Consider the following 57,671-nt stretch of genomic DNA (forward strand, 5'->3'; position numbering starts at 1 on the left):
ACAATGAGGATGATGATTTGGCTGAATACCGCAGAACGTATCATTAATCCGGTACTGGTATTCACTTCTTTATCCATTTGCTCCTGTGAAATAAGACCGGCAGACCTGAAGTGCTTTGAATGCGAGAACCGGTGCAGGATAGCCTCCACCACGATGACTGTACCATCTACAATTAATCCAAAGTCAATAGCGCCCAGGCTCATCAGGTTACCACCTACACCAAATTTGTTCATCAGGATAATGGCGAACAGCATAGAAAGCGGAATCACCGAAGACACAATCAAACCTGCACGAATATTCCCCAGGAAGAACACCAGTACGAATACTACGATCAGAGCACCTTCCATCAGGTTATGCTCTACCGTCTCAATCGCATTATTCACCATCTTGGTACGATCCAGGAACGGCTCTATGACTACCCCCTCCGGAAGTGCCTGCTGAATTTCCGCTACCTTGTCTTTTACCCTTTTAATAACGACGGAAGAGTTCTCACCTTTCAACATCATCACTACGGCACCTGCCACTTCACCTTCCTGATTAAAACACATGGCACCATATCTGGTTGCGGCCCCCAGGTGCACTTCCGCCACATCGCGAATCAGCAGGGGGACACCATTGCTCAGGTTCTTTACTACGATCTTTGCTATATCAGCCAGGCTACCTGTAAGACCTTCGCTCCGGATATACAGTACGGTTGGTCCTTTTTCAATATAGGCTCCGCCGGTATTCTGGTTATTCTTTTCCAGTGCGTCAAATACATCGGCAATACTGACACCATATGCTTTGAGTTGTTCAGGACGTACAGCGATTTCATACTGTTTCAGTTCCCCACCAAAACTACTTACATCGGCAACACCCGGCGTACCTAATAGCAAACGGCGTACGGTCCAGTCCTGCAGGGTACGAAGATCCATGGCCGTATACTTCCCTTCATACCCTTTCTTAGGCCTGACCACGTATTGATAAATCTCACCAAGACCGGTAGTTACCGGTGCCATTTCTGGTTTTCCTATGCCATCAGGAATGGCATCCTGTACCTGTGCAAGCCGCTCGGCGATCTGCTGACGCGCCCAGTAAATATCAGTCTCATCATTGAATACGATGGTAACGAGGGAAAGACCAAAGCGGGAAAAGCTTCTCAGTTGTTTCAGACCAGGAATATTACTGCAGGACTGTTCAATAGGGAAGGTGATGAGTCGCTCCACATCGGGTGCGCCAAGGGCGGGAGATACCGTGATCACCTGTACCTGGTTGTCCGTAATATCAGGAACTGCATCAATGGGTAAACGGGTCACTTCGTAAGTCCCCCAACCGATGAGGGCAATAACAAATAGCCCAATGATCAGCTTATTCTTTACAGAAAAGCTAATTATTTTATTTAGCATAGTATATCAGATTCGATCAAATAGAAATTGAAGGAAGGGAGCCTTCCTTAGCTAAGTAATATGTAAGAAGAGATTATGCCCGCGGAGGACGGAAAAGTTCACTGGTAGCCGGATTGGGAAGCAGATCTTCATCTGGCTCAGGGTATTGGATATCTATGTTGGCCACTGCCTGTACTTTGAGATAGGTAATTCTGGCAAGCGGTGTGAATACCTGATGAACGGTGGTGCTGCTTACTTTCTTAAAGGGTAACTGGTCGTCGCGATCCTGGTCATCGTCATTAATGTCCTGTCCCCAATAGTGCATGGAAAGAAACTGCACCACACTCAGATTTCCATCCTGTGCACGATGCTCAACGTAGTGCATCACCAACACCGGCAGCTTCATTAGCTGATCAAAGGAGATGGTGTGCAACGTAAAGAGACCCATTAATATGTAGAGGTGTAATTTTCCCACGACGGGGCAAAGATAAAAATTCTATCTTTACTTCGAAGTCTTATCTTATATTATGCAGGAAGATATACTGATACAAATCGGAAACAAGATTAAAGAGATTCGTAAAGCTAAAGGGATCACAGTACAGGAACTGGCGAGCAAGGCAGAAGTAAGCAAGGGATTAATTTCGCAGATTGAGAATAACCGTACCATTCCTTCTCTGCTGGTATTGATGAATATTATTACTTCGCTGGATCTGGACCTGAATGAATTTTTCAAAGGTATCGAGCAGCAAGCCACCGCATCACATGTAATTGTGAAGCGGAGTGAAGAATACTACGAATTTGAAAAGGAAAAGACAAAAGGCTTCAGGTACAAGCGCATTATGACGCGGAACCTGAAAAATTTCCCGGTGGATATTGTGATGCTGGAACTGAAGCCGGGAGCGAAGAGAAGTAATATGGTCAGAACGGAGGCCTATGAATATAAATATATAGTACAGGGTACCGTCGAGTACCTGATCAACAACGAGAAGCATACCTTATACGCAGGTGACTCCATCTTTTTTGATGGCAGGCAGGGACATCGGCCGGCAAACATCGGCGAAGATACCGCCTTAATTCTGGTAGCCTACTTTTTTATCTAACAAGAGTTTTTTAAAAAATAAAACACAGGTAAATAAGAGTATTCCACCTCCTATAGTCATCACACAGCTGAACTGTGCCATCGTATCTGACCACTTCACCGTTTTTGCAAAGAATTCTTTATAGAAAAGTATACCAACACTACCAAGATAGCCTAATGCGTCGCAGAGATATACAAAATATCCCGCATTGGCGCGGATCTGAAAAAGCGCGATCATTCTTTCAAACAGGGCGACCTGAACCGGTACATAAGCCAGGAATAATCCCACGCCCAGCCATAACATCCAGCTAAATCCTGAGATCAGGTGTATATGATACAATAATGTACTGATACCACCCATAGCAACACCTGCGATGATTAATCCCAGCGTCGCATGAAATGCCTTCTCATTATTTTTGATCAGGCTAAGCGCGCCCACTGCGACAAGTACAAAAATGCTACATAATACTTCCGTCTGTGCCAGTACAGTTTTACTCCAGTGTGCGTCCAGCTCATTCCATATCTCTACAGAGAAATTATCCCGGAAATCCCGCATAGTAGCCAACATGCAATACACAATCATAATGCATACGATGCCCGGACCATATTGACGCAGCACATTGGTTTTATCTGCCTGTGTCATAGGCGGTCGTTCTGCACGCAATAGCTTGTCGGATTCCGAGGGTGCTGGAATGACAGAAAGCATCCATACAAAGAAGCAAAAGAAAGGGAAAGCAATTGCCCCTATAGTAAACGGTAACCAGAATTCTGAAATATGAGGAAACAGGCTATGTACTTCCAGGTAGGTGGTTTTTAATATGCCACTGGCAGCAATAATACTAATACTCAGACCTATCGATAGCACTTCCGTGTATTTGCGTCCTTCCAGAAAACTAAAAACAACACCCCAGATCATACCCAATGGTAAACCATTAAAAAATAGGAAAATGAAATTATAGGGATAAGGCACCAGGCCAAAAAATAAGAGCGCAATCGCAGCGAAACCGACTAAACCAATGATAAGTTTTACCCTGCTGGCAGGGCGGAGCTCTGAAATAACCTTAATGCCTATAAACTTCGAAGTCATATACCCAAGTACCTGTGATAGGATAAGAATCGACTTGTAGCCCATTCCAAATAAGGTATACTCTGCATACAAACCTGTAGACATCGGTTTACGAAAGGCATACATACAGAAATATGTGCCAAAAGAAGCAATCAGACACCAGATGGTGAACCAGGGGCCGGAGGCATTTTTGAGCAAACGATGCATAGGTTAGAAAGTTTAATATTTGTAAATATATTTTACAAAACCGGCAGTTAGGTTAAGGGAATATTAATTATAAATTAAGTCTTTTTTACCAGATAATACTGAAATTCATTAAATATCCAGTTGTAATATCGATTTATTAGTGTCAGAATATAGAAAACACCCCAATTCACAATTGTTTAGTATTAGTAAAATATAAATACTATCTTCGTTTTACTAATACTTAACAATTTGTTAAGCTGGACTAAACTATTTCTTTTCGATATTTGTCCGGTATGGAAGCAGAATTTTCAGCAAAAGAAGGAGACATCAACCTCTCCGAAAATCGTCAGCAATGGATGAGCCGGCACATTGATGTCGCCACCAGTAACTTGTTGAAGGCCGACGCGCAGGCATTCCTGCATCAATCGCTCTCTACACCGTGCATGGATGTGCTTTCGTCAGCAGAAGGTATCTACATCATTAACCAGCAGGGCAAACGCTATATGGATTTTCATGGTAACAGCGTCCATCAGCTGGGTTACCAGAATAAATATATTACGGACAGGGTGAAAGCGCAGATGGATACCCTTGCTTTTTCTCCCAGAAGGTTTACCAATGTACCAGCTATACAGCTGGCGGAAAGACTGACTACAGGAGACTTAAGCAGGGTATTATTTGCGCCGGGTGGCACCTCCGCCATTGGCATCGCATTGAAACTGGCCCGTGTTGTAACCGGGAAATACAAAACCATCTCCATGTATGACTCCTTTCACGGTGCATCTATGGACAGCATTTCCATTGGCGGCGAATACCAGTTCCATCAGAACCTGGGTCCGCTCATGACAGGCAGCATCCATGTCCCCCCGCCCGACACCCAAAGAGGCATCTGGAAGGATGAAATGGACTATGTCAACTACATAGAATATGTCATTGAAAAAGAAGGCGACATCGGTGCACTCGTGGCAGAAACCATTCGCTGCACAGACGTAATCATCCCTTCCATCCAGTACTGGAAAAGACTCAGGGAAATATGTACCAGGCATGGCGTGCTCCTCATACTCGACGAAATCCCCATCTGTATGGGCCGTACCGGCACCCATTACGCCTGGGAACAATACGACATCGTGCCAGACATTGTTGTCCTTGGCAAAGGCCTCGGTGCCGGGCTGATACCAATGGCCGCCATGCTGTGCAAAGAAGAATTCAATAAAGCCGCACATATTTCACTGGGACACTATACCCATGAAAAAAACCCGCTTGGTGCTGCTGCAGCTTTAGCTGCGCTGGACTATATGGAAGAATATAAGATCCTGGATCATGTAAAGGAAATGGAAAAACATATTGCCAATCGTTTACAAGGACTGAACGCCCGTGGAAAAGGAATGCTATGGGCCATTGAAACGGAAAACGCAGAGAAAGTTCTGTACAAATGCCTGGATCAGGGCTTAAGTTTCAAGGTTTCCAGCGGCAGGGTGCTCTCCCTATACCCACCGCTGATCACCACCAAAGAAGAAATGGACCACGCTTTAGACATCATCATCACTGCAATATGAAAAAAATACTGACTGGCTGTCTTTTATTGTTACCAGCCTTCCTGAAAGCGCAGGAGAAATTCCCCACGGGAATTGAACACGTCATTGTCATCGGCGTCGATGGCATGAGTCCTGACGGAATTAAGCAGGCGAAAACACCTGTCATGCATAACCTCATCGCCCATGGCGCTGTAAAGTGGAATGTAAGAACCGTTCTGCCCAGCAGCAGCAGTCCGAACTGGGCCAGTATGATCATGGGCGCTGGCCCCGAACAACATGGTATTACCGACAACGACTGGCAGCGGGACAAACATACCTTACCACCTGTCGTAGCAAATGAAGAAGGTATCTTCCCAACCATTTTTGGTGTGCTGCACCAGCAATATCCCAAAGCCAATATCGGCGCTGTATACCACTGGGATGATTTCGGCCGCCTTTTCGAAAAGAAAGCCGTGAATTACGATCGTCGTTTCAGCACAGAAGATTCTACTGCGACTGACTTTATACGATACGTAAGGAACGAAAAACCCTTCTTTGCATTCGTGCATTTCGATCACGTAGACCATGCTGGTCACGAATACGGCCACGGCTCTCCGTTATACTATCAGGCGGTCGCCAAAACAGATTCCCTGATCGGCCGTATCATGGAAGTCGTTCCCTCAAATACGCTGGTGATCATTACCGCCGATCATGGAGGCAAAGGTAAAAGCCATGGTGGCGCAACACCGGAAGAAGCAGAAATTGCCATGATCTTTTCCGGCAAGGATGTAAAACCCGGTTACGTAATTACACAGCCTGTATATACCTACGACCTGGCAGCAACTATCGCCTTTGCCCTGCATGCCAGACAACCATACGCCTGGATAGGCCGCCCTGTAAAGAGTGCCTTCGAAGGATTTTCTGAACCACAAAATTAACCACATGGCTATATCTACCTTATCCTTTACTGCAAACGGCATTACCTATCAACCACCCGCAGCACCTGTTGTCGTGATCTGCCTGGATGGATCTGCAGATGAATACCTGGATACATCCCTGGCTTTTGACCGTATGCCTCACCTGAAAAAAATGATTCAGCAAGGGTATAGAGGAATGGTAAGAGGCGCTTTGCCTTCATTTACGAACGTGAACAATTCTTCTATTGTTACCGGCGTACCACCATCCGTGCATGGTATCTGTGGTAACTTCTTTTATGATGCGGCCCTGAACCAGGAAGTGATGATGAACGCCGCGTCGTACCTGAGAGCAGAAACCCTGCTGGCAGCTGCTGCCAATGCAGGCAGGAAGGTAGCAGTTGTAACCGCCAAAGAAAAATTGCGCGATATCTTATCTCATAATATGCAGGGAATTGCGTTTTCTGCCGAGAAAGCAGCCGCAGCTACTATTGCCACGCATGGCATTGATGATGTAGAACAATTGACAGGTCAACCCGCTCCCGCCATTTACAGTGCAGATGCCAGCCTGTTTGTCCTCCGGGCTGGCAATGCCTTACTTCGCGCAGGCAGAGCCGATTTTCTTTACCTGTCACTGACTGATTACATGCAGCATACATACGCACCGGAGACGCCAGAGTCTTTAGACTTCTATGCTGCCATTGACCATGAACTCGGCCGGTTGCTGGATGCAGGGGCCATCGTCGGCGCTACAGCAGACCATGGAATGAATGCAAAACAACTTCCCGACGGCAGTCCCAACGTCATCTATGTTGAAACCCTGCTGGACGAACATTTCGGGAAAGGCAGCCGGGTAATCTGTCCCATCACTGACCCATATGTAAAACATCACGGTGCACTGGGCTCTTATGTAGTAGTACACCTTGCAGATCCTTCCCGAACTGCTGAAATAGGCCGCTGGCTACTGTCACAACCAGGTATTACGGAAGTGTATGACCGGGAGACTGCCGTACACCTGCTTGAGCAACCAGCCGACAGGATTGGTGATCTGGTAGTGCTCTCTGCCCGCAATGTTGTGCTGGGCCGTACCCCCGCCCATCACGATCTTTCTGCACTCGATAGCGGACTCCGTTCCCACGGCGGACGTTACGAAGAAATGGTGCCTTTACTCATTTCTCACCCGCTGAACAAGACCTATCTGCAAAAAGCGGCAGGTGATGCCCGCAACTTTGATGTATTTGATTTTACGATTAATGGAACTGGCAAATAATTTATCACTGCATTGCTATGCAGCCGGCAAAATAATACATGGCAGGGAACAACTCACCATCCGAAGCCCTTATGACAACCGCGTTATCGGTACCCTTTCTACCGTAAAAGAAACCGATACCCTGGCAGCCATCGAAGCCGCTTTGCAACCAAGGTCTGTTATGAGCCATTTTGAGCGCTATCAGGTACTCGATAAGGCACATAGATTACTTGGGGAGAGAAGAGCGGAATTTGCCGCCTTAATAAGCGCAGAATCGGGTCTTTGTATCCGGGAGGCAATATATGAAACCGGCAGGGCCATGGATGTACTCATGTTTTCAGCTATTGCCGCCTTACAGGAACCAGGACAGATCCTGTCCTGCGATGTCTCCCCACAGGGCAAAGCAAGAAAGATATACACCGTCCAGGAACCGGTATCCCTGGCTGTTGCCATTACGCCCTTTAACCATCCCCTGAATCAGGTAGCGCATAAAGTAGCGCCGGCATTGGCAGCAGGTACCCCCGTGATCCTTAAACCTTCTGAGAAAACACCATTGACTGCTGTACGGTTTGTAGAACTGTTGTATGAAGCCGGCCTGCCGCCACATATGCTGAGCGTTCTGCTGGGGCCTACATCTGAGGTTGCCGAAGTACTGGTACGCGATCCCCGGGTTGCCGTCGTTTCCTTTACCGGAAGTGTGGCTGTCGGCAAACGCATTGCCCACACCGCGGGTTACAAAAAGGTGATCCTGGAACTGGGTGGCAATGATCCACTCATCATTCTTGATGATGCAGACATGGACCTCGCAGTTACCCTCGCCGCCGAAGGCGCCTTCAGGAACTCCGGTCAGCGGTGCACGGCAGTAAAACGAATACTGGTACAGGAAAATATCCACGACGAATTCGTTGCGCAATTCGTTGAAAAAACCCAGACCTACACCTGTGGCGACCCTGCCGATCCTGCCACGATTGTAGGTACCGTGATCGACGAAGCCTCCGCCATCCATCTGGAACAATTAATTGCAAAAGCAGTGACCCAGGGCGCAAAACTGTTAACAGGAGGCACCCGACAGGGCGCGTTATTACAACCCGCCGTGTTATCGCACGTCCCCCGTTCAGCAGAAATGGTTGTACAGGAAGCATTTGGACCACTGGCCCCGGTGCTGTCTGTCAAAAATCTGGAAGATGCTGTAGACCTTGCAAACAGCACAGCCTACGGCTTATCTTCCGGCGTTGTGACCAACAACCTGCAACACGCAATGTACGCTATCAGACATATCAAAGCCGGCACTGTCAACATCAATGAAGTACCCGGATATCGTATCGAACATTCTCCCTTCGGAGGGATTAAAGACTCCGGACTCGGTATTAAAGAAGGTGTCACTGAAGCCATGAAAAGCTTTAGCTTCACCAAGACTTATTCCCTTCCCTGGTAAATGGTAATACTATTCATATGCAACAATTTGATCTGATTATAGTAGGGGGTGGTATCCTCGGTACAGCCCATGCCTTTCATGCTTTGCAAAAAGGTCTTAAAGTGCTGATGCTGGAAAGAGATAACTACCCAATAGGCGCAACCGTACGCAACTTCGGACAGGTTGTCCCTTCCGGACTCGCAGATAAATGGTTCGATTATGGTCTCACCGGCCTGGCACTTTATAAAGCCATCCAGGAGAAGGGAGACATTTCTGTCAGACAAAACGGAAGTGTCTACATCGCATCTGACGAAGATGAGCAATTACTGATCCATGAGCTGAAAGCACATTATGACAATAAAGGGTATAATGCTCAATTATTGTCTTCCGCAGAAATCCGGGAACGCTATCCGGCTATCAAGCCCGAATATGGGAAAGAAGCACTCTTCTTCCCGGAAGAGATCAGCGTAGAACCCGATAAGATGATTCATCGCCTGCATGCCTACCTGAAGGAAGCTTATCCCCATCTGCAGATTGTATATTATACACCAGTTACCAGTATCGACGAATCAAACGGAACTGTCACAATCAATAATCAGTTCCGATCTGATAAAGTCATCATCTGCTGTGGCCATGAAGGGAAACTACTATTCCCGCATATCTTCAGCAACAGCGGGCAGATCGTAAGTAAACTCCAGATGCTGCGCACGATCCCGATGCCGGAACTGCAATTGAAAGGCAACATCCTCACGGGACTCACTATCCGCAGGTATGAAAGTTTTGCTACGCACTGTCCATCATTTTCAAAAATCAAGACACCGGAGCATTACGATGAGTTGAAAAAATGGGGCATCCATATTCTATTTAAACAAGCCACCGATAATAGCATTATCATCGGCGACAGCCACGAATATGCACCTGTTAGCCAGTCGGATGATCTGGGTTTTCATACCAACCATTATATCAATGAACTGATCCTCGAAGAGGCCTCACATATCATTAACATTAACAGCCGGCAAATCGCCACCTGCTGGAATGGATTCTACGCTCAACATAACGATCACAATATCTTTGAACACGATATTACCCCGCAGATCCATATCCGTACCGGGATAGGAGGGAAGGGAATGACCGCCAGCATGGGGTATGCAAAGGAGAGTGTGGACGTGCTTTATGGGAATTAATACCCAATGTGCGGAAATTTATTTTCATCCGGGGCCGTGAATAGCGGTCCCGGACGCAGGCACAGGTTTTGCATTTATTCCCGGTATGAAAAAGGCATTGATATTTTCGGCTTTTGCGATCGCCCTGATCGCAGGTTGTAAATCCGGGACAGATAATAAAAAGAGCGGCGATGGTGCTGCCACACAGAATGATATACCTGTTACCCCCAGGAATAATGACATCACCCCTGCAAACGCGTACAACGGTCTTTTCCTTGAAACCAAAGATGTTGAAAAGTTCATCACCAGCCAGAAACTGGATAGTAACCTCGCGAACAGGTTGCGTAGCTTTTATAATGCGCGTAACTACGAATATGCATGGTTCGATGCCAACGGTCTGGATGAACAGGCATACGGCTTCCGCAGTTTATACGATTATAGCGTAGATACCAGCGAAACCAACAAAGCCCTTGAATATCGCCTCAATGCCCTCATGAACAATGAACCGGATTCAACTATCTCTGCAACCGATGCAAACATCGTGAAGACAGAGCTGCAGTTGACACAGCGCTTCATTACCTACTTCCTCGATGCACACAAAGACGATAAAGATGTAGTGAAAATGATGGAGCACTATGTGCCCATGCAAAAGAATGATATACTGAAAATGGCTGATGCAGTCATCTCCGGCAAAGGATATCACTCCACCGACATTAAGAATGTGTATGGTGACCTTACGAAAGAGTTAGAGAAGTATACCGCGATCGCAAAGAAAAGCAACTGGGACAGCATTCCCGTAGAAAAGAAAAAGAAATATAAAAAAGGTGATAGCAGCCCTGTCATTGCTGCCATCAAGCATCGCCTGCAGGTAACCGGTGAGTTGCAGGGACAGGATACAACCGCAGTATTCGACGATGCACTGGAAGCTGCAGTTAACAAATTTGAAGCTACTCATGGACACACACCAAGAGGTATAATAACGGATACCCTTGTACGTGAAATGAATGTACCAGCTATTACTATAGTCGAAAAAATCCTGATCAATATGGAGCGTATGCGCTGGATTCCACCGGTTCCATCAGGTAGACTCATTATGGTGAACATACCTGAGTTCATGTTGCATGCATGGGATGGTAAGAATAAAGATTTCGATATGGCGGTAGTGGTAGGGAAGGAAGGTAAGAGTACAACCAATTTCTCGGGCGACCTGAATCAGGTGGTATTCAGCCCATACTGGAACCTGCCCAGAAGTATTATCAAAGAAGAAGTATTACCCGCTATGAGCCGTAACAAAAGCTATCTGGCAAGTCATCATATGGAAGTGACCGGCGAACGGAATGGCGTGCCGGTGATCAGACAGGTACCCGGAAAAGAAAATCCGCTGGGTAGGGTAAAATTCCTGTTTCCCAACAGTTTTGACATATATTTCCACGATACCAATCAAAAGGAATTATTCAACAGGGATCAGCGTGCATATAGCCACGGTTGTATCAGGCTCTCCGACCCGGTAAAGATGGCCAATTACCTGCTGCATGATCAGCCGGAATGGACAGCAGAAAAAATTGATAGTGCAATGAACAGTGGAAAAGAAAAGTATGTCAGAGTGAAGAACCCCGTACCTGTAATGATCACCTATTACACAACCTGGGTTGGGTCAGACGGTCAGTTGCACGTAGTAGACGATATCTACGATCATGACCGCAAAATAGCAGCGAAATTATTTACTGAAATACATTAAAGTTCCGTACATCCCCCTGGCCCTTTTCATACTCCTGCGCATCTTCTAATCTTCTGATGTGTCTGTTGCGTGATAATGTGTCATTGAGCGCCGAGTGTGTGATGAAGAGGGGCCAGGGCGGATGAAAAACGGACATTTGCCGGATATATGGAAATGGATGTTGAGGCAATTGAAGATCGATTAGCAAAAAAATGCTATCAATAAAATAATAAAACAGCCTAACCGGAAAAACTGATATTAAGCAATCGTTGTATCTACCGGCAACGATTCCAGTATCCTGGAATGTGCCATGTAATACTTATCAGGACTGTACAAGAACAGGCAAGACCCGTCTTTAATCATTTCTATAATCGCCCGGTGTACTTTTTCCGGAATAGCCGGACAACCAAGGCTTCGCCCGATATACCCCTGCAATGCGGCTAATTTCTCATTTACATACGCTGCACTGTGCATCACGATCCCACGACTCATCGCATTATCATTGATCCCATGTTCCTGCCCTTGCAGTCGCAGGCTATATCCATGCTCTCCCCGGTAAGTTTCCCCGGTCACATAAAAACCAAGGCTACTCTTAAAACTCTCAGGTGAATTAGAAAATGCAGTCGCAATATCCGTCCCTGAATTACGCCCGTGAGACACAAGCGTATTGAACAACACCTTTCCGTTCTTCAAATCAATCACAAACAACCGCTTCTTACTGGAAGGAAGACTGAAGTCAACAATGGTGATCAGATCCGTATTCGCCAGCTTTCCCTCCGCTTCCAGTTTTTCCATACCCTGAATAGCATAGTTAAAAGCGGTACGCGATAAGCCCATTGAATCCAATGCCAGTGTATCGTACAACATCGCCTTATTGCTCACTGCTGATTTGTTAATGGCGATAGCGTTTGTTGTCTTGTGGCCGGTAGATGGTAGCACTCCAAATGTTGTAACTGCAAAAACTCCGGCGGCAAAGGTGTACTGTGTAATTTTCTTAATAACAGGTCTCTTCATCTAAGGAATTAGTTAGGTTTTTTTAATAAGGATAATAATCTGCTGAAATACTAGGACCTCACAAAGGTACCACTGAAAATGTGAAAGAAATGTGAAGAGGAAAGTAGGACTCCGAACGGGGCGATTACGTCAATCAGGGGATATGCAACGGTGGTGCAGATCGGGAAGAATCAGGCCGGTAGCGGCCACTGAAGTTTTTTAACAATTAGATGACATTGGAATAGTGTCATATAACGGAAATCAGGGATGTGTTTGAACTTAAAAGAGGCGCTGTTGTAATCAACAGCGCCTCTTCTATAATAAAAAAACATTATACTTTTAAACGGCTGGTTCCTGCTGACTCAGGCAGTGAAAACTACCCAGTCCCCAGATGATCTCGGTCGAATCAATACCCACTACTTCACGTGTCTTAAAGCACTCCTGAATTATCTGAAGTGCCTTATCATCCTGTGCACAACGGTAAGTTGGCACGATCACATGCTGGTTACTGATATAGAAATTTGCATAAGAGGCAGGCAAACGCTGATCGTCGAACACTACCGCATCCGGCATCGGCAACTCAACCACATTCAGCTGTTTGCCATTTAGTAACCGCATGCCTTTTAACTGTTCCAGGTTGCCCTGCAACAATTCATAGTTCTCGTCCTGCTTATTGCTTTCTACCACCGTCAGCACCGTATCTTCATTCACAAACCGAACAGTATCATCAATATGACCGTCTGTATCATCTCCAATAATACCTTCTGCCACCCACAGTACCTGGTCTACACCATAATAATCCTGCAGGTAAGTTTCGATCTGTGCCTGCGTCAGATGCGGATTTCTGTTCTCGTTCAGCAAACAACAGGTGGAAGTCAGCACAGTACCCGCACCATTGAATTCCACGGAACCACCCTCCATCACAATACCCGGATGAAACACAGGTAGTTTATAATGATTTGCTATGAGGGTAGGAATCACATCATCTTTGTCAAACGGAGGATACTTGCCACCCCATGCATTATAACCCCAGTCTACAATCACTTTCTTTTCAGCCGCTGTTGGATTGATCAGAAAAGCGGGACCGTGGTCACGGCACCAGGCGTCATTGGTAGGATGCAGAAAAAATTCCACTTTATCCATCTGTACACCTGCCTGCTGCAGATGTGCGGCGGCAGCGGCTTTCATGGCCTCATCTGCCACGTTGATACGCACCAGCTCACTCATGGCCAGGTACTTTACGAACTGGCTGTAATAAGGGTAGATCGCATTTATTTTACCAGGCCAGCTCGCTTCTTTATGAGGCCAGCTCAGCCATGTAGCAACATGGGGATGGAATTCGGCAGGAAAGAAGTATCCCTGCTGTTTCAGCGTTGGTTGTCCGTTCATTATGCTTCGTCGATAAATCTTTTAGTGATGTTGCCGTAAGAATCAATTCGTCTGTCACGCATAAAAGGCCAGTGAGTACGATACCTGTCTGTCACAGACAGATCCAGTTCCTCTACATGCACCTCTTCTTTCTCGTGAGAAGCCTGATAGATAACGGTACCAAACGGATTGGAAATGAAGGAACCACCCCAGAATTTCATACGACCTTCCTGCTCGAAACCGGTACGGTTTACACTTACCACATGGACACCATTCGCTACAGCATGGCTACGCTGAATAGTCTGCCAGGCATTGTACTGCTCCACATTGGTAGCCTCATCCTGTGAAGTAGCCCAGCCAATCGCAGTAGGGTAGAACAGGATTTCTGCACCCATAAGAGCGGTGATACGAGCAGCCTCAGGATACCACTGATCCCAGCAGATGAGCACACCGATAGTAGCGAACCTGGTTTTAAAAACTTTATAGCCCAAATCACCTGGGGTGAAATAGAATTTTTCGTAATAAGCCGGATCATCCGGGATGTGCATCTTACGGTATTTGCCAAGGTAAGACCCGTCAGCGTCCAGTACGGCAGTGGTATTGTGATACAGGCCCGCTGTTCTTTTTTCAAAGAGAGAGGCGATGATTACAACACCCAGTTCACCAGCTACTTTCTGGAGAGCATCTGTTGAAGGACCAGGAATAGGCTCGGCGAGAGAGAAATTGTCGTAATTCTCTTCATCACAAAAATACAGGGAAGTAAACAGCTCCTGTAAACAAACGATCTGTGCTCCTTTTGCAGCGGCAACTTTTACCTGCTCAATTGCTTTGGCAAGGTTTTCCGCCTTATTGGCCGTACAATCCATTTGCACAAAACCTACTTTGACTTTTGACATTTACCAGTGTTTATTTTTTTAAAAAAAGAAGGGGCAAATTTACGGAATTTTAAGGACAAATGAATAGTTTAAAGAATCCTTAACAGAAACGCTCCAGCGAACAACCTGCCTGAAAACACGATCTTTCCTCCCGCGTGAAAAATAAGCCGGATACAACTAGAAGAAACTGAATCCAACATGCCACCCCAGCCAATAATATAAGTGATCATTCCATTTAAATGCCCCATAAGGCCCAGGCACCCGTGTTTTATACCCGGCCACATTCGACTCCTTATAGTTAAAATACATGGTAAACGCCGGACCGATAAAAATCCGCGCATTCTTCCCGATATCTTTATTCCACGAGGTCTGCAACCGCGCCAGCGTACCTACCGCCTCCCAGTTGCCTAAATAAAGGCTCTGCTCTGTTACTTCCACACTGATAGCCTTAAACGATTTACCCATTCCGTATCCGAAACTGTATGCCCTGGATCCTTCCACAAAACTTGCTCCCGCCAGGATCAGGCTGTACAGCTTCCTGTTACCCGACTTAAACGCTACGTTTACCGGCAACAATTCCGTATTATAAACCAGCAACTGATGATACCCCCTCCGTACTAAACTCACGATCCCAATACTATAACCATCAGAAGAGTCTGCGTAATTCACTACCCCCACCTGTACGCCTTTCAATACCCGCGCAATATTGACAACGCCCGCTACCTGCACACCTTTTACCGTATCTGCCGCATTGAAAACACCTCCTGCCTGCACTCCATTCTCTGTTGCCCGTGTCATATTCCCGATTCCTGCTGCCATCACACCATAATTATCCTTCCAATACACGTTAAATATGCCGGCACCACCCACACCGCGCGTTACCCCCGTAGATATATTAAAAATGCCGGCCAGCTGCACCCCCTCATAGCCCTTTGACGTCATATTACTAAACCCGGCCGCCTGTAAGCCCTTTACGGAATCTATGACGTGATTATGCAAGCCGGCCAACTGCACGCCCTCCATTTTACCTCCCACAACGTTAAAGATGGAGGCAAACTGGGCATATTTTACATCCTTCTGATCTATATTAAAAGCACCTGACACCTCCACGCCATTCAATCCCGCTGTGTATCCCCCTATAAAATTCAATGACACCTTATTCACTACCTGGGAACCCAACTTACCGTGTGTACCCAATCCTGGTAAGAAAGATGACTGGTAGGGCTGATCCGCAAAAAACTGGCTTAAGTTCAACGACTGTATTCGCTGCCTGGAAGTCAGGAATACCTTCCCAAACCAGGTCTCACTCACCCTTGAGTACTGGTTTACATCTACAATACCCAATGTAATAGCCGCCGCAGGTTTAATACTCGTATTGATCTCCTGGTCATATCCACTCGCCACCACCATCATTGTATCCTTATATAACTCCTTACTCACCGTCAGCATTACCGGTGCCGGTCGATCCTTTTCCCGGAGTCGCAGGCGATAATAGCCCTGATCATTCGTCATGGTCGAAATCAGCTGCACACTTTCATACACACTCGCATTACGCAAAGGCTGCCCGGTATTCCCGTCCGTAATATGTCCGCTCACAAAGAACCACTTCTCCCTGTTAGGCTGTAACAACAGCTGTCCTCCGGCTTCCTTGTAGACAATACTTCCCTGAAATAGCTGGTCCAGCACCTGCTTCACCGTCTTGTTATTGGCGCGTACCGACACAAGACTGTCTGCATGCACGACCTCTTTGATATAGGAAAAATGAAAATTACCCTGGTGTTCTATGGCATTCAACACAGCAGATACAGGCTGACGGGTCATGGTGACGGAAACAGTCTTACTTAGGTTTCCCTGGGCATAACTACAGGTAACAACACAAAGCAGGACTACAAACAGGAGCAGTTGTTTCAAGAAAAACGGATTTTTTAAAAATTGGCGGCAAGATAGGCGAAAAAACGTTTCGATTTGGTTATTCCACCCCCTTAATGTAGGTTTGTGCCGCATTTGGTGCTTATCATGTGATAGGCTTAAAAGGGAATCCGGTGCAAAACCGGAGCTATCCCCGTAGCTGTAACCTGAGTATCATTTCCGGTTCTACTCAATGCCACTGTCCGTTAAAGATGGGAAGGCCGCCGGATTATCAGGGAGCCAGAAGACCTGCCAGGTAGCAATAGATCCATTCAGCGCTTTCGGGTGAAAAGCTAAGGGTTATACAATGATACTATGCTTATCATGCTGAATGATCTGTTCCGATAGGGAATCTTACAACTATTACATATTTAAACAGCATGCAAAGAAAATTACACGCGATCCTGCTAGCATTCTCTATAGTATTTGCGACGTCTTGTAGCAAAGATGATAATACCGCCGTTATCTCAAAAGGCAAATATGATAACGGATACTTCATCGTAAACGAAGGCAATTACAGCGTAAAAGCAGGAGATCTGAGCTTCCGCAGTTATAACGCAGATACACTCTCACAGGACAATTACATCTCTGTTAACGCAGGCAACCCTTTAGCGACTACTACCAATACACTGGAGTATGGTACGATCTATAACGGCAAACTGTATCTGGTGACCAACTATGGCGGACCACTGGTAGCAGCCGATGAATACACCCTGAAAGAAAGCGCCAGAAACGCCTCCCTGCCGGCAAACGGACATGCTTTTATCGGCATCGACAATAACAGCGGGCTGCTTAGCACAGATGCAGGCATTTATCCTGTAACGCTTTCCTCCCTCACCCTGGGTGCTAAAATAAGTGGGATCGACGGTTCCGTGAGCGATCTGCTAAAATCCAGCAACTATATCTTTGCCTTAACTGCCAATGACGGGATCGTGGCACTTAAAACCAGTGATTACAGCATCACCCAAAAACTGGGTACGGCCATTGCAGGTTTCGCGCAGGGAAAAGATGGCTATGTGTATGCAGCCCAAACCAATGCACTACTGAAAATCGACCCATCTACCCTGAAAGTGGATACCATTCATACCACCTTCAACATTCGTTACAATGAATTTGTATTTACCAGCAGCTCTATCGTAGCCTCTACGCAGGAAAATGCAGTATATGTGTTGAGTGATGATCAGAAAGTATACCGCTATGTTTCCGGTACCAATAGCTCACTCTCCAATGCTTATATTACACTGCCTGCAAACCACTACTTCTATGGTAAAGGTATTGGCTATGACGCAGCGAAAAATACATTGGTATTGACAACAAACGGCAGTGAATGGGGTAATGATATAAATAACACATTATATACTTACAGTGCGACAGACGCAAGTTTAAAAAACACCTTGAATTACAAGGGCAATCTGTATCCTGCCATGGTAGTGTTCCATTAAACATGAAGCAAGCAAGCCTTATCATATCATTCTTTTTGCTGTGCCTGACTTTACAGGCACAGCAAAAAGACACGGCCCACACCTTGCAAACCATCACCATCTTCTCTGCCAGACCCGGTGCCATCACCCCCGTTCAAACCCTCAGCGGCAAGGCACTGCAAAAAATGAACAGCCTCTCTGTTGCAGATGCGGCCCGCTTTTTTTCCGGCGTACAGATCAAAGACTACGGCGGTGTAGGCGGCCTCAAAACCCTCAATGTACATAGCATGGGTACCAACCAACTGGGTGTATTTTATGATGGCATACAGTTGAGCAACGCACAGAACGGTACCGTTGATTTAGGCCGTTTCTCCCTGGATAATATTGAACAGATTGACCTCTATAATGCCCAGAAAGGCACCATCTTCCAACCCGCCAAAGGGTTTGCATCAGCAGCGTCCATTTACCTGCAATCAAAAAAACCTGTCTTTCAGGGTGCTGAAACCTTTCACGGTAAAGCCAGCTTTAAGACCGGTAGTTTTGGATTGATCAATCCTGCCATAAGAATAGAGCAGCAACTCCGGCACAATATATCCGCAGTTGTAAGCTCAGAATGGACCCACGCCGACGGACAATACAAATTCAGGTACCGCTACAATGATTACGATACCACTGCTGTGCGCAAGAACGGCGACATCGATGCATGGCGCATCGAAACCGGTATATACGGCACTGGCAAAGACAGCAGCAACTGGCATATACAGGGCTATTATTATAACTCAGCCCGTGGACTGCCCGGCCCTGTTGTAAAAGGACATTTTGAGAACGGACAGCGCCAATGGGACCGGAATGCATTTATACAGGGAGGCTACAATAAAAACTTCGGCAAGTATAGCCTGCAGCTGAATGGCAAGTATATGCTGGACTATGTCCGGTACCTCGATACAAGCATTGTCACAACTACAGGCCCACTCATCAACCGTTTTCGCCAGCATGAATACTATGTTTCTGCTGCCGGTCAGTACCACCTGAAAAGCTGGTGGGATATAGCGCTCTCCACAGATCTTCAGGTAAACCAGATGACCGCCGTGAACCTCGATCACTTTCCTGTTCCTACTCGTGTAACCACACTGGTTGCCGGCGCCACGCAATTACATTTTAACAGGATAAATATTCAGGGGAGCCTGCTGGCGAGCATCATTAATGAAAGTACCAAACGCTATACCAGTGGTGGAAATCGCAGGGCGTATACACCTGCAGTCATTGCCTCATGGCAACCTTTTTCTAATCCGGCGCTCAGTATAAGAACTTTTTATAAAGAGATCTTCCGCATGCCGACTTTCAATGACCTCTATTATACAACCACAGGTAATCCCACCCTAAAACCTGAATATAGCAGGCAATACGATATCGGTGTCAGTTATACAAAGACCTCCGCCGGCTGGTGGCAATACTTTGCTATTCAGGCAGATATGTACTACAGCAGGGTAACTGACAAGATAGTAGCCGTACCGGGAAAACTCTTCCGCTGGCAAATGCAGAACATCGGGTTAGTGAACATATATGGAGTAGATGCCGGGATACAAACTTCCCCCAGGCTCTTTAAAGAGATCGGTACTAACTTCTCACTAAAGTATACGTACCAGAAGGCAACGGATAATAATGATCAACAGATCGTATACGTACCATTGCACAGCGGGTCTTTTACTACCAACCTTTCCTGGAAAGCATGGGATCTGAATTATAGCTTCGTGTATGTAGGCGCCCGTTATTACGGCAGTGTCAATATACCGGAGTACTATATAACCGCATGGTATACACATGACCTGTCATTGTCATGGCACATTTCCAATATCAGACTGACAGGAGAAATCAATAATGTATTTAATCAGTACTACGATGTGATCTATAACTATCCCATGCCGGGACGTTATTATCGTATGACTGCCAGCATAAATTTTTAAATGATATGAGAAACTGGATCTTCATCTTACTGGTATTAAGCGCCTGCAGAAAGAGTGGAACTGGCAGCAGCTCCAGTGAGGCGACGCATGTGACTGATGATACGCACCAAACTTCCTTTTATCTGTTAAACGAAGGAAATATGGGATTAAATCAGACCTCACTGGACGAATTCATTGGCCTTAAAGGAGATTATCGCCTGAATATCTATGGAGAGACCAATCCTACAATTGTAAAGGAAATGGGCGATGTAGGAAACGATATGAAAATTTACGGCAATAAACTCTATGCCGTGATCAACGGATCGGATAGGGTAGAGGTGATGGACAAATATACCGCAAAACACCTGGGTGAGATCAGTGTACGTAGTTGCAGGTACATTTCATTTTATAATGGGAAAGCATATATAACTTCTTTTGCTGCCGCCAGCGGAACAACCGACGGTGCCGGCTTTGTAGCAGAAGCCGATACCACTACATTCCAGGTGACCCGCACCGTTACGGTAGGTCGCCAGCCGGAAGAAATGGCTATAGTGGGCAACAAAATGTATGTTGCAAACTCAGGTGGGTACACGGTTGCCAATTATGACCGCAGGCTTTCCGTCATAGACATGAGCGCTTTTGCCGTCATCAAAACGATCAGCGTAGCTGTCAACCTCCACCACGTAAAAGCAGACGGATATGGTAATCTGTATGTCACCTCCAGGGGCGATTATACAAATATTCCCTCTAAACTTTTTATTGTAAGTACAGCTACAGATGCGGTGACTGATTCACTGGATCTTGGCGTAAGTAACCTGGCTATACAGGGAGATTCTGCTTATATTATCAGTGTGCAATGGAGTAATACAACAGGTACGAATACGGTCAGCTATGGGATCGTAAATGTAAAAACAAAATCAGTTGTAAGTAATAAATTCATTCAGAATCAGACAATTACAACGCCATATGGAATCGCTGTCGATCCCGTAACAAGAGACATATTAGTAACTGATGTAAAGGATTATTTACTGCCCGGTACGTTGTATTGTTTTGATAAAACAGGCGCAAAGAAATGGAGCGTTACGACGGGTAATATTCCTTCCGTGATCACATTTATTCAATAATTATGAGGCACAGTATCTCTAGTATCATAATAGCTATTGCTCTTTTCACTGCTTGTAAAAAGGATCATGCAGACACAGTAGTAAAAAGTAAATTTATCAGTAAGGTATTTGAATACAAACCCGCACCCGGACAGTTTATTAACACCAGCATTGGCGACAGTGCCGCCGCACAAAAACTGATAGGTAGCACGGACAATGTGCTTACATTAGGGGCGTGGGGTGGCTATGTAACATTTGGTTTTGACCACGAAGTCAGCAAATTCGCAATCTACAGCAATACCATAGAAGAGCTGTCCGAACCCGGCGTAGTCATGGTGAGCCACGATGAAAATGGAAACGGTCTACCGGATGATAACTGGTATACTATCAGCGGAGATCAATACAATAATGCAGTTAAAAATTACCGGATTACCTATTATAATCCACATGCCTATGCAGATGTAAAGTGGAAAGATAACCAGGGCGACTCAGGTACAGTAGCAATCAACGCCTTTCATACACAAGCCTATTATCCAGCTTTTATTGCCGCACAGGATACGGTCTCCTTTACAGGCATTCGCCTTCCGGCTACGCTAAAGGATAACGCAGGCTATTATGTAAATGGTGGGTTTACATATGGATATGCGGATAACTGGACCAGCGATTATGCAACGAATGGATATAATAGTTTTGACCTGACGAATGTTGTGGACAATAACGGGAACAAAATCACCCTGTCGTCCATTAAGTTTGTCAGGGTATATACAGGCCAGAACAGCAAAGGGAATGCTACCATTGGTGAAATATCAACTGAAATAAGAGGTGCAATTGACCTGGATATGTAGCAGTAACAAATAGACTACTTATCTGGCGGGAACGGCAGCCCAATTCACCCGGGCCGGCATCTGCCGGTTACAAAATATATAACAGGAAGATCCGTTGGTGTAATTTCCCATGGAATAATAAGACTATTTCGTATTTTATCAATATGAAAAACGTCATCTTCCTCACCCTGTTATGCTGCATTCTGGCGCATACCGCTCATTCTCAAACTCAGCCGGACAGCGTCCTTCCCGTACGCGGCTTCTGTATCGGAGCTCCCTCACCGGCCGGACTGAACGAATTTGTAAAATTTATAGACCAGGAACTGGCACCCCGAAAGGTGAACACCCTGATCTTACGCGTCGATTACGATTACAAGTACCAAAGTCATCCCGAACTAAGTGATGCAAACGGTCTTTCAAAAGCAGACATCAAAAAACTGGTAGCTGCATGCAGGAAAAACCATATCCGTTTAATACCTCAATTCAATCTGTTAGGACATCAATCCTGGGCAGGACAGGTATTCGCGCTGCTTACAAAATACCCCCAGTTCGATGAAACGCCCTGGGTAAAAATGCCGGAAAAATACGAATGGCCTAATCCTGATGGCTTATACTGCAAAAGCTATTGTCCATTGGCCCCTGGTCTCCACAAAGTCGTTTTTGAAGTAATTGATGAATTATGCGATGTATTTGAAACCACCGCCTTCCACGCTGGCATGGATGAAGTATTCTACATAGGAGAGGAGAAGTGCCCCCGTTGTGGCGGCAGAGATAAAGCAGAACTCTATGCCGGCGAAGTGTCTACCCTTCGCAATCACCTGGCCGAAAAAGGCAGGCAACTCTGGATCTGGGGCGATCGCCTGCTGGACGGTAAAACCACCGGTCTGGGCATGTGGGAGGCCAGTATGAACAACACGTCCCGTGCTGTAGACCTGGTACCAAAAGATGTAATGATCTGCGACTGGCATTATGACCGGCCGGAGAAAACACCGGTCTACTTCGCCATCAAAGGCCTGAACGTGATTACCTGCCCATGGAGAAAACCCGAATTTGCCCGGCAACAGGTAAAAGACATGATCGCATTCAGAAATACGGCTACACCCGAAATGAAGGGACGTTACCAGGGTATGATGCAAACGGTATGGTCTAATGCAGAATCTTTCATGGATGAATATTATGGCAGGAAAACGCCCAAAGATACACTGGAAAGTGCAAGCCGCTGTTTCAGGGTAATGTACAACGATATAGACGTAGCGATCAGCGGTAATTAATTAAATGATTAACAGCTTCTTTTTAAGTGTTATATCCGGTAAATAACCACCACCAATAGCTATGCCAGTGAAAAAAAAATGAAAATCAGCAATTAATTGAAAATTAATATTTGGTAAGCGAGCCTGAAAGGGTTACCTTTAACCTTTACAAATTTTTAATTTTTTCAAATGACAAACAAATTTCAAGGAACTGTAAAGTTCTTTAACGAGACAAAAGGCTACGGCTTCATTAAGCATGATGAATCCAATAAAGAGACTTTTGTTCACGTAAACGGTTTAATCCATGAGATCCAGGCAGACGACCGCGTGGAGTTCGAAGTGCAGGAAGGTAGAAAAGGATTAAACGCAGTTAACGTTCGCCGTATCGACTAAGCTTGCTTTTTCATACACTGAAAAGAATATCCCGGTCCTACAAGACCGGGATATTTGTTTTTAGTAGCTATAGCGCACTCATATTTATCCTGTCAGCAAAGCCATACCTGCCATTACCGGTACATTTCTCCCCGCCATACTCATCTCTTCGCTAAGCTTTTACGCTTACACAGTCTTCAAAGCCTATACGTCTATTAATTTCAATCCTGCCCGGTCAATCTCCCCATTTCTCCCTAAATTCGATATCCAAAAGGAGAGCAATATTATGGCAGCACTATTTACGCCGCTACAGATTGGCGCAGTTACATTCAGAAATCGTATCGTAGTCAGCCCCATGTGCGAGTACTCCTCCACAGACGGCTTTGCCAATGACTGGCACCTTGTTCACCTGGGTTCCCGCGCCGTTGGCGGCGCCGGCCTCCTCCTCACGGAAGCCATCGCCGTTTCTCCGGAAGCCCGCATATCTCCCGCAGACTTAGGTATCTGGAAAGATGAACATATCGAAAAATTAAAACAGATCGTAGACTTCATCCATGCCCAGGGCGCCGTAGCAGGTGTGCAGCTGGCACATGCCGGCCGCAAAGCCAGCACTTCAGAACCCTGGAAAGGCATTAAACTTGTGACCACAGATCAGGGCGGCTGGGAAAATATCATGGCGCCCAGTGCCATTCCTTTCTCTGAGCATTACGGACATCCCAAAGCGCTCGATAAGGCCGGAATCGATAAAGTTGTTGCGGATTTCAAAGCAGCGGCCGTACGGACCCTCAAAGCAGGCTTTAAAGTGATCGAGATTCATGGTGCACATGGCTACCTGGTTCACCAGTTCCTGTCGCCACTCAGTAATCATCGCACAGACGAATACGGGGGAAGCTTCGAAAACAGGATCCGCCTCCTCACAGAAATTGTAGCAGCCATCCAGGAAGTATGGCCTGAAGAAAACCCTTTATTTGTCCGCATTTCAGCGACTGACTGGGTAGAAGGGGGCTGGGATCTTCCGCAGAGCACCCGGCTGGCCAGCATATTGAAAGACCTCGGTGTGCACCTGATAGATACCTCTTCAGGCGGCCTCGATACCAGGCAAAAAATTCCCGTAGGCCCATTATACCAGACGGAATTTGCCCATCATATTAAGAAAGAAACCGGCATACAGACTGGTGCAGTAGGCCTCATCACCACAGCTGACGAAGCAGAAATGATCGTAAGCACAGGAAAAGCAGACCTCGTCTTTCTCGCAAGAGAATTACTCAGAGATCCGTATTTCCCTATGCACGCCGCGCATCAACTGAACGACGCATCTTTCAAATGGCCGGTGCAATACGAACGGGCCAAACCAAGACACTAGATTAAAAAAAAAGGTTGTATCAGATCAAATGATACAACCTTTTTCTATTTAAAAAAATACATCTTAAAACCAGCTCGTCGGCTTTTCCTCCTCTTCAATCACCGGCTTCTCCTCCTCTGGCTCCGGATCCGGTGGAATCGCATGCTCCAGGTCATTCACGTGTTTCCGGATCGCACCTTCAATCACCGCTTCCTCCTCCAGCTCCAGGATCAACGCCGTCACATCTCCTTTTATATAAGCCTTATTACTGATAACCGCTTTATTTGTGATAAAAATATCACCGTATACTTTGCCGAAATGGACTAAGTCCGTTGCATACACATTGCCCCTTATACTGGCAGTATGACCTATCGTCAGCAAACCATCAGTACGCACATCACCACGAACAGTACCATCTATCCGGCCCGGAATAGGCGACTCAATAGCGCCCTGCACGGACACCTCTTTCGGTATCAGGAACATACCTTTCCGGAAGGCATTTTTGAGTATTTCTATGATTGCAGACACGTCAGATTTTTGAAATCGCAGGAATATTTTCTTCTTCAAATATGGAAATGATAGAGGAAGCGTTGCCCAGATCCAGCCCTACACTACGTTGATGTTTATCATCTGAAATACGCAGTGAGTTATAAAGGTAACCTATACTTACCAGGTTTTCAGGATCAGGTGCCACATCTACCGGAATAAAATCTTTGAACTCCTCCAGGAAACAATCTGTCAGTTCCCTATAATGTGCACCACCACCCATCAGGTAGATCTTGCTACAGGTTTCAAAATCCTGATCTGTAAAATAATTACGCATCAGCGGAGAAACCACCTCTTTATAATACTGCTTCAGGAGGGATTTGCGGGTTTCTTTCAGGTCAATACGTTTGCGGTTGGTAAAGATGGAACCTTTCATGAAAGCATCGTCCAGCTGATGCTCGTTCTTCATATCCAGGTAATAGGTTTTATTCAGCTCGCGAGCCAGGTTATTGATGGCGTACTTGATACCATGAGAACTGAAACAGGTACGGTTAATCAGGCCATCAGCTGTAGCCAGCCCCCCTTCAATGGTGCCAAAACCAAAGCTCACTGCAATGAAGTTATCGTTCTTCTGCTCATTCAGCGTCTTCTTCAGCCCAATGATACCACCTACTATTTCCGGAATCACCTCAAAGCGTTCAATATCCAGCATCCCTTTTTTAATCGTACCCTTGTTATTGAAAGTCTGCGTATCATATTCTATCAGGAAATGTCTCTTGCTGAGAAACTGCTCCGCTGCTGCCTTATAGATATTGTACGTGGAAAAAGGGAAACCCATGGTCAATGACAAAGGCTGCTGCACCTTGTCCAGCACATTGACCATCGCAGCTTTGAAAAGTATTTCATAGTCGTCCTCCTGGGGCGCCGCATTAGTAACGCGTCCCGGGTTGATACCACCTCTTCTCGCGAGGTTGCCAACTATGTACCAGTTATCGTCTTTTTTAATTTTTAAACCATTCAACAGATCTTTTGAGGAATTCTCTGTGTTTCCATACGCAGACTCGAATACGCTGGGAAAACTAATAGCAGATACTTTCATGATAGCAGGATTATATGATTAAAACTTTCCAAAGTGTACAAAATTTTAAATCCGGGCAACCTGGGAAACAGGGGAACCAATCGCAACAATAGCGGGAAGGGATTAGTATTTTCCCGCACTACAATGACATTAAATATATAAAATAATATTAAACATTACCCAAAACAAATTTGCAGGTGACTTAAATTTATTGATAATCAGGCAGACAGGGCATTTCCAAAACCCGCCTCAGCATAATGCCCGGCGGGTTTTGGAAAAGGAGACCTTACCCGGCAATAATGTGTTGCCCCCTGTAGATTTGTAACGCTATTCAGTTACATAATTAAACTCATACCTGGCTGTATCATAAACCGACCAGTCCATAAAACCACGCAACATAGTGCCCATTGCATCCAGGTGGTGCTGGATGGCCGTATCGATCCTGATGCCAAATGAAGGTAACTGGCCCCTCAGTTCGTTGAACTGCGCAATTTCCCGGTCGTGAATGGCGGCTGTTTCTTCAATAGCCTGCTCCAGCGAAATATTTCGCTCGTGTTCAATCACCACCACCAGGTTGTGCTCGTCTCCGTGCTCCAGTTCCTTAGAAAGCGAAAAGAGGTCATTAGACCAGCAAATTGTACGGCGCGCCAGTTCTACCAGGCGCTGGAATTCTTCATTCTGCAATACAAAAACGGGCAGATGCTGCTTAGTGGCCACTTCCAGCAAATCTGTCGCCAGGTTGGCCGCTGCGAAGTAAGGCCGCATCTTCATGTACTGCAGCATGCTCGGATGCCGCTGTGCACGGGAGTTTTCAATCTCCCACATTCCCGCTTCAAAAACGGCCTTCAGACTCAGGGTAAACTGGCATTGCCAGGAAGCACTGCTCAGCCGGCGCATCTTTTCCCAAAAATCACTGAAAGCAGCCATGATAGGATTAGTAGCAACAGGTACCCGTTTGTTGAATCGCAATACATTTACAAAGCCCCCGATAATACCCTGTACATAATCCGCGGTTCTGTAGCCCGCAGTCTCTGAAGAGGCATGGTCCAGCAGATCATCCATGACAAAAAGGAGCGAGTTCAGGTTGTTGGCCGCACAAAGAAAGTCGTAATCCGCATCCGGATAAGTTCTGCATGTCATCCAGGCAAATTTGTAATTCGCGTACTTTTCATACAATTCCTCCCCCGACAGGAGCTGAAATTTGTGTAGCCAGTGGGTAGTGTGTCTGTCTACCTTGTCTACAAATGGACTGATCCTTGACTCAAAAGGACAGTAAAGCTGCGGAACATTAATAGTCTTCATACTTGTGTGTGTTTTATGAGTGAAAGAAAAACTGGCTTGGAATAGTTTGCGGGATAGCGCTGCGGAATCTCCACAGTAGCACAAGAGAAGACATTCAATAGTATAAGAATGGCATTAACGACTATGAGCCTGATAAAGGCTGAGTACATGAAAGCATATTACGGGTTGTAAACCAATATTATATACAGTGAAGATACGGGAAGTACAGGGATTAAAACAGCGCAGGCAGCTTGAGGCAGTTATTGATTTCCTGGGTTAATAAGTTAAAATCAATGGGTTTTGTGATATATCCGGCAACGCCAGCATTCAACATGGCGTCTTTCGCCTCTTCAAAAACATCTCCGGTAGTGATGATAACGGGAATCTCTTTTAATTGTGGTATAACTTTCAATCTGTCTAACAAGGTCAGCGCATCCATATCGGGGAGGTGACTATCCAGCAGTATGATATCCGGTGGCTGTTCCTGCATGATGATCAGTGCCTGCTCGCCGGTGGAGGCCGTTTGCAAATGACAACCCAGGCTGGAAAGATACCGCGTCAGGTAAATCTGGCTCATCTGGTCATCTTCTACAATCATCATACGGATGTTCGTAAACGACGGCAACGGCGGCATTTCCTTCATCACCGGTTGGGCCGGCCTGTTTCCCTCAAATGTTACCAACGGAAATGCAATGCAGAAAGAGGTGCCTTTTCCGGGCGCACTTTCAGCCGTAATCGCCCCTCCCAGCAAACTGACCAGGTGGCGGGCTATGTGCAACCCAAGCCCTGTGCCCTGGCTGAAATCGCTCTTACCCGTTATAAAGGGATCAAAGATCTTCTCCAGCTGCTCTTCAGTCATACCCTGACCAGCATCCCTGATCCGGATATAACAGATATTCTTTTCCATAGAGACCTGAACAAAGACCGTGGAATTATCAGCAGTGAATTTTATCGCATTAAAAAGTATATTATTGACGATCTGTGTCAGCTTTACCTTATCGCTGTCAATCTGTGCCGGCATCTGCTGCCTGTCATAATCCAGCTCAATTCTGACGCCCTTGTTCCGGGCTATATACTGACTCGTGATTACAATATTGTCAATCCAGTTCTTTACATCAAAAGGTTCACGGAATAACTCGTGTATCTTACCCACTTCGATCCTCGATAGTTCAAGTACGTTATTGATGATTTCCAGAGCGTGATAACTCGCTGCACATAAGTGTTCTGCCGTAGCACGGATAGGAGCGAGGTTCTGCTGCTGTTTACTTTGAATGACCAGTAACTGGCTGATAGAATGGATCGCATTCAGCGGTACCCGGATCTCATGATTGGTTTCCCGCACAAATACACTTTTATAATCATTGGCCTTCTCCAGTTTCTCACCTCTTTCCCGCAGCTCAGCCAGCAATATATCATTCTGGTTGACGTAAAAGGCAATAATGAGAATGTTGAGACTGAATACCACTACAATAGCAGAGAAATGTATGATCCGTTGATTAGTATAACCAAATGTGAGTGGCTTGATCAGGTGGATCACATCATTTACCTGCAGCAGGATGACCACGGCCACCGTCAATGCAACCGATATCATCCGGTACTTCCGGTCCCTGATAATTAAAAAGCTCGTACCAATGAGGAAAAGTGCCAGCAGACTCGCCTCTACCACTGCGGAAAGGATGATACCGAAATATAATGTGGCAATGTTAGGTATTAATTGCGCCAACAAGGCAGCCAGGTCATATTTACCCTTCTTATTGATCCAGATGATCGTGAAGTAAGCCAGCCCTTCCAGGGAAGCAGCAACCAGGATTTCCATCTTCCCGGAGATCGCATAAAAAAACCATGCAAAAAAGGTCACCAACAACCCGATTATCAACGACATCGTATTCACTTTAATGATACGTGTGCGCAGATCCAGGTCATCCACATCAGCACCTGTATGTGTAATAGTTGTAAGTGTGTCCTTAATTTGCATTCGCTTTTTGGGTTTATTACAGGGTGCCCAGACTTGTCCTAATTAGTTGAGCCTGATCAATTTGCTGCAATATAACGAACTAAATATAAATGCTACATACAAAAATCGCTTCTACCAGAAGTAGAAGCGATTCTATGCAAATTAATATTTTCACCGCAGGTTGTACGTAAATTATTTAAATTCTGCGTCTGTCAACCCACTATTCACTTTGATCTCGCTCACTTTGAAATTAATCTGGTTACCACCAATCGTATTGATCAGTGTGTAAGGGAACCTGATACCGCTCACATCTTTGTAATCACTGAATTCAAGCATACCAGTTACCTGTTCGCCCTGTTTGTTAACAGATTTCACCTTGTAATAGGTTGCTGCATCATAATACAATTCAACCATTTCACCATCCGGCTCGGTCACTGTCAGCTTGTATACATCCTTACCATTGATCTGCTCAAAATCGGGCGACAACTCAATCTTCGCACCATCACTCAGGTATTGCCTTTCAGGAATCAGTTCCAGACTTGTTTTCAGTGCTTTCTTCATGTCTCCGTCTACCGGCATCCTGTTGCCCATTTGCTCTGCAATCACGCTATCACCATTGATAACCAGGCGGCTCGCGTGTGCACCCATTGCAGCAATATAGATGTCCATGAAGTATTTATCTGGCGATTTGAACTTCTTCGTCATAGAGATCTCTGTCCCCTGCACATTACCAATAGCCGACATGGACTGATCCTTGATCCCATTCAGTTTGTCGATACCGCCAATCGCAGTAAAATAACGATTGATCACATCTGTCGCAGTTGTACCTGCCGCTACCTTACGTACTTCTCCTTTCCAGGTATTGTTAGATGGATCTACATCCGGCAAACCTTTCGCAGGATCAATCACTACGCTTGTCAGCTTAGAAGTCGTATTTACCCTGAACGTCCAGGTACCGGAACGTTGCCATACTTCAGCAGGAAGTTTCGCAGTATCCGTTTTGCCATTGCTGTCGGTATAAGCCACTACAACAGGCAGCACCAGCTGGTCACGGTTTTCAATCGTGATCAGTGCGCCCTTTGCAGGATCGCCGCTAATGTATTTCACATCTTTCACAGCCTGATCCAGGGCCCAGTTTTCCAGGAACCACCCACGCCAGAACCAGCTCAGGTCTTCACCTGCCGCATTTTCCATTGTACGGAAGAAATCCCAGGGAGTTGGGTGCTTAAATGCCCAGCGATCGATATAAGTACGGAAAGCGAATTCAAAACGCTCTTTCCCCAGAATATAATCACGCAGGATAGTAAGACCTGCCGCTGGTTTGTAATATGCCGCAGTACCCAGGTAGCTGTTCTGGATCACATCAGGTGTGGTCATAATGGGATCAGGTCCAACTAAACCACGACCCATGTTCTGCAATATTTGTGGCGTATAATATTCGCCTTTGTTGAATGCTTCGGTAGAACCCTGGTTAATGAAGGTGTTGAAGCCTTCATCCATCCATGCATATTTGCGCTCATTGCTACCCACGATCATCGGGAACCAGTTGTGACCAAACTCGTGATCGGTTACGCCCCACAGACCAGAGCCCGTACTTCTCCATGAACAAAATACGATACCCGGATATTCCATACCACTGATGCTACCAGCTACATTGGTCGCTACCGGGTAGGTGTATTCAAACCATTTTTTAGAATAGAATTCAATACAACCCTTTACAAATTCTGTAGATCTGATCCAGCCATTAGGACGCTTGATCGCTTCAACAGGATATACAGACTGTGCCAGGGCCTTTCTGCCACTCGGCAGGTTCAGACGTGCCGCATCCCAGACAAATGCTTTGGAAGCTGCAAACGATACGTCTCTTGCATTTTTACATACAAAGTGCCAGGTCAGGTTACCCCTGCGTTTATCCTTTGGATTGGCCACCTCGCTGCTATCCCGGATCATCACCGCCTTATCACTTTTGTAAGCAGCGGAAAGACGAGCCTGTTCTTTGGCCGTGAGTACCTCGGCACTGTTCACCAGTTCACCGCTACCTACTACCACCAGGCCTGCCGGCGCAGTGATCTTATAATCAAAATTGCCATATTCCAGGTAGAACTCCGCCGCACCCTGGTAAGGAATGCTGTTCCAACCCAGGATGTCGTCATATACTTCCATACGGGGATACCACTGGGCTATTTCGTATACCCATCCGTTTTGGGTAGTCAGCCGCCCCATACGGTCAGTACCATATTGCGGAATGTCGAAAGCATATTCTATTTTGATCTGCAACGCACTACCATTTGCAGCCAGTGGCTGAGGCAGGAAAATCTGCATGCGGGTATCATTCACCATATACTTTACGGGAGTTGATTTGCCATTTGCTACCACACTCACTGACCTGATTTCATCTCCCTTGGTGTAGCTCTTGTTGGCAAAACGACCACCCGTCACTACGGCAGTAGCAGAACCACGGCTATCCTCCCTGAATATATTCTGGTCCAGTTGTAACCAGAGGAAAGGCAGCTTGTCAGGACTGTTGTTGGTATATGTAATCGCTACGGATCCGGTCAGTCTGTGCGCCGCTGTATCCAGGGTCGCATGAATGGCATAATCCGCCTTGTTCTGCCAGTATTTGTGGCCGGGAGCACCGGAAGCGCTGCGATACTCATTGCCGTTGGTAGGATAGAATAAGGGACTAAAAGCTGCATGAGGATCATATTTGGGGGCCTCAGTCTGGGCCATTGCGGGACCCGCCAGGCATGCACCGAACATACAAAAAAGTAAGAACTTGTTGCTTCTCATTATATGAATCAATTGTTAATAATTATGCATAAATATAGTAAAAGGGCCGGAAGGACAAGCAAAAAAGGATAAAGGGCAAACAATCAGTTTGTTCCAGTTAAATATTGAAAAATAATTATACATTTACAGCTATAACCTTTACATTACCCTATGAGATACTTCTGGCAAGGCACCAGCCTTCTTGCCCTGTTATTTGCATCACAACTTTCCGCGCAGGTACCACAGGTACAATTAAGTAACAACTTCCCCGAACCGGGAGATGGTTTTGACAAGATATTATTGCTTGACAACAACTATACGGCCTATCTGCATTTTGATAGGAAAGCAGGTATTATCGTCAATATGTATGATGCCAGCCATCAACTCTCTGCAACAGATACCGTAACAGGCAGGTTGTTCGACGTAAATGCGCTGAACGACAGTGAGATAGACGGAATTTATGAGATAAATAGCCAGGTGGTGATATTTCTCCAGCAACTGGTGAAAATGAAACCCCGCCTCTACAGGCTGATCCTCGATGGCAAAACCGGCCAGCTGGTACAGGAAGATCAGTTGGGAGAATTGCCAACCATTCAGCACAGGGATGTAGTCGTGCAGGACAACTATGCCTCTCATGATTTCTATGTCGCAAAAGACCCTCGCAGTGGCTATTATGCGGTTGCATCCTTTGCCGGCGGAGAACTGGACCGAAAGGAGTCGCCGGGCGAAAGAATACAGATTTTCCGGTTTTCACCTGATCATCAGCAGATTGGACATACTACTTCCTACCTGCCTCTGACTGACTATCCCTATCACGGCTACCTCGACATGGCGGTCAACAAAGACCAGGTGTACCTCGTAACGGTTCCGTTACGCATCCGCAAAAATGCAAAAGATACCAGCGCAATGGTAGCTGTATCGGCTATTCATGGAACAGAAGTAAAGCACCAGCTGCTGCCATATACCGCCAATATGCAGGATATTCATGCAAACATTAAGTATATCCCGGCTTCGCAAAAGTTAATCCTGCTACTCACGAATGCTACGGGCAAAGGGACTAAAAACCCTGGCGTTGATATGCAGCTCTGTTACCTGGATGCCACTACATTAGAAGAATACCGTCATCAGCCCGTTACCCTCGACAAAATCAGTAGTTATGCGCAGGAAAAGCTGAAGTATACCGGAAACTACACAGGTGTACCCCAGCGGATGATCACAACAGAAGACGGAAAAACCACCTTGCTACTGGAGAATATCAGCCTGTTCAATTCCGGTGGCACCAACACCTGGAATAATATGCACACCAACATGAACGACATCGGGGTAACCACGCTGGATAGTAATGGCATTGTGCAATCAGGAATTGCACAGATCAAAATGCAGATCGCAAATGGTCTCTATGATCCGTTATTCCTCAATCGCAGGAAGAAAGGACAGTGGATGTTCCGCAACAGGATTCAGGCACTGAATACTACACCTTACCTGTCTTTCGACTACCTGCCCACTGCAAAGGGAAATTACCTGCTGTTCAACGATTACCTGGCTTACCTGGACCCGGGAGGAGTGTATACAGATAAGAAGCCATTGCGCTATCTCACAGAAGCCAACACAGTGTGTTATAATGCGGCAGGCGAAAGACTATTCCTGTTTGGCACACCGGAAACCTACAAAGGCTTTTATTGCATGCTGGGTGCCAGTGATTTCAGGCAGGAGAGAGGTCAGTATGTAACAATACTGATCACCCGCAAAGGAGAAACAAGGCAGGCAAATATAGCGTGGGTGCAGTTCCAGCATAGCCTGTAAGAACGCATTCATATAAAAACCAGATTTCAGCTAAACAAGAAGGCCGCTCTACACGAGCGGCCTTTGCCCTTTTGCGATGCTTTCCTTTTTTATTCACATGCAATTAAAATGCATTCCTTACCCATTCACAAATAACTATACGATTTCTTCTCAATCAATGTATTTTGTGAGCGTGGCATGCAAAGCCTTGAATTCAATCGGCTTTACGAGATACTCATTGGCACCTGCATTCATCAGCTCTTCACTGGCGCCATTAAACGCATCTCCACTCGCTATAATAACAGGCACATTTTTCAACACATCATCCTCCCGGATATGTGCCAGCGTATCCTTGCCACTCATCCCCGGGATATGCGCGTCAAGTATAATGATATCCGGCTTGGAAGCCCTTCCCAGCAACATCCCTTCCATACCATCGCCGGCCACAGTTACCCTGCTTCCCAAACTACACAGGAAGCGGGTCAGTATCATCTGGCTCATTTTATCGTCTTCAATAATCAGAATGTTCGTTGCATTCAGGTTCACCATTCTTTCCGGCCATTCCTTACCATCATTTCCGGGACAATCCATGGCTCCTTCCAGCGGCAGGCAAACAGTAAATGTAGTGCCAATACCTTCCTGGCTTTTGACCTCAATAGTTCCCCCCATGGCTTCTGCAAGATGACGGGTAATGTGCAGTCCCAAACCGGTGCCCTCCAGGAATATATTACGTTCCGACACAAAGGCATCAAAAATAGTTGTCTGCCGCTCTTCACTGATCCCTTTTCCCTGGTCAGCCACGGAAATGTACCACCTGTCAGCCTTATGGGAAATATGAATGGAAACCTGGCTCTCACTGGCCGTGAACTTAATGGCATTCGAAAGCAGATTATTGAGCATCTTGGTTAGCAGGAGCTTATCTACCAGCAGGAACTCCGGCATATCCTCCGCAATATTATACCTGATCCTGACCATTTTAATACCTGCAATGTACTGGTGAATGCTTACGGTGTTATCCAGCCATTCTCTGATATCCAGCGAAGTATTCTGCGCGGTATCTGCCTTACCCGCTTCAATACGTGAAAACTCCAATACATTGTTAATGATTTCCCGTGTATTAAAACTGGCAGCATATAAATGATCTGCCAGTTGGCGGATAGGCGCAAGGTTACGGTCTTTTGCTACTTTTAGTTGCAGCAATTGGCTGATACCAAAAATGGCATTCAGCGGGGTACGGATCTCATGACTGGTTTCCCGCACAAACACCGTTTTGGCGTCAGTAGCCTGGGCCAGCCTGGCCGTCAGCGCTTCCAGTTCTGTATTGTGCAATCGCGCCGTTTCCAGCATTTCCTGCACCTGCAGCATTTGCCGGTTACGAAGGCGATCCACATGCCTGGCATAAAAGGAAAAGACAAGTACATCCAGCAGCAGGATAGCAGGAATAGTTACCCAGCGAATCACAAACGCTGACATAAAAGAATTGGTAATAGCCGCTAGCGGTGGATAGAACCCAAAGAACATATTCACCTCACCTGCCAGGAAAGCAGCAATGGTGATACCAATGGCAATCTTCCTCAGCAAAGAAGTCTGGAAAAGTAGTAAGGATAAACCGATCAGGTAAATAAAAAGCAGATGAATTTCTGTGACCCGGCCCATTAAAGCATTAAAGTATTGAATACACACATTGTGAACGACGATCAGCAACATACCCGCAAGCGTATGTTTTTCCAACGCGTTCAGGCCGATAATAGAGAAAAAGGCAACGGCTTCAAAGAAGGCCGGCCATACAAAGAGTTTGGTTTCTATCAGGTAATGGCAGCAAACACTGAAGGATAAGCACATAACAGCACAAATCAGACACAATGTGTTCACAATTCGTATAGTTCGTTGTGTGTCTTCAACCTCCTGCAATGAAGTGCCCTTCACGTTACTGCAGCCAGTAGTAACGATGCGTTGTAGTAGGTTCATGTACCGATATTTAGATTTAACGGAACATAACATTTTCATAGACTGAGCGACAAGTTCCCGGCTTGTACAATAAGTCCATTCAATGAGATGGTATCAGAGTTAAGAAGCAGGCAATGTGCTGAAATTATTGAATACTTGGGGTAGTTAGCTACATTTCCTAATATGGTTTAAGTAATAAAATGACCCCCTTTGTCATGTTTTTTCATAGTGATTAAATTTGTAATAACAGGTACATTTCGCATTGAGTTCGCATATGCGCCGGATCTTACCCATCGCAAATGAAGACACCGGATAGAAGAGGGCACATACGGATAAAGCTCATACAGAATGCTGTGTCGATATAGATTTTTTTGATAACGAAATAAGAGGACAGTTAGCTTTGTGTGATCAACTAAAAAATTAACAGTTGACGACGCAAAATAGTTCAATTGTTACAGGAAATTGTTAATAGGGCGTTAACAAACGCAAAAAATAAGGTGGAACACTCAGAAAATGCTCCACCTTATTAATACTAAATTCGTCAACCATGCTGCCATTGCCGGTCCAGGTATTCGTGTAAGGCAGATAGTCTATTTCGCACACTCCTTGAAAATGTTCACTGGCTACTTTATACGCTTGCGTTCTTACTTTTTTGGTACTGTTCTTTCTTTCACCTTGCTTCTTTAGGAAGTAGTCTATAATAACAAACGTGTATCGTACACGATTACCTACACCACGTTCCACTAACTGCCTTGCTTCCTGAAGAAGTAGTCTACAGCAACAAAAGTATATCGTACACGATTACCTACACCACGTTCCACCAATCACCATTCTCCTTCTTCGAAGCATCCCCTTCTGTTGTAACGGAGGGCTTTGCCACGCCCGTCATCATAGCACGTGCCTGTGCCTTAATATCTTCCCGGTTCAGCAACAATTTAACCTTCTCTTTCAGCTGCCGCCCGGTATCAGGCCTGACCATTGCCACATAGTTAGCAAAACCTTCTATACTGCTGATAATATTCCCGTTCCCCCATCGCTTATGTTGCAAACCGGATTTATCGATCTGATGTAACAATGCCCTGAACTTACGCAACGTTTCCCTGTCCAGGCTCAATTTCTCATTTACCACAATCCCCGTCACTTCCCGTTTATCGCCTTTGCGCATTACCTTCAGTTTGTCAGGGTGCAGGTGAAATCCTTCTTCCTTTACCACCTGTTTCACTGACCAGAGTAATTGTCCGATCTTATCCGCAGGCGCTCCTTTAGTAGAGAACGTCATATCGTCTGCATAGCGGGAGTAGGTATATCCAAATTTCTTTGCCAGCCCTTCAAATCGTCTATCCAGGCCATAACAAATAAGGTTGGTAATAGCCGGGCTGCTGGGTGCCCCCTGTGGCAGGTGACGGGGGGTATTCGCTACAAAATATTCTTTGCCGTCCAGTGCTACCTGGTCTACATCTGGTTCAGTACACAGCAGGCCCAGAATGGTCGCCACCTGTTCGCTGTAACCGAATTTCACAAAGAGGCCTTTGACACGTTTATATTCAATCGTTGGGAAAAAGTCTTTCAGATCGATGTTTATCACGACATCCTGGCCTACGTGATTACCCGCATTCGTCACAATCGATTTGCCGGGCACAAAGCCATGCGCAGCAGCACTATTGGGTACTTTATATAAAATGTGCTCCAGTACCCAGTATTGCGCCGATTTTAGCTGTGGCATAGGCGCGGAGATCAATCTGCGGCCTCCTGATTTTTTAGGCAGGTAAAAGCGCTTGTAATGGGAGATCGTACCCACTTTCCTGTCAAACGCCAGGAAGCGAAGTTTACCGAGGGTAATTCCCATGGCCGCGGACAACTCCATTGCATCATGTAATACAGGTAGCCCGAAGCGTTGTAATTGTTCGGTATTAGAGGTGGTTTTATTTAAACCGGCGGAAACGTCTTCACCCAGGTACACGATTGATTTCGCTTTCTCTTCCGCCCAGGCAGCTGCGCGCTGCAGCCGTTTTTCTTCATTACGTTTTTTGGTCTCAGCACGTTTAGCTTTAGCAGCCGCCATGCGTGCCTTACGCATTTCAGTCAGTACCTGTTGTTTATTTCTATATCTGGCTTGTTCGTTGAGGAGGGTATTCAGTTCTCTACGCAGCTCACCTTCTTTACGAATAAATGTTTCAGGTACGTTAGGTACCTGCTCATTTTTCGCCCAGAAACCAAGGCGAATCATTTCTTCCAGGATTACTTCTTCTTTTGAGGAAGCACGGATTCTATCGTATAATTCTTGACGGGTCAAACCTGCTGACATATTCCAGTTCAGATAAAAATGATGAATGAATGGAAGCAGGGGAGTAGCAGAAGCGAAGAAAAAATTGAGGCACATAGCTCAATTTATAAAGAGGAAACGGCCTTCGTGCAAGCCTTTGACTAAATCAATCAACTCCAGGGAGGGGCGTACTATAGTGTAATTTAGGGCCCCTGGGGCGAGTACTGTAAATTGCACTATAGTACGCCCCTCCCAAAGTAAAGATTGCATTTAGTGAAGCATGTATAGTCATGTTACCTGAATGACGAAACATCATTCGTCCCTTTTACGGGCGCAAGTGCAATCATTTCCTCTTTATAAAGAACTTTTTTTGAAAGTATATTCATGCAGGACATGAATTATGCGCTTTCATTACCGGATTAAAGATACATCTTTTCTTCAAATTTCTGCTATCCCTTGCTTATTTTTTTATACTTTTTGTTTTTCCTCTTCGTACGCCATACGCAGTGCCAGCATATGTTCACACGGTCCTTTATGTAACTTATTCATTTGGTAATGATTACAATCACAATGGGCAGATGACATACGTTCGTCAGCATCTATCACTATAACGGGGCGGTATGAACGATTTCTCGACGTGATCACACCTTCCAGTTGCACACCTACACCTGGCAGTTCCTTCGCGGTGAATTTCACACTGCCGGTTAGTCTGGTTGCAGCGGCTTCCGCAGGATTTGAGAAACGTAACTGATCCAGCGGCAATGGATCGCGGCTCAATTCACGCAGGCGGTAATAACCTGAATGTAAATCATAAATCGCTTTCCCGGCCTGTGTATACATACCCAATGCTGCCAGTACAGCCGATTTTGTTGTACCTGTACGGGCTGCTATCTCTGCAGGGGTGCCAAACCAATGCTTTTTCAGGTCGGCATAGATTACCAGTTTGGTCGCATCATCTACCGTACCTCTTGGTGCCATGAGGTCGAACTGCCCGCAGCGGGACCAGTCATTTGCCGTCCAGCCGGATAACCCCAGTGTGAACTGCATATCGCCCATATCTGCAATGTAGAAAGAGGGCAGACCGTTGCCGGTCAGGTGAACCGTAAATTTCTTTGCTACCGGGATCAACCGCTCCAATATTAAGAGACGACGTCGTCCCCATATCCTGATTTCCTTCCGTTGTGCACCGGTATATACCGATCTGGCACATACGATTTCGGTACCCCAGGGATCAAAAATCGCCTTCACCGGTTGCCCCGGTTCCAGTATGAAACGAATAGAACGGGGACCTTTCTTTTCTTTGAACCGGCGCAGCTGCTGGCAGAAATTATAAACATCCATCGGATGCAGGTCGAAACTGGCAGCTGGTAACGTCATCGCTGAACTTACCTGCAGGAAGCCTCTCACCCAACTATCCGGCAGGTCTATCTTCACTTCCTTGAAAAGTTCCTCTTTAGTGGTTTGCACGGCAAACCCCGAAGGATCTACGGTAAAAGTAGTTTCCTTGTAATCACGGATCTTCTGGAACTCATTGTAAAGATTCGCGGAATAATCAATGTTGGTTGTACCGCATTCAAATTCGTTCACTTCTTTGAATACATTGTAGCTCGCGCTGAGTTTGCCGTAGGCCGATTCATCCTGGCTAAAACATTCAAAGAAGATTTCATCAGGATGTACACTGATCACGGGATCCAGTACAAACCATGCATCCCTGTCTTTTTGATACAGGTAATCGAAATAAGTACGGCGTGCCTTGTAGTAAGGCGCCATCAGCTTATCACGCTCCATATTTACGGCATTCAGTTCTTCACGAAGGAGTTTAATTTTCTCCTGTGCTGCTGCTGCATTGTACTGGCTCATGAACTCAGCCAGCCATACAGCTTCCTGCTGTGCTGCCCATTCTTTATATTCAGTTTTGTCTTTTGGTTTGAATCGCAGATCTGATACGACTACATCATGCAGCGCAGAGATAGCTTCCCTGAAGGCCAGCTTTTTGTGCAGCTTTCCATTAAAGAAAGTGGGTTCACGTCTGGTATCTGGTGAGAATGAAATTCCTGCTGACGTAGCATTGCTATATACCTGCGTACTGCCGCTATATCTATAATTGAATAACATGTGATCAGGGTTTAAGATGAATGCTCAGGAATAGCGATGAATTGAACCGGCAGCGGAATATCCGGATATTGCAGGTGGATGTTACGCATGATCTGTATACACCGGGCTTTGTCACCAATCGCCACCGTTGCAGAGATATGTGCAATGATGCCGGCAATGTATTGCGCTGCTGCTTCAGATTTCAGGGATTCCTGGGCCAGGAATGTGAATATGCGTTCTTTGGCCACTCTTGCTTTATTCACTCTGCTCAATACCGAGCGGAAATAAAACTCAAGTTCCTGCAAGCGCTCCGGCTGATCCGCCGCATATTGCGCCAGGTAGTTAGTAGCGAATGTCTGCATATTTACACCCGGGTGCTGGCTCAGTTTCAGCAGGTAGGTTACCCCATCCTCTGCTTTGAAGAACTTAGTCAGCAACTCCCTCCCGAATGCCTGAACAATTGGATGTACACTGTCTGCAATGGCAACGAGCGATTCGGGCGACCAGTCCTCATCCCTGAATTGTGTACGGAAAAACTGCATAGCGAAAATGCGGGTATCATCCCATTTCGCATCCAGCAGACCGATGGCATCATCTCTTTCGTAACGGATGCGGGCTACCTGTTGCTCATAGAAGCGCCAGCACCATTCACGTACTTCCTTCAATTCATGATTGCCTGTTGCAATCACTTGTTTGATTGTCAGGGCTGCTGGCGGTATATATTTTTCCAGTACCAATACACCAAATGCCTGCGTAGCGCGGTAATTGGAATAGGTGAGCCGGAGTGCAGTGTCTTTGTCGATATCGTGCAGATGGCCTACCAGCTCATTCCCCAGTATATTGGCGATATCATTGTGCAGCCCTTCGGAGGTTTCCCTGCGCATGAGCAAAGGCACCAGTTCATTCACCAGCCATACAGCAAGGTCACTATACACTTTCACTAACCTGGCTAGTACAGGCCGGATACCCTGCCGGACGTCTGAGTAAGCCGCTATGCAGGTTTGCAATAATAAAGCGGGACGGGCAAGCAGCTCTTCGTTGCTCAGGCTGTCCAGTATTGCAATACCACCTTCTCTGACAGGTTGATAGGCATTTTCAAGAATACCTGTTATGATCTCATCAGGTATTTGTTGCAGTGATTGTTTTTTCAGCAACAACAGGCGCACACCAAATGCTTCTGCCGGTGGAATACCGGATTTCAGCAAGTCCTGTACTACATTTATATCCACTTCCTCCAGGGCCGCTACCAGGTATTGCTCCATTACGCGGCTACCTTTCGTCAGCACATTATACACTGCATCATTGGGGGCACGCTGCGAAAGTAAAACGCTGACGGCTCTGCCTATGACCAAACGGCTCTTATCCAGTGGTAACAACGTAGTACTCAGGCGGTCTATCGCAATTTGCCTTACTTCGTCATAAGCCGCAAAGATCAGTGCAGTAACAAACTCTGTATCCTGGAAGCAAAATTCGATATGCTGTCTGATCCATTCGATACCTAGGTCTCTCGCCTCTTTCAGCGGACTATTGATCATCGCTACAAAGAGTGGGAGGGAAGGTGCTGCAGGATTATATTTTTCTTTTGCCATTGCCAGCCCGAACTGCTGCGGAATAGAGAATGGATTGATGAGCAATCCTCCAATTACGTTGGCATCAATTTTCTCTTTGATGGCGGCAAATTGCTCACTGGCTTGTAATTCCTCGTATGCAAATACATGAATTTCTTCCATGCGGCCGCTGATGAGCAACTGTAGAAATGCCTGTGGTAACTGGTGCCAGAGTGAGCGGAACGGAATATCGCTGTGTGGTTCTTCTTTCACTACCAGTTCAGGAGATTCCTTTGGCTGAATATCCTGATCCTTTTTAGGAGATTTAAAGAGATTCCCCAATTGGTTAAGGAACCCTTCTTTCTTTGGCGCCGCAGGTTTGGCCGGCGTTTCAGGTTTGGTGACTTCAGGATCCAGGTATTCCCAGCGGGACCCACCAGCTACTAAATGTAAATCCGGCTGATTACCTCTTAAGATATAGTGCAGGAAAACAGCGCTGGAATTAGCCGGGTATCTGATTTCCCTGGTATTATACCGGCGGGTGGCAGTGTCATAATTATATACCTTGCGGCTATATGGCGCTTCCCTATATACAGGCAACGACCCATCATATTGTAATAAGAGGGCAGTAGCGAGTTTTACATATTCGATATCAGTACGTTGTCCCAGTTCTTTCAGGTGACGCAGGGTCCTGGCCCTGAGATGACGCCGGGTACGATTGGAATAAGCGATGCGACTGAGCGGCTTTTTCAGCTCAGGAGATGGTTTTCCCTGGCTGGTAAACATATGCGGTTCCCTTTCAAAGCGGACTGAGAAGAGCGCCGTCAACGCATGATCATCCCGCATTTCCGCCTGCTTATATAAGTGACGTACGTGCCGGAAATAAGATGGCCGCAATGGCAATGCCGCAAATAAAGAATACAACAGTTGTCTGAGCGGAACATTGTCAGCTGCTACAATATACAGGTCTTCCAGCAACTGGTAAGCCGGCTCGTTGAGCTGCATAACCCGTTGATCCAGCAATTGCGCAAGCGACTGCATATGCCGGGCGTTGATAGCTTCCTGGAACTCCGGCGGCAATGCATGCAGGAATCGCGTGATGAAAGCAGTACGTTCTTCGCCCGATAGCAGTTGCAGCACTGCATTGGCTGCCATTTGCCGCAGGTATTGCGGGTAAGTGCTATTGTCTATATAGGAACTGACTAATGAAACAGCTGCCGGATCGCCACATCTGCCGAGCGCCCATATAGCCGCATAACGCTGCATAGCGTTGCCTTTCTCAATAAGACGCAGGATAACAGGGGCGGCCGCACGAATTTTCAATTCACCAGCAGCCCAGATCACACGGGAAGTAGACCACCTGGTTTTAAAAGACTGCTTGCCGGTCACGGCGTCGTCCAGCCTTTTCAGGATTGCTTTGTGGGCGGGATCAGCGACATCATCTACAGAAACACTGGTATACGCGGTAGTAGCGACACCATCGCCCTCACCGGTATATCCTTTACTACGTTTTTCCTTTTCCAATGCATCGAAAATAGCGGTAGCCTCCACCAGAGAAACAGGGGTGGCGGTCTTACTACCCTCTTTGAGTGCAGCTCCCCGCTTGCCATAGCGGAAGTTCACAATGTATTGTCCGGGGCCAGTTTCACATAGGTCTATTTCGTAAGTTTTGTCAGATGTCCCCTCCTTAAAGTAAAGCACGGTTTGCTTAACAAATCTCATGAGCTAACAACAATTTATATATATAACGGCGGCAAAATAAATATTTATTTTCAAAAATTAAAGATTCTCCATTAATTTCCGGTTCCTACAAATCCATTTGATATGAAAAAACACCTTTGCCTGCTGGTTTCCGGCATGATGATCATGCACTTGCAAATGCAGGCACAAAATTCAGTCATTAAAAATAATGATCCACATATCCATTATATGGGCCGTGTCATTCAGACAAGTGATAGTGCACAGTTGTCATGGTCAGCAACAACGGTCAGCATAAATTTTAAGGGAACAGCCGTGAAAGTGAAGCTGAAAGACGAGCGGGGAGAAAACTACTATAATGTCGTACTGGATGGAAAAGTGATTAGCAAGTTACAACCAGATAGTACCGTACATACCTATACGCTTGCCAGTGGTCTGAAAAACGGGCATCATACCCTGGAACTGTTTAAGCGCACAGAATGGGCCATGGGCAAAACCTGGCTGTATGATTTCGAGGTCACCGGTACCCTGCTGCCTGCACCCGTAACGAAGAAAAGGAAAATTGAATTTTATGGTAATTCCATTACATGTGGGTATGCGGTAGAAGACAGCAGTGGTAAGGATAGGGGAACTGCCCCTTACGAGAATGCATATATCAGTTATGCATCACTCACCGCCAGGCACTTTAATGCCGAATATCATGTTGTGGCAAAGAGTGGGATCGGCGTACTTGTAAGCTGGTTTCCCCTGATCATGCCTGAGATGTACGACCGCGCAGATGCGACAGACGTTGCCAGTAAATGGGATTTTAGCAGTTATTCCCCCGATCTCATCGTGATCAATTTATTCCAGAATGACAGCTGGCTGGTTATGAAACCAGAACATGAACAGTTCAAGGCAAGGTTTGGTGATACAGCACCCGATGCCAGGACGATTGTTACCGCTTATAGCGACCTCGTGAAGAAGATCAGGGCAAAGCACCCAAAAGCGCAGATTATTTGTGCATTGGGGAACATGGACGCGACGAGAAAAGGATCTCCATGGCCGGGGTATATCAAAGAAGCCGTGGCAGGACTGCATGACGCAAAGATCACCACCTGCTTTTTCCCATACAAGGATACGCCGGGACATCCGAATGCAAAAGAGCAGGAAGCAATGGCGAACCAGCTGATCTCATTTATCAATAAGCAGGTAAAATGGTGATGGAGTATTCCTGGATCAACCAATATGTATAGAAAGCAAAAGCCGCTGTAACAGCGGCTTTTGCTTTCTAATACCTGTTAGCGCCAAGTTATCATGACTTCCCCGTGGACTTATAGGAAGAATTTATACCACCTGGCTGCACCTTTTTCAGTCAATGTTATACAAATAGCTAGATTGGATAAAAGAAATATAAAAAGTTAAATTAACTTACAGTTAGGCCGCTACTGATACCGGCTAAGCGTAATTGTCACTATTGAAGCATATTCCAGTTAGTTAATCGTATAAATTCCCAAAAAATAAGCACATGATCATCCATGAACACATTATCCAATAAAAACCTTTTCATTTATTAATTCCTAGTATACACCCGAAGTTACCGGCACTACCGGTATTATAAATTCTATTAATTATTTGCAAGTCCGGCGTTTGAACAATGTATTCAAACGGCTCAACGGCTTATATGAATTTTACGTTCTGAAACCTAGCCCCACCAGGATACAGAATTACCAGAGGGAATGTAAGAGACGGCAATAAGTGATCCGTCTTTTATGATAGCAATCAACAAACCAGATCTACACATGCTACGTGCTGTCTTACCAGCTTGTGTAGATACATACAGGTTGTTTTGAATTCGTGAACGAAACAGGCAAACCCTTCAGTCATTTCCTGATGTTATGTACTTCATTGTGATTTAATGAAAAAACGCACGTGTTTTTCAGGCTGACTATGTTGGCCAGGAACCTCTATACATAAACTTTCCACTAATTAAATATAATAGCTATGAGCAAAAAAGGAAAACTAGTAGTAATTGGATCCGGAATAAAATCAATTGCACATTTTACGCTGGAATCCCAGGCCCATCTTCAGCAGGCTGATATTGTTCTGTATGCAGCATCCGACCCGGTAACGGATATGTGGATACAAAAGCAAAATCCTAACTCATTTGATCTGTACCAATATTACGGCAATACCAAGAACCGTATTATCACCTACACACAAATGATAGAGCGTATCATGCTGGAAGTACGGGCTGGCAAGTACGTTTGCGCCCTGTTTTACGGTCATCCCGGTGTATTTGTAACACCGTCTCACAATGCCATTGAACTGGCAAGAAGAGAAGGCTATGAAGCAGAAATGCTACCGGGTATCTCTGCAGAGGATTGCCTTTTTGCTGATCTGGGCGTTGATCCCAGCATTCCGGGCCTGCAAACCTACGAAGCCACTGACCTGCTATTACGACAGCGCACCATCAACACCGAGATTAACGCCATCGTGTGGCAGGTAGGATGTGTGGGCGACATAGGATTCAAGTTTCATGGATACGACAACAATAAACTGAATGTGCTGCTGGACTACCTGGAAAAATTTTATGCGCCGGACCAGGTTGTTTACAATTACGTAGCCAGCATGTTCTCCATGGCAAACCCCAAAAAGGATAAATACAAATTATCTGACTTCCGCGACCCCTCTATTGCCAGGGAAGTAACTGGTATCTCTACCTTTTTTATTCCTGCTGCAAAAATGACGGATAGCGACACTGAAATGTCAAAAACCCTGGGACTGAAATCCGGTAAAGCCAGGTCAAATCCACTCATCTGCGATCATGAACTCTATCCTGCCTACAAAAAAGTTGCTTTAAAGAACATCGCTGAACATACCATTCCCGACGGTTATAAATTCAGTTTTAGCTCCGACGCCCTTTACAACCTTGTGTCTACTTTGGCGCTAAATTTCGAAGAGCTTTATAAATACAAGGAAAATCCTATCACATATTTAAAATCAATAGATGGATTAACACAGGTGGAACGCAATATGCTCAATATGCAACATTACGGAGCATTGCGCATGTTATTCAAAAGAGACCGTCATGAGGAAGCGAAGTTATTTGTACAGGATGTATTGAGAAATCCCGAACTCGGTAGTGACTATTTTGAAAAACAACAACTCGAGTACAATGCACTTAAAACTAAAACCATCAGTGAAAGTGATTATGAAGCAAGATTGGTAAAATGGTTTCAGGATAAAGGGTATGCCACCACGCCATCTGCCGTTACTGAAGCCGTTAATGGATTGGTGATTGAGGATGAACTTGATTTTTCAGGCGCCTACAATTGTGTCTTATCAGATAATGAGCAGCAGAAACCAGTATCAGTTAAAATCGATCTGGCCAGCAGAACAATCCAGGTCGATGATGAACTTATTTCCACACCTTACTTTGGCGGTGATCATATCCTGTGGTCAAAATCCGATAAAAATCATTCCACAGGTGTGCTCACATTTTCAAAGGAAACCTCCGGCTTCAACCTGAAGGGAAAATATTCCTCTAATGATACCGCCTTGCCGGAAGCATACAACATTATCGGCACAGCCGAAACTATTCTACACTGATCAATCGCACCATTCTTCGTAACACCTAAAGCACTAAACAATTATGAGTACAAATTTTTCAGGTAACTACCTGTCCTTTATCTTAGGCTCTGATGGTAAAACCTGGGAGCCAGGACCTGTTGTTTCAGTTGATACAACAAAGCAAATAATAGCCCTTGATGGCATACAGATGGTTAATCCCACTTTTACCAGTACGTCAGTTGTCTGGATGGCCTCTTCAGGTAATAATTCTTCCGGCTCCATTAAGTTTTACCAGAACAGTAGCGGTGGCAATGGATTTATAGGTGTCTATACAGAAGGATCCGGCAGTTTGCCAACAAGCAATAACTTCTCCGGCATTTCTTCACCAGCACCTGATGATCTCTCTACGTGGAACGGTAAGTATAATACATTTATTAAAAAGGGATCTAAGTTCCAGACAGATGGTACACTGACTATACAAGCCCCTAACGTATCCTATAATGGGGTTGATATCAGCAATTATATCTACCAGGGTACCAAGTCCACTTCCAACCTGGATCAGCTATCCTGGTTTATACCGCAGGGCAATAAACAGAATGTCATTGTCGATTTCTTTAAAGACAGTTCCGGCTTTTTAACGTTTGCAGGTACGCAGTGGACAAGTGGCGAGGCTCCTTCGGATAATAACTTTATTGGTACCACTAAACCTACCCCTGATCCTCCAACCATCACTGTGATAGTTGCCCTTGTCATTAATTCCGCTACTACAGAAGTATCTGAAGTAACCGAAGTGACTGAAGTAACAGAGGTAACCGAGGTGACAGAAGTAACGGAAGTAACGGAGGTGACAGAAGTGACAGAGGTTGTAGAGGTAGTGGAAGTCGTGGAAGTCGTGGAGGTTGTTGTAGCAGCAGCTGAGCAGGCACCGCTTGAAGATGAGGCATCCAGGCCTACAGAGGCAGATAAGGATAGTGATGCCGCAGCTAAATTGGCCCGGAAAGATACCGGCAAATCCGGAAAATAGATTTCCTGCCATCAGGATCATCTTTAATTCTTAAAGATGATCCTGATGGTGGTCAGAAAACGCCTTAATGCAATGCCGGGGGCAGGGAAGACCAGGATACTACCTGGATTGAAGACTTCCGGGATCCCACCGTCGCATCAATCAAACATGTGATGAGCGTTTTCATTCACCCTTTTATTGTTACCGCTACTACCAATGAAAATATATGAACACAGGCCATCCAGATAGCGAATTATCACAGGAAACAGTTGAAAAGCCAATACTTTATTACGATCCGGAGAAAGTGGGACTATCAGCATGGGCACGATCAACTTTTGGAACAGATCACCTGGAGGACCTGCATTTGCTGCCGGACCCCGTTCCGTTTAAGAACTATGTAGACCGGTTGTACTACCGGGTGAATCAGTTAAAAGACCGTGTGATGGAAATTGCTGAGGCGCTTCAATACATTAAAGAAGAAATCGTGGTACCGGTCGTAGGAGAAATAGAACGTTTTCAGTTCCCGCCCAGTATTCGTTGCCATCTTTCCGGTGCCGGAACCGCCTCGGCCTTTCACAAGGATGGAGAAGCCAAATATGGTGTCACTGCCAATTCCCTGAATCTATGGATACCTTTAACTAAAGTATGGGGCAATAACTCAATCCACATTGAGCAAAATGTGGATGCCGGGAATTTTAAGCCAGTTGTATTAGAACCGGGCCAAATACTCTTATTTGATGCTTATCATCTCACACACGGATCTTTTGCGAACGATACAATAGCTTCACGCGTTAGCCTGGACATTCGTTTTGTGCCCAAAGACATTACTATTGCCCGGAAATTAAACCTGTATGCAAGGCCGCTTCAGCAATGAACTGATCATATTCACAGTTCATTCCTTGCTGTTTTCTGCACGTTTTACAAACTTTTCTGCATTTTTCTGCCTGAATGTTCTAACTTGTATGCCGTAAATTTACGGTATGAACAAGGAACAACTCAAGCAGGCTTTCAAAGAACTTAAACCACAGCTGGCAGGCGATCTCTACTTCTCAGATGACTCTCTGGACCGCACCATCCTCATGGCATACTCGACAGATGCCTCTGTATACCAGGAGTATCCGCTGGGCGTCGCGCTGCCAAAAAACAAAGCCGATATTGCTGCGTTGATCCGCTTCAGCAAAACCAACAAAATCCCACTTATTCCACGCACGGCGGGCACCTCGCTCGCCGGTCAGGTAGTAGGGCAGGGGCTCATTGTAGACGTATCGCGCTATATGAACCGCCTCCTGGAAGTGAATAAAGAAGAAAAATGGGCACTGGTCGAACCGGGCCTGGAACGCGACGTATTAAACGAACTCCTGCAACCCTACGGTCTATTTTTCGGTCCGGAAACGTCTACCTCCAACCGGGCCATGATTGGCGGTATGATCGGGAACAACTCCTGTGGCCTCCACAGCATGGTCTGGGGCGCTACCCGCGACAATCTCCTGGCTGTAGACGTCGTATTAGGTAACGGTGAAACCACCACCTTTGACGATCTCGACGAAACCGGTTTACAGCAAAAAATGCTGCTCAACAACCTTGAAGGCAGCATTTACAGAACCATGCACGCACTGCTCTCTAATAAAGAAAATCAACAGGCAATCAGGGACGGCTATCCTGCCCGTACCGTAAAACGAAGAAATAGCGGCTATGCATTAGACGCTTTGTTAGACACCGTACCATACGGCGGTGAAGCAGCATTTAACCTTTCCCACCTCATTGCAGGCTCAGAAGGAACACTGGCCTTCGTAACAGCCGCCAGATTGAAGTTGCTCGACGCACCGCCAAAAGTAAACGGACTGGTATGCGTTCATTGTACTTCTGTCAAAGAATCGCTGCAGGTGAACCTGATCGCGGTGCAACATCCCGTTACAGCCTCAGAACTGGTAGACGATGTGATCATGAATTTTACCAAAGGACATCCTGAACACCAGCAAAACAGGTTCTTCATGGAAGGAGAACCGGCAGCGATATTGATGGTGGAATTCATGTGTCATACCGAGGAAGCTTTACAGGCGCAAACCAGCGCTTTTATCAACGAAGTCAAAGCAAAGCAGTTGGGTTATGCCTATCCATTGCTGCGTGGCAACGATATCAATAAAGCCTGGAACCTGCGCAAATCAGGTCTCGGCTTGCTCCGCAATATCAAGGGCGATGCACAACCGGTCAACCTTATCGAAGACTGTGCAGTCGCACCTGAAAACCTCCCTGAATATATTGATGAACTGCAGCACATGCTCGCTGCTATGGGACTGAAAGCATCCTACTACGCACACGCAGGTGCCGGTGAACTGCACGTTGAGCCGATTATCAATTTAAAAGTTGAAGAAGGCAAAAAGCAATTCCGCGAGGTGCTGGAGAAAACAGCTGCCATCGTAAAAAAATACAAAGGCTCGCTGAGTGGGGAACACGGTGATGGCCGTTTGCGGGGAGAATTCATCCAATTCATGATGGGTGAAAAATGTTACGAATATTGCAAGCAGGTGAAGCAACTATACGATCCGGAATACCTTTTCAATCCGGGTAAAATCATTGATCCGCCTCCTATGGACCAGTTCTTTCGATTCAAAGAACCGGCAAAAGGTGATAAGATCAAAACCTACTTCGATTTCTCCGATACCAACGGTATACTATCACTGGCCGAGAAATGTTCCGGCTCAGGCGATTGCCGGAAAACACATTTCGCAGGTGGTACCATGTGTCCTAGTTACATGGCGACCCGTTTTGAAAAAGATACCACACGTGCCAGAGCCAACGTACTCCGCCAGTTCCTTGCACAGGACAATACCGTGCAGGCGTTCAACCATGAAGAGATAGGGCACGCGATGGATCTGTGTCTGAGCTGTAAAGGCTGTAAAGCAGAATGTCCATCCAGTGTAGATGTCTCCAAACTGAAAGCAGAATACCTGCAACAAAATTACGATACCAACGGTACGCCGCTGAAAGCACGTATGATAGGAGAGTTTCCTTTCCTGAGTAAAATGGCATCGGTAGCGCCTGGGTTGTACAACTTTGCGTTTTCCAATAAATTCACTTCGGGTATACTGAAAAGGATGATGAACATGGCGCCGGAGCGCCACGTTCCGGCATTACAGCCACAAACACTACGGGCCTGGTACAAGCAATTCAGCAAGCAGCAGGCAGGCAAAACGTTTACACATAAAGTGTATCTTTTCTGTGACGAGTTTACAAATTATAACGATGTCCATATCGGGCAGCGTTGTATAGAACTCCTGACAGCGCTGGATTACGAGGTGATCATACCAGCACATATTGAAAGTGGCCGTACGCATTTATCCAAAGGATTAGTAAAAAGAGCGCAAAGCATAGCGGCAAAAAATGTGCAGCTATTATCGTTCCTGATAGACCAACCGCATTACCTGATTGGACTGGAACCTTCTGCCATCCTTACTTTCAGGGATGAGTATATCGATCTTCTTTCAAATGAGCTGAAAGAGAAGGCGAAAAAACTGGCATCAAAAGTCAGGTTGTTTGAAGAATTCTTATCAGCAGAAATGGATGAAGGGCGTATCCGTAAAGAGTCCTTCAGGACGGACGAACGTAAGATCATGATCCATGGACATTGCCATCAGAAGGCATTGTCTTCGGTCAATTATATCAAAAAAGTACTGTCATGGCCGGCACATTACGAGGCAACGGTGATTAACTCCGGTTGCTGTGGAATGGCAGGATCATTTGGCTTTGATAAAGATCATTACGAAACGTCGATGAAGATAGGGGAACTGGTATTGTTTCCTGCTGTAAGAAGTCAACATGAAGATGTGATAATAGCTGCGCCAGGCACGAGTTGTCGTCATCAGATCCTGGATGGAACGGGGAAGACGGCGATGCATCCGGCAGAAGTATTGTTTGCTGCGCTTGTTTAGAATACGGTCTTACTCAACACTACTTTTAGCGGCTACTCTACGCGCGGTCATTTTCTTATAACCCAATACACCCGCAATAGTCAGCAACACAAAAGGCCATAACTGCAATAAAAACAGCAAGACATTACGCAGGGCTGTTGTACCGGTATACAAAGCGGTCAGCAGCTCTGTCCCAAACCCTGCACGGATCACGCTTTCAGGATTTACAATGATCTGCACATCTGCCTGCTGTGGCTGTGATAACTGCACCGTCAAAGTTGCAAAATTCGCATCATCCAGGATAGCAAAGTTGGCAATCTTCCGATCGATCACTTCATCCTTTTTATTATCCTGGTAGGTAGCTGTCTGCAAAGGGTCAGACTTTTTCGTTACAGCAACCGGTGTTGCAGGTTCCTCATTCTTCATGAAATTTTTCAGGTATTCCAGCGTCTTATCATCATCCTTCAATGTTCGGGTACTTACAAAAGTCGCTACACTGTTGAGCGTGCTCACGAGCGTATCCAGCTTTACTGCAGGCACTTTCAGTGTCAGGTTGGCAATAGCGGTGTACAGTTGTACATGCTTCAGAGAATCACCTTTATAAGGCAAATCCTGTGCAGTGCCCATTTCGTTGGAGAGCGTGCTTTCAACCACGTAACCTTCCAGACCTTTAGTAACACGTTCCAGTGTGGTAGCCGCGCTAAATACATTGGCTACACGAACGTTAACATCAGCAGTTCTCACATGTTTTCGTGCCGGGGAATTGAGCGGCGGCACTTCTTCTCCAGCCTGCGCTGCAGCATCTGCCGCCTTTATGTAGGAGTTGTTTTTTTCTTTTGCGACAGCACTGTCTAAAGTAGCTTCATAGCTTGTATTTCCTGCAGAGCAGGCATAGAAAGTCAGGGCGGGGACCACCAGGTAACAATAAGGACGCATAAGAGTGTGTTTTCTTTTTATACAGCGAAATGGGAAAGGTAACCTTTGAGGAAAAGTTTAAAAAATGTTAAATTGGTTTGAACCACTGCTGGCATTATGCAGTAGCATTCCTGCAGGAATAATCAGCGTGTTTGCAATATTGCCTATTTTTCTTTTCTTTTGTTCACTGGCCCGGTTAGCGATTTTTGTACTAAATAAGAAACCAACAGCAATTAAAATAATGAACAGACTACATTGCATGAAAGATATCGGCATGACAAGAAGAAGTGGAAGGAAGGGGAGAGACATGACAGTCCTGCATTCTACCAGACTTATTTCATTACTTTCGTACCTGTTGCTGATTTTAATCTGCCTGTACAATTGTTTACCGGTTAAAGCGCAGCAATACCCCTTATCCGCGCGATGGATATCCGTCAATGACACAGCCGCGGATAAAGCCAATACCTGGATTGCTTTTCGAAAAGATATCAGATTTAGCCAGCAACCTGCCACAGCATGGGCTACCATTAGTGCAGATACCAAATACTGGCTTTGGATCAACGGGAAGCTGGTTGTTTTCGAAGGTGGGCTTAAACGTGGCCCCAATCCCAGGGATACTTATTACGATAAAATCAATCTGGCTCCCTACCTGGTAAAGGGCGACAATCGCGTAGCTATCTTGTTATGGCATTTTGGTAAAGATGGTTTTTCTCATATAAACAGTGGAAAAGCGGGATTGCTTTTTCATATAGATGCAGGTAATATAAAATATGAAAGTGACCATAACTGGATGTGCCGTATCCATCCGGCTTATGGAACGGCCGGCGACCCGCCGCCTAATTACCGTTTGCCTGAATCCAATATCTGTTTTGATGCAAGGAAAGATATTGATGGCTGGCAAACATTACCTTCAGACGCACTACCCGGATTTTCTGCGGCCAAAGAAATAGGTGCTCCTGGCGATGCGCCATGGAACCAGCTGATTGAAAGACCCATACCACAATTTAAAAACTATGGTGCTAAAGAGGCTGTTTTTAAACGTATCCCAGGCGAAAGCAACGATACGATCAAAGCGTTGCTTCCTTACAATATGCAAATGACCCCGATCATAAGTATCGCAGACGATTCGGGGGGCCATCTTATTCGTATCAATACAGACCATAGCGTAGCAGGCGGCACTAATAATATAAGGGCCGAATATATCACCAGAAAAGGTATACAACACTACGAATCCTACGGATGGATGAACGGTGAAAAAATAGTATTGATCGTGCCCAGGGAAGTGCAGGTATTAGGTGTAAAATACCGGGAAACTGGGTACGACAGCGAACCTGTCGGCAATTTTTCGTGTAGTGATACATTTTATAACAGGTTTTGGGAAAAAGCCAAACGTACTTTGTATGTCAATATGCGGGACAATTTTTTTGACTGTCCTGACCGTGAACGTGCCCAGTGGTGGGGAGATGCTGTCCTCCTCATGGGAGAAGCCTTTTACACGTATTCTACATCCACACACGCATTGATGCGTAAGGCGATTGACCAGCTTTGTGCGTGGCAGCGTGCCGGAGGTGAACTGTTTGCACCAATCCCAGGTAATTTTAATCAGGAACTTCCAGACCAGATGCTTACCAGCATAGGGAACTATGGTTTTTGGAACTATTACATGAATACGGGAGATCGCAAGCAGATTGAAAAGGCCTATCCTGCCGTTAAAAAGTACCTGGGCTTATGGAAAACTGACGAAACGGGATTGACTATACTACGGCAAGGCGGTTGGCTTTGGGGAGACTGGGGAGAGCACAAAGACATCCGCCTGATATTGGCTGGCTGGCACTATATAGCTTTGGATGGAGCGGCAAAGATGGCAGACCTGCTTGGTCAGCGCAGTGATGCCAGGCATTACCGCGATATCATGGAGAAGGTAAAGGAGGGCTACAACAAATGTTGGAACGGATCTGCCTACCGCCATCCCTCATACCAGGGCAGCACCGATGATCGGGCGCAGGCGCTCGCAGTCATCTCCGGTATTGCTGACAGTAGCAAATATGCTGCGATCCTTGAAATACTTAAATCCGAACGCAATGCCAGTCCCTATATGGAAAAATACGTGATGGAAGCGCTGTTCAAAATGGGAAAAGGAACATTTGCGCTTGCCAGGACGAAGGTTCGTTTTGCGGAAATGGTCAATGATCCTGATTACACTACATTATTCGAAGGCTGGGGGATAGGCGAACATGGATTTGGAGGAGGAACCACCAACCATGCCTGGAGCGGCGGCGCGCAGATCGTTATAGCGGAATCACTTTTTGGTATCAGGCCGATCAAAGCAGGTTACCAAACGTTTTTAGTAGAGCCACAGCCTGCAAGCTTTACATCAGGAGCACTGACAGTGCCCACCGTGAAAGGGCTAATTTATACAGCCTTCCGGAATGACGATACTGGTTTCAGATTACAGCTAAAAGTACCTGCGGGAACAACAGCGTTTGTAAAGCTGCCATCAGGAGCAGCGGTTACTTTGAACGGCAGGCAGGTTGAAGAAACCCCGACAGCAGGAACAAAAGATGAACCGACATTTGTCACACTTAAATTACCAGCTGGTGATTATAATATAGAGAGGAGTAAAGCGCTCTAGCAACAGTTTTGTCACTGCCTGGTACCTGTCAGGTATGCGTTACATCCAAAAACGATTTGAATCCAGCATTCCCGGAAGGTAGCTCAAACTGTAGGCGGCCGTTGTCTGCATCTTTGTAGTATTTCATCAGCAAACTATTTGCCACTCCGGAATTACCGGGGGAAAGCGGATGCTGATTCGATATATGGAATTCTCTAAATAGTAATGCTGCATCATGCACACATCACGTTGTTTTATTTTTTTACGTTAATGACGTAGTTCCCGGAAGGTAGCTCAAACTGTAGGCGACCTTTATTTGCACCTTTGTAGTATTTCATCAGCAAACTGGTTGCCACTCCGGAATTACCAGCGATCTGACTGGGGGAACCAGCTATTATCAATACAGATGCAGTGGTGTTGGCTGGTATCTGGATGGCGTAACAGCAGGTGTTTTTGTCTGCTCTCCAGCTTACTGAGATCCTGCCGTACATAGAATCATAATACCCTTTGGCAAATTTCATTGTGCCGGAAGGATCGGGTTCGGGAGCAATGATAAAGTGCTTAAAACCCGGGCTATCTTCATCGCGTTGAATACCCAAAACGTTTTCGTACATCCATGCACCAACAGCGCCAAAAGAATAATGGTTGAAAGAGTTCATATTATTATTACCTCCAAAGCCCTGATCATGGGTATAGGAGTTCAGGCGTTCCCAGATGGTAGTGGCACCCTGGGTTACCGGATAAAGCCATGAAGGATACAATGTGTCCTGCAACTGACGGTAAGCCGTCTCCTGGTGTCCTCCCTGGGACAGTGCCTTCGACACCCATGCAGTGCCGATAAATCCTGTCATCAATGAATATCCGGGGTACAATCTGTGGTCATCTCCGGTATTTTTACGTTGTACAGCGTTATTCAAAAGGCTGTCAGCCAGTTGTTTTTTATCCTGATCAATGATTTGAAATGCTACAGGCAACGCATATGAGGTCTGCGTATCTACGATTTTCCCCCTGAAGGCGGTAACGCCGGTTTTTGCATCAAGATAATTGCGGTTAAAGAAGGCTTTTCTTTCCGCCAGTAGTTGGCCAAACCGTTGGGCATCGTCGCTTTTGTTGAGCGCCACCGCCATTTTACCTAATATCTCCAGATCATATACCAGGTATGATTCCCACAACAGTGTTTTTTCTGTTTTATCGTATTCCGGACTTAGCCAATCCCCCAGGCTGGACCAGTTGTTCCTGTTTTTTTCATCCAGCACCCCGGTTTTCGGATCAATCTGCCTGAGCAAAAATTCGATGTAGCTTTTCATAGCCGGATAATGCTCCTGCAACAAAGCTTCATCTCCATACTGCAAATAGCTTTCCCAGGCTACGGTAATCCCGGCGCTGCCCCACAGTGCGTCTCCAAAACCGCCACCGAGTGGTGCGACGTCAGAGAACCTGCCATCAGCACGCTGTACGTCTCTCATAGCGAGCATGTGCTTGCGTAAAAACTGGGGTACATTGGTGAGGTAAGTGGCTGTACGTGCGAAAACGGAAATATCTCCGCTCCAGCCTAAGCGCTCATTACGCTGGGGACAATCTGTGGGGATAGACATAAAGTTTGCAGCCGTGGACCACCTGATGTTTTGCCACAAGCGGTTCACCAGTGGATTAGAAGTTTCAAAAGAGGAACTGAACTGGTGTACAGAGCTTAATACATCAGCACAGACTGCTGATAAAGGC

Annotated in this window: 39 protein-coding genes and 1 riboswitch (2 of these 40 cut by a window edge); of the genes, 21 read left to right on the plus strand and 18 right to left on the minus strand. The window is 46.0% G+C overall.

Going from position 1 to position 57,671, the window contains the following annotated elements:
• Window positions 1–1,385 carry the beginning of a CusA/CzcA family heavy metal efflux RND transporter gene (locus ABDW33_RS13655; RefSeq protein ID WP_343690619.1) on the minus strand. 2,965 nt of this gene lie to the left of the window's left edge, so the window shows 1,385 of its 4,350 coding nt (coding positions 1–1,385); it begins with the start codon at window positions 1,383–1,385; its stop codon lies off the left edge, out of view.
• Window positions 1,386–1,458: 73 nt separating this feature from the next.
• Window positions 1,459–1,839 (minus strand): hypothetical protein, encoded by a 381-nt coding sequence (locus ABDW33_RS13660; RefSeq protein ID WP_343690620.1) that lies wholly within the window; start codon window positions 1,837–1,839, stop codon window positions 1,459–1,461.
• 52 nt (window positions 1,840–1,891) lie between these two features.
• Here ABDW33_RS13660 and ABDW33_RS13665 point away from each other — a divergent pair, with 52 nt between their 5' ends.
• Complete coding sequence (locus ABDW33_RS13665; RefSeq protein WP_343690621.1) at window positions 1,892–2,464, plus strand: XRE family transcriptional regulator; 573 nt, start codon at window positions 1,892–1,894, stop codon at window positions 2,462–2,464.
• Here the strand turns inward: ABDW33_RS13665 and ABDW33_RS13670 are convergent.
• Window positions 2,435–3,715: a DUF5690 family protein gene (locus ABDW33_RS13670; RefSeq protein WP_343690622.1), complete on the minus strand. Its 1,281-nt coding sequence runs from the start codon at window positions 3,713–3,715 to the stop codon at window positions 2,435–2,437. The genes ABDW33_RS13665 and ABDW33_RS13670 overlap by 30 nt on opposite strands.
• 272 nt (window positions 3,716–3,987) lie before the next feature.
• Here ABDW33_RS13670 and ABDW33_RS13675 point away from each other — a divergent pair, with 272 nt between their 5' ends.
• From ABDW33_RS13675 to ABDW33_RS13700, 6 genes are all read left to right on the plus strand, one after another.
• Entirely contained in the window at window positions 3,988–5,247 is a 1,260-nt protein-coding gene (locus ABDW33_RS13675; protein ID WP_343690623.1) for an aspartate aminotransferase family protein, read from the plus strand.
• Complete coding sequence (locus tag ABDW33_RS13680; RefSeq protein WP_343690624.1) at window positions 5,244–6,143, plus strand: alkaline phosphatase; 900 nt, start codon at window positions 5,244–5,246, stop codon at window positions 6,141–6,143. The genes ABDW33_RS13675 and ABDW33_RS13680 overlap by 4 nt, the downstream gene beginning before the upstream one ends.
• A 4-nt stretch (window positions 6,144–6,147) precedes the next feature.
• Window positions 6,148–7,389, plus strand: a complete 1,242-nt coding sequence (gene phnA, locus ABDW33_RS13685) for a phosphonoacetate hydrolase (protein WP_343690625.1) — start codon at window positions 6,148–6,150, stop codon at window positions 7,387–7,389.
• Window positions 7,358–8,803: an aldehyde dehydrogenase family protein gene (locus ABDW33_RS13690; RefSeq protein WP_343690626.1), complete on the plus strand. Its 1,446-nt coding sequence runs from the start codon at window positions 7,358–7,360 to the stop codon at window positions 8,801–8,803. The genes phnA and ABDW33_RS13690 overlap by 32 nt, the downstream gene beginning before the upstream one ends.
• 17 nt (window positions 8,804–8,820) lie before the next feature.
• Entirely contained in the window at window positions 8,821–9,966 is a 1,146-nt protein-coding gene (locus tag ABDW33_RS13695) for a TIGR03364 family FAD-dependent oxidoreductase (RefSeq protein WP_343690627.1), read from the plus strand.
• Window positions 9,967–10,051: 85 nt separating this feature from the next.
• Window positions 10,052–11,683, plus strand: a complete 1,632-nt coding sequence (locus ABDW33_RS13700) for a L,D-transpeptidase family protein (RefSeq protein WP_343690628.1) — start codon at window positions 10,052–10,054, stop codon at window positions 11,681–11,683.
• Window positions 11,684–11,920: 237 nt separating this feature from the next.
• Here the strand turns inward: ABDW33_RS13700 and ABDW33_RS13705 are convergent, their stop codons facing one another.
• From ABDW33_RS13705 to ABDW33_RS13720, 4 genes are all read right to left on the minus strand, one after another.
• Window positions 11,921–12,676 carry a murein L,D-transpeptidase catalytic domain family protein gene (locus ABDW33_RS13705; protein WP_343690629.1) on the minus strand — a complete coding sequence of 252 codons (756 nt, stop codon included), beginning with the start codon at window positions 12,674–12,676 and terminating at the stop codon, window positions 11,921–11,923.
• A 318-nt stretch (window positions 12,677–12,994) separates the two neighbouring features.
• Window positions 12,995–14,044, minus strand: coding sequence for an agmatine deiminase family protein (locus tag ABDW33_RS13710; RefSeq protein ID WP_343690630.1), 1,050 nt, complete (start codon window positions 14,042–14,044; stop codon window positions 12,995–12,997).
• Entirely contained in the window at window positions 14,044–14,919 is an 876-nt protein-coding gene (locus ABDW33_RS13715) for a carbon-nitrogen hydrolase (RefSeq protein WP_343690631.1), read from the minus strand. Before ABDW33_RS13715 ends, ABDW33_RS13710 begins: the two co-directional genes overlap by 1 nt.
• A 156-nt stretch (window positions 14,920–15,075) precedes the next feature.
• Window positions 15,076–16,809: an STN and carboxypeptidase regulatory-like domain-containing protein gene (locus tag ABDW33_RS13720; protein ID WP_343690632.1), complete on the minus strand. Its 1,734-nt coding sequence runs from the start codon at window positions 16,807–16,809 to the stop codon at window positions 15,076–15,078.
• Between the two features lie 77 nt (window positions 16,810–16,886).
• Window positions 16,887–17,078: riboswitch (cobalamin riboswitch) on the plus strand.
• A 108-nt stretch (window positions 17,079–17,186) separates the two neighbouring features.
• Between ABDW33_RS13720 and ABDW33_RS13725 the strand changes: the two genes are divergently transcribed.
• The 7 genes from ABDW33_RS13725 (at window position 17,187) to ABDW33_RS13755 (ending at window position 25,082) form a co-directional block, all read left to right on the plus strand.
• Window positions 17,187–18,248, plus strand: a complete 1,062-nt coding sequence (locus ABDW33_RS13725; protein ID WP_343690633.1) for a DUF5074 domain-containing protein — start codon at window positions 17,187–17,189, stop codon at window positions 18,246–18,248.
• A 2-nt stretch (window positions 18,249–18,250) separates the two neighbouring features.
• A complete protein-coding gene (locus ABDW33_RS13730; RefSeq protein WP_343690634.1) occupies window positions 18,251–20,191 on the plus strand; it encodes a TonB-dependent receptor in 1,941 nt (646 codons plus the stop codon).
• A gap of 5 nt (window positions 20,192–20,196) precedes the next feature.
• On the plus strand, window positions 20,197–21,294 hold the full coding sequence (locus tag ABDW33_RS13735; RefSeq protein WP_343690635.1) for a YncE family protein: 1,098 nt from the start codon (window positions 20,197–20,199) through the stop codon (window positions 21,292–21,294).
• Window positions 21,295–21,296: 2 nt separating this feature from the next.
• Window positions 21,297–22,118 carry a hypothetical protein gene (locus ABDW33_RS13740; protein ID WP_343690636.1) on the plus strand — a complete coding sequence of 274 codons (822 nt, stop codon included), beginning with the start codon at window positions 21,297–21,299 and terminating at the stop codon, window positions 22,116–22,118.
• A gap of 143 nt (window positions 22,119–22,261) precedes the next feature.
• Window positions 22,262–23,368, plus strand: coding sequence for a family 20 glycosylhydrolase (locus ABDW33_RS13745; RefSeq protein ID WP_343690637.1), 1,107 nt, complete (start codon window positions 22,262–22,264; stop codon window positions 23,366–23,368).
• Window positions 23,369–23,536: 168 nt separating this feature from the next.
• Window positions 23,537–23,740 carry a cold shock domain-containing protein gene (locus ABDW33_RS13750; RefSeq protein WP_072357632.1) on the plus strand — a complete coding sequence of 68 codons (204 nt, stop codon included), beginning with the start codon at window positions 23,537–23,539 and terminating at the stop codon, window positions 23,738–23,740.
• 265 nt (window positions 23,741–24,005) lie between these two features.
• Complete coding sequence (locus ABDW33_RS13755) at window positions 24,006–25,082, plus strand: NADH:flavin oxidoreductase/NADH oxidase (RefSeq protein ID WP_343690638.1); 1,077 nt, start codon at window positions 24,006–24,008, stop codon at window positions 25,080–25,082.
• A 63-nt stretch (window positions 25,083–25,145) separates the two neighbouring features.
• On the opposite strand, the gene ABDW33_RS13760 is transcribed toward ABDW33_RS13755, so the two are convergent.
• The 5 genes from ABDW33_RS13760 to ABDW33_RS13780 form a co-directional block, all read right to left on the minus strand.
• The gene (locus ABDW33_RS13760) at window positions 25,146–25,589 is read right to left on the minus strand and encodes a polymer-forming cytoskeletal protein (RefSeq protein ID WP_343690639.1); all 444 of its coding nucleotides are present in this window, start codon (window positions 25,587–25,589) and stop codon (window positions 25,146–25,148) included.
• 1 nt (window position 25,590) lies between these two features.
• Complete coding sequence (locus ABDW33_RS13765) at window positions 25,591–26,646, minus strand: ParM/StbA family protein (RefSeq protein WP_343690640.1); 1,056 nt, start codon at window positions 26,644–26,646, stop codon at window positions 25,591–25,593.
• Window positions 26,647–26,952: 306 nt separating this feature from the next.
• A complete protein-coding gene (locus tag ABDW33_RS13770; protein WP_343690641.1) occupies window positions 26,953–27,927 on the minus strand; it encodes a hypothetical protein in 975 nt (324 codons plus the stop codon).
• Between the two features lie 211 nt (window positions 27,928–28,138).
• Entirely contained in the window at window positions 28,139–29,881 is a 1,743-nt protein-coding gene (locus tag ABDW33_RS13775) for an ATP-binding protein (RefSeq protein WP_343690642.1), read from the minus strand.
• Window positions 29,882–30,052: 171 nt separating this feature from the next.
• Window positions 30,053–32,650, minus strand: a complete 2,598-nt coding sequence (locus tag ABDW33_RS13780) for a M1 family metallopeptidase (RefSeq protein ID WP_343690643.1) — start codon at window positions 32,648–32,650, stop codon at window positions 30,053–30,055.
• Between the two features lie 150 nt (window positions 32,651–32,800).
• Here ABDW33_RS13780 and ABDW33_RS13785 point away from each other — a divergent pair, with 150 nt between their 5' ends.
• The gene (locus tag ABDW33_RS13785) at window positions 32,801–34,432 is read left to right on the plus strand and encodes a hypothetical protein (protein ID WP_343690644.1); all 1,632 of its coding nucleotides are present in this window, start codon (window positions 32,801–32,803) and stop codon (window positions 34,430–34,432) included.
• 150 nt (window positions 34,433–34,582) lie between these two features.
• On the opposite strand, the gene ABDW33_RS13790 is transcribed toward ABDW33_RS13785, so the two are convergent.
• The 4 genes from ABDW33_RS13790 to ABDW33_RS13805 form a co-directional block, all read right to left on the minus strand.
• Complete coding sequence (locus ABDW33_RS13790; RefSeq protein ID WP_343690645.1) at window positions 34,583–36,379, minus strand: ATP-binding protein; 1,797 nt, start codon at window positions 36,377–36,379, stop codon at window positions 34,583–34,585.
• A gap of 784 nt (window positions 36,380–37,163) precedes the next feature.
• The gene (locus tag ABDW33_RS13795) at window positions 37,164–38,738 is read right to left on the minus strand and encodes a reverse transcriptase family protein (RefSeq protein ID WP_343690646.1); all 1,575 of its coding nucleotides are present in this window, start codon (window positions 38,736–38,738) and stop codon (window positions 37,164–37,166) included.
• 351 nt (window positions 38,739–39,089) lie between these two features.
• Entirely contained in the window at window positions 39,090–40,736 is a 1,647-nt protein-coding gene (locus tag ABDW33_RS13800; protein ID WP_343690647.1) for an SWIM zinc finger family protein, read from the minus strand.
• A gap of 11 nt (window positions 40,737–40,747) precedes the next feature.
• On the minus strand, window positions 40,748–43,984 hold the full coding sequence (locus ABDW33_RS13805; protein ID WP_343690648.1) for a HEAT repeat domain-containing protein: 3,237 nt from the start codon (window positions 43,982–43,984) through the stop codon (window positions 40,748–40,750).
• Between the two features lie 102 nt (window positions 43,985–44,086).
• On the opposite strand from ABDW33_RS13805, the gene ABDW33_RS13810 reads away from it, so the two are divergent.
• The 5 genes from ABDW33_RS13810 to ABDW33_RS13830 all read left to right on the plus strand — a co-directional run bounded on the left by ABDW33_RS13810 (window position 44,087) and on the right by ABDW33_RS13830 (window position 52,444).
• Complete coding sequence (locus tag ABDW33_RS13810; RefSeq protein WP_343690649.1) at window positions 44,087–45,163, plus strand: SGNH/GDSL hydrolase family protein; 1,077 nt, start codon at window positions 44,087–44,089, stop codon at window positions 45,161–45,163.
• Between the two features lie 780 nt (window positions 45,164–45,943).
• A complete protein-coding gene (locus ABDW33_RS13815) occupies window positions 45,944–47,551 on the plus strand; it encodes an SAM-dependent methyltransferase (protein ID WP_343690650.1) in 1,608 nt (535 codons plus the stop codon).
• 43 nt (window positions 47,552–47,594) lie between these two features.
• Complete coding sequence (locus tag ABDW33_RS13820; RefSeq protein WP_343690651.1) at window positions 47,595–48,536, plus strand: hypothetical protein; 942 nt, start codon at window positions 47,595–47,597, stop codon at window positions 48,534–48,536.
• A 205-nt stretch (window positions 48,537–48,741) separates the two neighbouring features.
• Entirely contained in the window at window positions 48,742–49,389 is a 648-nt protein-coding gene (locus tag ABDW33_RS13825; protein ID WP_343690652.1) for a hypothetical protein, read from the plus strand.
• A gap of 106 nt (window positions 49,390–49,495) precedes the next feature.
• Window positions 49,496–52,444, plus strand: coding sequence for an FAD-linked oxidase C-terminal domain-containing protein (locus ABDW33_RS13830; RefSeq protein WP_343690653.1), 2,949 nt, complete (start codon window positions 49,496–49,498; stop codon window positions 52,442–52,444).
• Window positions 52,445–52,453: 9 nt separating this feature from the next.
• On the opposite strand, the gene ABDW33_RS13835 is transcribed toward ABDW33_RS13830, so the two are convergent.
• Window positions 52,454–53,359, minus strand: a complete 906-nt coding sequence (locus ABDW33_RS13835; protein ID WP_343690654.1) for a DUF4349 domain-containing protein — start codon at window positions 53,357–53,359, stop codon at window positions 52,454–52,456.
• A gap of 220 nt (window positions 53,360–53,579) precedes the next feature.
• On the opposite strand from ABDW33_RS13835, the gene ABDW33_RS13840 reads away from it, so the two are divergent.
• Entirely contained in the window at window positions 53,580–55,970 is a 2,391-nt protein-coding gene (locus ABDW33_RS13840) for an alpha-L-rhamnosidase C-terminal domain-containing protein (protein WP_343690655.1), read from the plus strand.
• A gap of 233 nt (window positions 55,971–56,203) precedes the next feature.
• On the opposite strand, the gene ABDW33_RS13845 is transcribed toward ABDW33_RS13840, so the two are convergent.
• A protein-coding gene (locus ABDW33_RS13845) for a family 78 glycoside hydrolase catalytic domain (protein WP_343690656.1) crosses the window boundary here: on the minus strand, window positions 56,204–57,671 show its 3' end. 2,027 nt of this gene lie beyond the right edge of the window; 1,468 of the gene's 3,495 nt are visible here — the last part of the coding sequence; its start codon lies beyond the right edge, outside the window; it ends in the stop codon at window positions 56,204–56,206.

Origin of the sequence: Chitinophaga sp. (assembly GCF_039596155.1) — a bacterium.
GTDB lineage: Bacteria > Bacteroidota > Bacteroidia > Chitinophagales > Chitinophagaceae > Chitinophaga.

What these genes read in the sequence shown, in the direction of transcription:
- phnA (WP_343690625.1), top strand. Translation starts at nt 6,148, where the DNA reads ATGGCTATATCTACCTTATCCTTTACTGCAAACGGCATTACCTATCAA.
- ABDW33_RS13675 (WP_343690623.1), top strand. Translation starts at nt 3,988, where the DNA reads ATGGAAGCAGAATTTTCAGCAAAAGAAGGAGACATCAACCTCTCCGAA.
- ABDW33_RS13825 (WP_343690652.1), top strand. Translation starts at nt 48,742, where the DNA reads ATGAACACAGGCCATCCAGATAGCGAATTATCACAGGAAACAGTTGAA.
- ABDW33_RS13700 (WP_343690628.1), top strand. Translation starts at nt 10,052, where the DNA reads ATGAAAAAGGCATTGATATTTTCGGCTTTTGCGATCGCCCTGATCGCA.
- ABDW33_RS13705 (WP_343690629.1), bottom strand. Translation starts at nt 12,676, where the DNA reads ATGAAGAGACCTGTTATTAAGAAAATTACACAGTACACCTTTGCCGCC.
- ABDW33_RS13680 (WP_343690624.1), top strand. Translation starts at nt 5,244, where the DNA reads ATGAAAAAAATACTGACTGGCTGTCTTTTATTGTTACCAGCCTTCCTG.
- ABDW33_RS13790 (WP_343690645.1), bottom strand. Translation starts at nt 36,379, where the DNA reads ATGAACCTACTACAACGCATCGTTACTACTGGCTGCAGTAACGTGAAG.
- ABDW33_RS13715 (WP_343690631.1), bottom strand. Translation starts at nt 14,919, where the DNA reads ATGTCAAAAGTCAAAGTAGGTTTTGTGCAAATGGATTGTACGGCCAAT.
- ABDW33_RS13780 (WP_343690643.1), bottom strand. Translation starts at nt 32,650, where the DNA reads ATGAGAAGCAACAAGTTCTTACTTTTTTGTATGTTCGGTGCATGCCTG.
- ABDW33_RS13805 (WP_343690648.1), bottom strand. Translation starts at nt 43,984, where the DNA reads ATGAGATTTGTTAAGCAAACCGTGCTTTACTTTAAGGAGGGGACATCT.
- ABDW33_RS13770 (WP_343690641.1), bottom strand. Translation starts at nt 27,927, where the DNA reads ATGAAGACTATTAATGTTCCGCAGCTTTACTGTCCTTTTGAGTCAAGG.
- ABDW33_RS13815 (WP_343690650.1), top strand. Translation starts at nt 45,944, where the DNA reads ATGAGCAAAAAAGGAAAACTAGTAGTAATTGGATCCGGAATAAAATCA.
- ABDW33_RS13740 (WP_343690636.1), top strand. Translation starts at nt 21,297, where the DNA reads ATGAGGCACAGTATCTCTAGTATCATAATAGCTATTGCTCTTTTCACT.
- ABDW33_RS13665 (WP_343690621.1), top strand. Translation starts at nt 1,892, where the DNA reads ATGCAGGAAGATATACTGATACAAATCGGAAACAAGATTAAAGAGATT.
- ABDW33_RS13830 (WP_343690653.1), top strand. Translation starts at nt 49,496, where the DNA reads ATGAACAAGGAACAACTCAAGCAGGCTTTCAAAGAACTTAAACCACAG.
- ABDW33_RS13750 (WP_072357632.1), top strand. Translation starts at nt 23,537, where the DNA reads ATGACAAACAAATTTCAAGGAACTGTAAAGTTCTTTAACGAGACAAAA.
- ABDW33_RS13725 (WP_343690633.1), top strand. Translation starts at nt 17,187, where the DNA reads ATGCAAAGAAAATTACACGCGATCCTGCTAGCATTCTCTATAGTATTT.
- ABDW33_RS13735 (WP_343690635.1), top strand. Translation starts at nt 20,197, where the DNA reads ATGAGAAACTGGATCTTCATCTTACTGGTATTAAGCGCCTGCAGAAAG.
- ABDW33_RS13775 (WP_343690642.1), bottom strand. Translation starts at nt 29,881, where the DNA reads ATGCAAATTAAGGACACACTTACAACTATTACACATACAGGTGCTGAT.
- ABDW33_RS13670 (WP_343690622.1), bottom strand. Translation starts at nt 3,715, where the DNA reads ATGCATCGTTTGCTCAAAAATGCCTCCGGCCCCTGGTTCACCATCTGG.
- ABDW33_RS13755 (WP_343690638.1), top strand. Translation starts at nt 24,006, where the DNA reads ATGGCAGCACTATTTACGCCGCTACAGATTGGCGCAGTTACATTCAGA.
- ABDW33_RS13820 (WP_343690651.1), top strand. Translation starts at nt 47,595, where the DNA reads ATGAGTACAAATTTTTCAGGTAACTACCTGTCCTTTATCTTAGGCTCT.
- ABDW33_RS13710 (WP_343690630.1), bottom strand. Translation starts at nt 14,044, where the DNA reads ATGAACGGACAACCAACGCTGAAACAGCAGGGATACTTCTTTCCTGCC.
- ABDW33_RS13795 (WP_343690646.1), bottom strand. Translation starts at nt 38,738, where the DNA reads ATGTGCCTCAATTTTTTCTTCGCTTCTGCTACTCCCCTGCTTCCATTC.
- ABDW33_RS13800 (WP_343690647.1), bottom strand. Translation starts at nt 40,736, where the DNA reads ATGTTATTCAATTATAGATATAGCGGCAGTACGCAGGTATATAGCAAT.
- ABDW33_RS13730 (WP_343690634.1), top strand. Translation starts at nt 18,251, where the DNA reads ATGAAGCAAGCAAGCCTTATCATATCATTCTTTTTGCTGTGCCTGACT.
- ABDW33_RS13785 (WP_343690644.1), top strand. Translation starts at nt 32,801, where the DNA reads ATGAGATACTTCTGGCAAGGCACCAGCCTTCTTGCCCTGTTATTTGCA.
- ABDW33_RS13745 (WP_343690637.1), top strand. Translation starts at nt 22,262, where the DNA reads ATGAAAAACGTCATCTTCCTCACCCTGTTATGCTGCATTCTGGCGCAT.
- ABDW33_RS13810 (WP_343690649.1), top strand. Translation starts at nt 44,087, where the DNA reads ATGAAAAAACACCTTTGCCTGCTGGTTTCCGGCATGATGATCATGCAC.
- ABDW33_RS13695 (WP_343690627.1), top strand. Translation starts at nt 8,821, where the DNA reads ATGCAACAATTTGATCTGATTATAGTAGGGGGTGGTATCCTCGGTACA.
- ABDW33_RS13765 (WP_343690640.1), bottom strand. Translation starts at nt 26,646, where the DNA reads ATGAAAGTATCTGCTATTAGTTTTCCCAGCGTATTCGAGTCTGCGTAT.
- ABDW33_RS13835 (WP_343690654.1), bottom strand. Translation starts at nt 53,359, where the DNA reads ATGCGTCCTTATTGTTACCTGGTGGTCCCCGCCCTGACTTTCTATGCC.
- ABDW33_RS13840 (WP_343690655.1), top strand. Translation starts at nt 53,580, where the DNA reads ATGAACAGACTACATTGCATGAAAGATATCGGCATGACAAGAAGAAGT.